The 53651-nt window shown below is 69.7% G+C and carries 64 protein-coding genes (1 of these 64 running past the window's edge); 21 read left to right on the top strand and 43 right to left on the bottom strand.

Features of this window, described 5'->3' with window-relative positions; translation table 11 throughout:
- Positions 1-30: 30 nt before the first annotated feature.
- The 4 genes from ACIQ5Y_RS27795 to ACIQ5Y_RS27780 all read left to right on the top strand — a co-directional run bounded on the left by ACIQ5Y_RS27795 (position 31) and on the right by ACIQ5Y_RS27780 (position 3923).
- Entirely contained in the window at positions 31-1662 is a 1632-nt protein-coding gene (locus ACIQ5Y_RS27795) for a M12 family metallo-peptidase (protein ID WP_403886071.1), read from the top strand.
- Positions 1663-1687: 25 nt separating this feature from the next.
- On the top strand, positions 1688-1822 hold the full coding sequence (locus ACIQ5Y_RS27790; RefSeq protein WP_403886068.1) for a hypothetical protein: 135 nt from the start codon (positions 1688-1690) through the stop codon (positions 1820-1822).
- A gap of 204 nt (positions 1823-2026) precedes the next feature.
- Positions 2027-2674, top strand: a complete 648-nt coding sequence (locus tag ACIQ5Y_RS27785; protein ID WP_403886065.1) for a molybdopterin-dependent oxidoreductase — start codon at positions 2027-2029, stop codon at positions 2672-2674.
- 25 nt (positions 2675-2699) lie between these two features.
- Positions 2700-3923: a Dyp-type peroxidase gene (locus ACIQ5Y_RS27780; protein WP_403886062.1), complete on the top strand. Its 1224-nt coding sequence runs from the start codon at positions 2700-2702 to the stop codon at positions 3921-3923.
- A gap of 32 nt (positions 3924-3955) precedes the next feature.
- Here the strand turns inward: ACIQ5Y_RS27780 and ACIQ5Y_RS27775 are convergent, their stop codons facing one another.
- From ACIQ5Y_RS27775 to ACIQ5Y_RS27760, 4 genes are all read right to left on the bottom strand, one after another.
- The gene (locus tag ACIQ5Y_RS27775; RefSeq protein ID WP_403886059.1) at positions 3956-4666 is read right to left on the bottom strand and encodes a M24 family metallopeptidase; all 711 of its coding nucleotides are present in this window, start codon (positions 4664-4666) and stop codon (positions 3956-3958) included.
- A 41-nt stretch (positions 4667-4707) separates the two neighbouring features.
- Positions 4708-5922 (bottom strand): methyltransferase domain-containing protein, encoded by a 1215-nt coding sequence (locus tag ACIQ5Y_RS27770; RefSeq protein WP_403886057.1) that lies wholly within the window; start codon positions 5920-5922, stop codon positions 4708-4710.
- A gap of 117 nt (positions 5923-6039) precedes the next feature.
- Complete coding sequence (locus ACIQ5Y_RS27765) at positions 6040-7098, bottom strand: NUDIX domain-containing protein (RefSeq protein WP_403886054.1); 1059 nt, start codon at positions 7096-7098, stop codon at positions 6040-6042.
- A 117-nt stretch (positions 7099-7215) separates the two neighbouring features.
- The gene (locus tag ACIQ5Y_RS27760) at positions 7216-7839 is read right to left on the bottom strand and encodes a LysE/ArgO family amino acid transporter (protein ID WP_403886051.1); all 624 of its coding nucleotides are present in this window, start codon (positions 7837-7839) and stop codon (positions 7216-7218) included.
- A gap of 69 nt (positions 7840-7908) precedes the next feature.
- Here ACIQ5Y_RS27760 and ACIQ5Y_RS27755 point away from each other — a divergent pair, with 69 nt between their 5' ends.
- The 7 genes from ACIQ5Y_RS27755 to ACIQ5Y_RS27725 all read left to right on the top strand — a co-directional run bounded on the left by ACIQ5Y_RS27755 (position 7909) and on the right by ACIQ5Y_RS27725 (position 15478).
- Positions 7909-8826 carry a LysR family transcriptional regulator ArgP gene (locus ACIQ5Y_RS27755; RefSeq protein WP_403886113.1) on the top strand — a complete coding sequence of 306 codons (918 nt, stop codon included), beginning with the start codon at positions 7909-7911 and terminating at the stop codon, positions 8824-8826.
- A gap of 10 nt (positions 8827-8836) precedes the next feature.
- Entirely contained in the window at positions 8837-9229 is a 393-nt protein-coding gene (locus ACIQ5Y_RS27750; RefSeq protein ID WP_403886048.1) for a molybdopterin-binding protein, read from the top strand.
- A gap of 681 nt (positions 9230-9910) precedes the next feature.
- Positions 9911-10993 carry a magnesium/cobalt transporter CorA gene (corA, locus tag ACIQ5Y_RS27745; RefSeq protein ID WP_403886045.1) on the top strand — a complete coding sequence of 361 codons (1083 nt, stop codon included), beginning with the start codon at positions 9911-9913 and terminating at the stop codon, positions 10991-10993.
- Between the two features lie 90 nt (positions 10994-11083).
- Positions 11084-11686, top strand: coding sequence for a GNAT family N-acetyltransferase (locus ACIQ5Y_RS27740; RefSeq protein ID WP_403886042.1), 603 nt, complete (start codon positions 11084-11086; stop codon positions 11684-11686).
- 69 nt (positions 11687-11755) lie between these two features.
- Positions 11756-12601 carry a chitosanase gene (locus tag ACIQ5Y_RS27735; RefSeq protein WP_403886039.1) on the top strand — a complete coding sequence of 282 codons (846 nt, stop codon included), beginning with the start codon at positions 11756-11758 and terminating at the stop codon, positions 12599-12601.
- Positions 12602-12699: 98 nt separating this feature from the next.
- Positions 12700-13059, top strand: coding sequence for a DUF805 domain-containing protein (locus tag ACIQ5Y_RS27730; RefSeq protein ID WP_403886036.1), 360 nt, complete (start codon positions 12700-12702; stop codon positions 13057-13059).
- 199 nt (positions 13060-13258) lie between these two features.
- Positions 13259-15478 (top strand): NADP-dependent isocitrate dehydrogenase, encoded by a 2220-nt coding sequence (locus ACIQ5Y_RS27725; protein WP_403886033.1) that lies wholly within the window; start codon positions 13259-13261, stop codon positions 15476-15478.
- A 54-nt stretch (positions 15479-15532) separates the two neighbouring features.
- On the opposite strand, the gene ACIQ5Y_RS27720 is transcribed toward ACIQ5Y_RS27725, so the two are convergent.
- Positions 15533-16468 carry a formylglycine-generating enzyme family protein gene (locus tag ACIQ5Y_RS27720; protein ID WP_403886030.1) on the bottom strand — a complete coding sequence of 312 codons (936 nt, stop codon included), beginning with the start codon at positions 16466-16468 and terminating at the stop codon, positions 15533-15535.
- 750 nt (positions 16469-17218) lie between these two features.
- Between ACIQ5Y_RS27720 and ACIQ5Y_RS27715 the strand changes: the two genes are divergently transcribed.
- The 7 genes from ACIQ5Y_RS27715 (at position 17219) to ACIQ5Y_RS27685 (ending at position 20788) form a co-directional block, all read left to right on the top strand.
- Entirely contained in the window at positions 17219-17449 is a 231-nt protein-coding gene (locus tag ACIQ5Y_RS27715) for a helix-turn-helix transcriptional regulator (RefSeq protein WP_403886027.1), read from the top strand.
- Positions 17450-18052: 603 nt separating this feature from the next.
- Positions 18053-19303: a Twin-arginine translocation pathway signal gene (locus ACIQ5Y_RS27710; RefSeq protein ID WP_403886024.1), complete on the top strand. Its 1251-nt coding sequence runs from the start codon at positions 18053-18055 to the stop codon at positions 19301-19303.
- 1 nt (position 19304) lies between these two features.
- Complete coding sequence (locus tag ACIQ5Y_RS27705; RefSeq protein ID WP_403886021.1) at positions 19305-19619, top strand: 4a-hydroxytetrahydrobiopterin dehydratase; 315 nt, start codon at positions 19305-19307, stop codon at positions 19617-19619.
- Positions 19620-19639: 20 nt separating this feature from the next.
- Complete coding sequence (locus ACIQ5Y_RS27700; protein ID WP_403886018.1) at positions 19640-19804, top strand: hypothetical protein; 165 nt, start codon at positions 19640-19642, stop codon at positions 19802-19804.
- 9 nt (positions 19805-19813) lie between these two features.
- Positions 19814-20044: a hypothetical protein gene (locus tag ACIQ5Y_RS27695; protein ID WP_403886015.1), complete on the top strand. Its 231-nt coding sequence runs from the start codon at positions 19814-19816 to the stop codon at positions 20042-20044.
- Positions 20045-20216: 172 nt separating this feature from the next.
- Positions 20217-20540, top strand: a complete 324-nt coding sequence (locus tag ACIQ5Y_RS27690) for a DUF6233 domain-containing protein (RefSeq protein WP_403886012.1) — start codon at positions 20217-20219, stop codon at positions 20538-20540.
- A 23-nt stretch (positions 20541-20563) separates the two neighbouring features.
- Complete coding sequence (locus ACIQ5Y_RS27685; RefSeq protein WP_403886010.1) at positions 20564-20788, top strand: hypothetical protein; 225 nt, start codon at positions 20564-20566, stop codon at positions 20786-20788.
- A gap of 188 nt (positions 20789-20976) precedes the next feature.
- Here the strand turns inward: ACIQ5Y_RS27685 and ACIQ5Y_RS27680 are convergent, their stop codons facing one another.
- A complete protein-coding gene (locus ACIQ5Y_RS27680; RefSeq protein WP_403886008.1) occupies positions 20977-21513 on the bottom strand; it encodes a hypothetical protein in 537 nt (178 codons plus the stop codon).
- Positions 21514-21573: 60 nt separating this feature from the next.
- Here ACIQ5Y_RS27680 and ACIQ5Y_RS27675 point away from each other — a divergent pair, with 60 nt between their 5' ends.
- Positions 21574-21717, top strand: coding sequence for a hypothetical protein (locus ACIQ5Y_RS27675; RefSeq protein ID WP_403886006.1), 144 nt, complete (start codon positions 21574-21576; stop codon positions 21715-21717).
- Positions 21718-21735: 18 nt separating this feature from the next.
- Here ACIQ5Y_RS27675 and ACIQ5Y_RS27670 read toward each other — a convergent pair whose 3' ends face one another.
- The 18 genes from ACIQ5Y_RS27670 to ACIQ5Y_RS27585 all read right to left on the bottom strand — a co-directional run bounded on the left by ACIQ5Y_RS27670 (position 21736) and on the right by ACIQ5Y_RS27585 (position 35749).
- Entirely contained in the window at positions 21736-22755 is a 1020-nt protein-coding gene (locus tag ACIQ5Y_RS27670; protein ID WP_403886004.1) for an integrase, read from the bottom strand.
- On the bottom strand, positions 22752-23027 hold the full coding sequence (locus ACIQ5Y_RS27665) for a hypothetical protein (RefSeq protein ID WP_403886003.1): 276 nt from the start codon (positions 23025-23027) through the stop codon (positions 22752-22754). The genes ACIQ5Y_RS27670 and ACIQ5Y_RS27665 overlap by 4 nt, the downstream gene beginning before the upstream one ends.
- Complete coding sequence (locus tag ACIQ5Y_RS27660) at positions 23024-23419, bottom strand: hypothetical protein (protein WP_403886000.1); 396 nt, start codon at positions 23417-23419, stop codon at positions 23024-23026. The genes ACIQ5Y_RS27665 and ACIQ5Y_RS27660 overlap by 4 nt, the downstream gene beginning before the upstream one ends.
- Positions 23420-23537: 118 nt before the next feature.
- Complete coding sequence (locus ACIQ5Y_RS27655) at positions 23538-23870, bottom strand: hypothetical protein (RefSeq protein ID WP_403885997.1); 333 nt, start codon at positions 23868-23870, stop codon at positions 23538-23540.
- Positions 23860-24294 carry a hypothetical protein gene (locus ACIQ5Y_RS27650; RefSeq protein ID WP_403885994.1) on the bottom strand — a complete coding sequence of 145 codons (435 nt, stop codon included), beginning with the start codon at positions 24292-24294 and terminating at the stop codon, positions 23860-23862. Before ACIQ5Y_RS27650 ends, ACIQ5Y_RS27655 begins: the two co-directional genes overlap by 11 nt.
- Positions 24294-24614, bottom strand: a complete 321-nt coding sequence (locus tag ACIQ5Y_RS27645) for a hypothetical protein (RefSeq protein WP_403885991.1) — start codon at positions 24612-24614, stop codon at positions 24294-24296. Before ACIQ5Y_RS27645 ends, ACIQ5Y_RS27650 begins: the two co-directional genes overlap by 1 nt.
- 3 nt (positions 24615-24617) lie before the next feature.
- Positions 24618-25469: a peptidoglycan-binding protein LysM gene (locus ACIQ5Y_RS27640; protein WP_403885988.1), complete on the bottom strand. Its 852-nt coding sequence runs from the start codon at positions 25467-25469 to the stop codon at positions 24618-24620.
- Positions 25470-25518: 49 nt separating this feature from the next.
- Positions 25519-25671: a hypothetical protein gene (locus ACIQ5Y_RS27635; RefSeq protein ID WP_403885985.1), complete on the bottom strand. Its 153-nt coding sequence runs from the start codon at positions 25669-25671 to the stop codon at positions 25519-25521.
- A 9-nt stretch (positions 25672-25680) separates the two neighbouring features.
- Positions 25681-26403 carry a hypothetical protein gene (locus tag ACIQ5Y_RS27630; RefSeq protein ID WP_403885982.1) on the bottom strand — a complete coding sequence of 241 codons (723 nt, stop codon included), beginning with the start codon at positions 26401-26403 and terminating at the stop codon, positions 25681-25683.
- Positions 26403-27479, bottom strand: coding sequence for a hypothetical protein (locus ACIQ5Y_RS27625; RefSeq protein ID WP_403885979.1), 1077 nt, complete (start codon positions 27477-27479; stop codon positions 26403-26405). The genes ACIQ5Y_RS27630 and ACIQ5Y_RS27625 overlap by 1 nt, the downstream gene beginning before the upstream one ends.
- Positions 27480-28517 carry a hypothetical protein gene (locus ACIQ5Y_RS27620; RefSeq protein ID WP_403885977.1) on the bottom strand — a complete coding sequence of 346 codons (1038 nt, stop codon included), beginning with the start codon at positions 28515-28517 and terminating at the stop codon, positions 27480-27482.
- Between the two features lie 10 nt (positions 28518-28527).
- Positions 28528-29370, bottom strand: a complete 843-nt coding sequence (locus ACIQ5Y_RS27615; protein WP_403885974.1) for a phage distal tail protein — start codon at positions 29368-29370, stop codon at positions 28528-28530.
- A gap of 13 nt (positions 29371-29383) precedes the next feature.
- On the bottom strand, positions 29384-33502 hold the full coding sequence (locus ACIQ5Y_RS27610; RefSeq protein WP_403885972.1) for a hypothetical protein: 4119 nt from the start codon (positions 33500-33502) through the stop codon (positions 29384-29386).
- Positions 33503-33521: 19 nt separating this feature from the next.
- Positions 33522-33815: a hypothetical protein gene (locus ACIQ5Y_RS27605; protein ID WP_403885969.1), complete on the bottom strand. Its 294-nt coding sequence runs from the start codon at positions 33813-33815 to the stop codon at positions 33522-33524.
- Between the two features lie 122 nt (positions 33816-33937).
- Positions 33938-34270 (bottom strand): hypothetical protein, encoded by a 333-nt coding sequence (locus tag ACIQ5Y_RS27600; RefSeq protein WP_403885965.1) that lies wholly within the window; start codon positions 34268-34270, stop codon positions 33938-33940.
- A gap of 92 nt (positions 34271-34362) precedes the next feature.
- Positions 34363-34947, bottom strand: a complete 585-nt coding sequence (locus ACIQ5Y_RS27595; RefSeq protein WP_403885962.1) for a phage tail protein — start codon at positions 34945-34947, stop codon at positions 34363-34365.
- Between the two features lie 74 nt (positions 34948-35021).
- Entirely contained in the window at positions 35022-35405 is a 384-nt protein-coding gene (locus tag ACIQ5Y_RS27590; protein WP_403885959.1) for a hypothetical protein, read from the bottom strand.
- Positions 35406-35422: 17 nt separating this feature from the next.
- The gene (locus ACIQ5Y_RS27585) at positions 35423-35749 is read right to left on the bottom strand and encodes an HK97 gp10 family phage protein (RefSeq protein ID WP_403885956.1); all 327 of its coding nucleotides are present in this window, start codon (positions 35747-35749) and stop codon (positions 35423-35425) included.
- 31 nt (positions 35750-35780) lie between these two features.
- Between ACIQ5Y_RS27585 and ACIQ5Y_RS27580 the strand changes: the two genes are divergently transcribed.
- Positions 35781-36110, top strand: coding sequence for a DUF4429 domain-containing protein (locus tag ACIQ5Y_RS27580; protein WP_403885953.1), 330 nt, complete (start codon positions 35781-35783; stop codon positions 36108-36110).
- Between the two features lie 351 nt (positions 36111-36461).
- On the opposite strand, the gene ACIQ5Y_RS27575 is transcribed toward ACIQ5Y_RS27580, so the two are convergent.
- The 17 genes from ACIQ5Y_RS27575 to ACIQ5Y_RS27495 form a co-directional block, all read right to left on the bottom strand.
- On the bottom strand, positions 36462-36878 hold the full coding sequence (locus ACIQ5Y_RS27575) for a hypothetical protein (RefSeq protein WP_403885950.1): 417 nt from the start codon (positions 36876-36878) through the stop codon (positions 36462-36464).
- A 10-nt stretch (positions 36879-36888) separates the two neighbouring features.
- Positions 36889-37872, bottom strand: coding sequence for a glycosyltransferase family 4 protein (locus ACIQ5Y_RS27570; RefSeq protein ID WP_403885947.1), 984 nt, complete (start codon positions 37870-37872; stop codon positions 36889-36891).
- 29 nt (positions 37873-37901) lie between these two features.
- Positions 37902-38858 (bottom strand): phage major capsid protein, encoded by a 957-nt coding sequence (locus ACIQ5Y_RS27565; RefSeq protein WP_403885944.1) that lies wholly within the window; start codon positions 38856-38858, stop codon positions 37902-37904.
- A 15-nt stretch (positions 38859-38873) separates the two neighbouring features.
- Positions 38874-39461: a hypothetical protein gene (locus ACIQ5Y_RS27560; RefSeq protein WP_403885941.1), complete on the bottom strand. Its 588-nt coding sequence runs from the start codon at positions 39459-39461 to the stop codon at positions 38874-38876.
- Positions 39462-39514: 53 nt separating this feature from the next.
- Positions 39515-40285, bottom strand: a complete 771-nt coding sequence (locus ACIQ5Y_RS27555; RefSeq protein ID WP_403885938.1) for a hypothetical protein — start codon at positions 40283-40285, stop codon at positions 39515-39517.
- Complete coding sequence (locus ACIQ5Y_RS27550) at positions 40263-41711, bottom strand: phage portal protein (RefSeq protein ID WP_403885935.1); 1449 nt, start codon at positions 41709-41711, stop codon at positions 40263-40265. Before ACIQ5Y_RS27550 ends, ACIQ5Y_RS27555 begins: the two co-directional genes overlap by 23 nt.
- Entirely contained in the window at positions 41708-43435 is a 1728-nt protein-coding gene (locus tag ACIQ5Y_RS27545; protein ID WP_403885932.1) for a terminase, read from the bottom strand. Before ACIQ5Y_RS27545 ends, ACIQ5Y_RS27550 begins: the two co-directional genes overlap by 4 nt.
- Positions 43428-43865, bottom strand: coding sequence for a hypothetical protein (locus ACIQ5Y_RS27540; protein ID WP_403885929.1), 438 nt, complete (start codon positions 43863-43865; stop codon positions 43428-43430). Before ACIQ5Y_RS27540 ends, ACIQ5Y_RS27545 begins: the two co-directional genes overlap by 8 nt.
- Positions 43866-43992: 127 nt before the next feature.
- Entirely contained in the window at positions 43993-44532 is a 540-nt protein-coding gene (locus ACIQ5Y_RS27535) for an HNH endonuclease (protein ID WP_403885926.1), read from the bottom strand.
- A gap of 154 nt (positions 44533-44686) precedes the next feature.
- Positions 44687-44938 (bottom strand): hypothetical protein, encoded by a 252-nt coding sequence (locus ACIQ5Y_RS27530; RefSeq protein WP_403885923.1) that lies wholly within the window; start codon positions 44936-44938, stop codon positions 44687-44689.
- Between the two features lie 231 nt (positions 44939-45169).
- Complete coding sequence (locus ACIQ5Y_RS27525) at positions 45170-46051, bottom strand: NAD-dependent epimerase/dehydratase family protein (RefSeq protein ID WP_403885920.1); 882 nt, start codon at positions 46049-46051, stop codon at positions 45170-45172.
- Positions 46051-46644 carry a class I SAM-dependent methyltransferase gene (locus ACIQ5Y_RS27520; protein ID WP_403885917.1) on the bottom strand — a complete coding sequence of 198 codons (594 nt, stop codon included), beginning with the start codon at positions 46642-46644 and terminating at the stop codon, positions 46051-46053. Before ACIQ5Y_RS27520 ends, ACIQ5Y_RS27525 begins: the two co-directional genes overlap by 1 nt.
- Before the next feature lie 100 nt (positions 46645-46744).
- Positions 46745-47173 (bottom strand): endonuclease VII domain-containing protein, encoded by a 429-nt coding sequence (locus ACIQ5Y_RS27515; RefSeq protein ID WP_403885914.1) that lies wholly within the window; start codon positions 47171-47173, stop codon positions 46745-46747.
- Positions 47174-47259: 86 nt separating this feature from the next.
- The gene (locus ACIQ5Y_RS27510) at positions 47260-47952 is read right to left on the bottom strand and encodes a glycosyltransferase family 2 protein (RefSeq protein WP_403885911.1); all 693 of its coding nucleotides are present in this window, start codon (positions 47950-47952) and stop codon (positions 47260-47262) included.
- 31 nt (positions 47953-47983) lie between these two features.
- Positions 47984-50773: a hypothetical protein gene (locus ACIQ5Y_RS27505; protein ID WP_403885908.1), complete on the bottom strand. Its 2790-nt coding sequence runs from the start codon at positions 50771-50773 to the stop codon at positions 47984-47986.
- A gap of 18 nt (positions 50774-50791) precedes the next feature.
- Positions 50792-51028, bottom strand: coding sequence for a DNA-binding protein (locus ACIQ5Y_RS27500; RefSeq protein WP_403885905.1), 237 nt, complete (start codon positions 51026-51028; stop codon positions 50792-50794).
- Positions 51029-51124: 96 nt separating this feature from the next.
- Entirely contained in the window at positions 51125-51691 is a 567-nt protein-coding gene (locus tag ACIQ5Y_RS27495) for a GIY-YIG nuclease family protein (RefSeq protein WP_403885902.1), read from the bottom strand.
- A 75-nt stretch (positions 51692-51766) separates the two neighbouring features.
- Here ACIQ5Y_RS27495 and ACIQ5Y_RS27490 point away from each other — a divergent pair, with 75 nt between their 5' ends.
- Positions 51767-51955: a hypothetical protein gene (locus tag ACIQ5Y_RS27490; RefSeq protein ID WP_403885899.1), complete on the top strand. Its 189-nt coding sequence runs from the start codon at positions 51767-51769 to the stop codon at positions 51953-51955.
- A gap of 1 nt (position 51956) precedes the next feature.
- On the opposite strand, the gene ACIQ5Y_RS27485 is transcribed toward ACIQ5Y_RS27490, so the two are convergent.
- Both ACIQ5Y_RS27485 and ACIQ5Y_RS27480 read right to left on the bottom strand, forming a co-directional pair.
- A complete protein-coding gene (locus ACIQ5Y_RS27485) occupies positions 51957-52400 on the bottom strand; it encodes a hypothetical protein (RefSeq protein ID WP_403885896.1) in 444 nt (147 codons plus the stop codon).
- Positions 52401-52408: 8 nt separating this feature from the next.
- Positions 52409-53651: the 3' portion of a hypothetical protein gene (locus tag ACIQ5Y_RS27480; RefSeq protein ID WP_403885893.1), read on the bottom strand. It continues 731 nt past the right edge of the window; the window shows 1243 of its 1974 coding nt (coding positions 732-1974); its start codon lies beyond the right edge, outside the window; it ends in the stop codon at positions 52409-52411.

Below are 53651 nucleotides of genomic sequence, written 5' to 3'. Positions count from 1 at the left end.
AAACCCCCCACGGAGAGGCCCACGTCCCTCATGCGCCGTCGTTTCCCCTTCGCCGCCCGCACCGCGGCGACCGCCTTCACCGCCGCCCTGTCACTCGCCATGACCGCACCCGCCGCCTCCGCCGGGCCGGGTGGCGGCGGGGGCGAGCACGAGCCCTGGGTGGTGCGCGCCGCCGCGCAGCACACGGACGCCAAGGCGTTCCGTTCGCTGTGCGGCGAGCGGCACGAGGGCGAACCCGAGCGCCACACCTTCCCGCTGTTCGGGCGGGGCAAGGGCTTCACCGCCGTGGAGGACTTCAAGCGCTTGCAAGCGGACGGCACGGTCTTCTGGAGCGGCCACGACCCGGAGAACGAACAGGACACCATCTCCGTCTCCGTCATCGGGGCCTGCACGAAGGGGCCGGTCACCCTGTCCGGCGTCATCAACGAGGACTTCCGCCAGTACGAGTACGACCCGCTGGCCAAGCGCCCCGGCTGGTACGAGCTGAAGGAGATCGACTCCCTCGCCCTGCCGCCGAGCGGGCGGGGCATCGACACGGTCAGCGTCCCAGGGAAGAAGCCGCACCACCCGCACCACCCACACCACCCGGAGCACCCGCAGTACCCCGGGCTCCCGCAGCCTCCGCAGCCCCCGCAGGCTCCGCAGTACCCGCCCAAGGCCGGTCTGAGGGCCGCCGCCACCCCCAACGCCCCGGCCGCCATCGACGTCGTCGTCGCCTACACCCCGGCCACCGTCGCCACCGTGGGCAGTGTCGACGCGGTCCTGTCGACCATCACCTACGGCGTGAACCAGCTCAACAGGGCCCTCGCCTTCAGCAACGTGCCGGCGAGCGTGCACGTCGTCAACACGTACCAGACCGCGGAAACCAACGTTCCCAACGAGAACGTGAACACGCTGCTGTCCATGATCAGCAACCCCACGAACCTGACGCTCGGCTCCACGGCCGCCGCCCAGCGGCAGCGTTACAGCGCCGACCTGGTCGCGCTGATCGCGGCCGTGCCGTTCAACGACAGCTCCGGGGCGGCGAACCTGCCCGATCCGGTGGCGTCCGCGTCGACCGCCAGTGCCGCGTTCTCGGTCACCAGTCTCGGGTCCGTGAGGGCCTGGGAGAACCTCGGGCACGAGATCGGCCACAACTTCGGCCTCAAGCACGACCGCGCGACGGTCGCGCGCCAGAACGGAACCACCCCCGCGGGCACGTTCAACTACGGCTGGGTCACGCCCAGCGGGCAGCACCGCACGCTCATGGCGTACTCCCAGTCCTGCCCCCAGGCGTGCAGCGTCGTCAACGCGTACTCCAACACCGAGCGCACGTGGAGCGGTGAGGCCCTGGGCAACGCCGACAACAACAACGCCCTCGCCGCGCGCCAGAACGTCGACGCCGTGGCCGCCTACCGCGCCTCCACGGTGACCAACCGCACCTCCCTCACCCTGCTCCACGACCCCGCGGACGGCGGCACGGTCCGGGTCAGCGAGTTCGGTCCGTACGACCCCGGCACCCAGGTCACCGTCACCGCCGTCCCCAACCCCGGCTTCCGGTTCGACGCCTGGTCGGTCGACGGCATCGAGCAGGAGGGGAACAACCCGAGCTACCAGCTCACCATGAACGCGAACCGGACCATCAACGCCCTGTTCGCCCCGATCGAGCCGCCCGCTCAGTGAGGAGCCGGCCCCGCGCGGCGTCCGCGTGACCCCGGTCTCCGCGGGCGTCGCCACCCGTCCGCCGTGGACCGACCCGGACGGCTTCGGCGGCAGGGTGGCCGCCGCGTTCGTGGTCGGCCACGGCGACCTCCTCGACGGGGGGACCCTCAAGGCCGGCTGACCGGATGTGGATTCCGACCAGGGTCGGGCGGAGGGCTCGGAGAATCGGCAGAACCTTCGGGCGGTGATTGGCAAATGCGGTTTGTTCGATATCTTTACCCTGCATTTGCCAGCCGGGTTGGGTGATTGTGATCGCAGGCGCGGCCAATCTTCCGGGGTGCGCCGTTTCATCGGAGACCGCCCGGCCCCAGAGAGGAGTCCCGTCGTGATCCGTCGTGCATCGCCCGCCGTGGCCGCCGTGGCAGCCGTCGCAGCCGTCCTGATGGTGGCCGGCTGCGGTGGCGGCACCCCCGGCAAGGCCGCGGGTTCGCCGGCGCCGGCTTCGTCGGCCGCGGGCACCCCCGGTTCCCCGGCCGCGGCGCCCCCGGCGCCGGCCCTGAAGCCGGGCGAGGTGCGGGTCGCGGGCCAGGTGGACAAGCCGTACACCGTGACGCTCGCCTCGCTGCGCGCGCTGCCACAGGCCTCGGTGGAGGTGGAGTACACCAGCTCCAAAGGGCAGCAGAAGCACACCTACCAAGGTGTCCCGCTGCACGACGTGCTCAAGGACGCGCAGCCGCGGTTCGACGCCGCGAAGAAGAACGGCCGGCTGCGCGGGGTGGTCGCGGCGACCGGCGGCGGCGACTACCGGGCCGTGTTCGCCTGGGCGGAACTCGACCCCGACTTCGCCAAGTCGCAGATCCTGCTGGCCGTTTCGGAGGACGGCAAGCCCTTCGACGACGCGGCGGGGCCCCGGCTCGTGGTCCCGCAGGACACCAAGGGCGGCCGGTACGTCTCCGAACTGAACCAGCTGTGGGTCGGCACCGTGGACGCCACCGTCGACGGCGCCGGCGGGGTCCCCGGTGCCGGGAGCTGAGCCCGGGCCGGCCACGGGTGCGGAGGTGGCCGCCGGTCGTGCTCCGGCCGGCCGGCGGCGCGTCTCCCGGCGGGCGCTGCTCGGTGCGGGCGGCCTCGCGGCGCTCGCCGGAGCCGGAGCAGGAGCGGGTGCCGCCACGGTCGCGGCCTTGGGCAGCGGGGACGAGGGCCCGGCCCCGGCGGTCGTCCCGTTCCACGGCCCCCATCAGGCGGGGATACTCACGGCGCGCCAGAGCCACGTCCGGCTGGCCGCCTTCGACCTCGGGGCCCGCACGGACCGGGGCCGGGCCGCGGCGCTCCTGCGGCGCTGGACGTCCGCCGCGGAACACCTCGCACGGGGCGAGGCCGTACCGCCCGGGCTCGAACCGCCGGGCTCCCGGTCCGTCGAGACCGGGGTCCTGGCCGACAGCTCCCCGGCCCGGCTCACCCTCACCTTCGGCCTCGGCCCGAACTTCTTCGACCGGACGGGCCTGGCCGCCGCCCGGCCCGAGGCCCTCACCCCCTTGCCCGCCTTCCCCGAGGACCAGCTCGATCCCGCCCGCGGCGACGGCGACCTCCTCGTCCAGCTCGGCGCCGACGACCCCTTCGTCACCACCCACGTCCTGCGCGTGCTGCAGCGCCTGGCCCACGGCGAGGCGAAGCTGCGCTGGACCATGACCGGGTTCACGGCCGCCGACGGGCGGCGCAACCTGATGGGACAGGTCGACGGGACCAACAACCCCGATCCGGCCCGCGCCCTGCTGGACGGGCCGGGCGTCCCCACGTGGCTCGCGGGCGGCTCGTACGTCGTGATCCGGCGCATCCGGATGCTCCTCGACCACTGGGACGGCCTTCCGCTGCCGCACCGGGAACAGGCCCTGGGCCGCCGGGCGTCCGACGGGGCCCCGCTGACCGGAGGCGCCGAGCGCACCCCCGTCGACCTCGCCGCCGTCCGCCCCGACGGCGTTCCGGTCATCGCGACCAACGCCCACGTCCGGCTCGCCGCCCCCGCCTCCAACAGCGGCGCCACCATGGTCCGGCGCAGCTGGTCGTACCACGACGGGCCGCGCGGCGACGGCACTCCGGACGCGGGCCTGCTCTTCCTCGCCTGGCAGCCGGACCCGCGCACCGGCTTCGTCCCCGTGCAGAACCGGCTCTCGCGCGGTGACGCGCTGTCCCGGTACCTCGTCCACGAGGCCTCGGCGCTGTTCGCCGTACCCGGGGGCGTCCGGCCGGGCGAGTACGTGGCCCAGGCCCTCCTGGAGGGATGAGGCCGGGGCCGCCCCCGCGTGGGCCGGTCCGCTCAGATCAGGGCGAGTAGCTGCTTGAACGAGCCGCCGAACCCGCGGTGTTCGTCGACCAGGTGGACCTCCAGGAGCCAGTGCGCCTGCCACCCTCCCTGAACGGTGCGGCGCAGCGGCCGGCCGTTGTCCGGACCGATGTACGCCTCGGCCCGCGCGCCGCGGGGATGCGGAGCGGGCACCTCTCCCACGAGGTGCCCGGCCTGCCAACCGCCCAGTGACCAGCCCGCCTTGGCGGCGAGCGCCTGAAGCACCTCGTGGAGTTCCCGGCCGCTGATGCCGGCGTCCGCCTGGTACGCCTCGCGTGCGGCGGCGAACACCTTCGGCAGGTCCTCGTGGAGCCGCAGCCGGTCCGGGTCGTCGCCCAGGACCAGGGTGCGGGCGAAATCGGTGCCGTGGCCGCCCAGGAGGAGCGGGCCGAAGCGGGCTATGACCATGTCGTCCACGTCGATGACCCGGTCCGCGCGGGGCTCCTGCCCGCACGGGAGCAGCGTGTGCCGGCCCGAGCGCACGAGACGCCCCGGCCACGGAGCCCCCGCCACGGACGACTCCCGGTGCAGGGCCCCGATCCGGTCGGTCACCTCGTACTCGCTGCGCCCGGGAGCGATCAGACCGCGGGCGGTGATCCCGGCGAACAGCGCCTCGGCCGTCCGCTGGGCCTCCACCAGCCCGAGGGCGCGCAGCCGTTCGTCCATCCGGTCGGGTGCTGCCATCGCGCCTTCCTCTCCCTCGTGTGTCGTCCTACCGGATCGCGCTACCGGGTCGCGCTACCGGGTCGCGCGCGGCTCCGCAATGTGGCGTGGGCGATGAAGGAGTGCGCGCCGTCCTCGTACTCGGTCAGCCGCCAGCCGGCGGCGTGCAGGGCGGGTCGGAGGTTCGGCTCCGCCAGGAGGTCGTCCGGGCTCGGCAACAGGCCGTGCCGGGCGGCCCGTTCGGCACGGCCCGACGGGTGGAACAGGAGCAGCTCCCCGTCGGCCGCGCTGATGCGCGCCCATTCCCGCAGGGCCGCGTGGGGCGCCGGGAGGTGGTCGAGCAGTCCCGCGGAGAAGATCCCGTGCACCGAGGCCGTGGCCAGGGGCAGCCGTGTGCAGTCGGCGGTGAGGAGGCCGCCGTGGCGGGTCCGCCCGTGGCGGGCCGCCGCGACCAGCATCGCGTGCGTGACGTCGATGCCGAGGACGCTCCCCGTCGGGCCGACCCGGGCCCGCAGGGCAGGCATGGCCCGTCCGGTACCGCATCCGAGGTCGACGGCGCGCAGCCCCGGCCCCAGCCGCATCCGGGCGACGGCCGCCTCGTACGAGGGGGTCTGGTGGGCGAAGCGCTCCTCCCAGGCATCGGCCCGCCGGGTGAAGAAGGTTCGGGTGGCGGTGCGTTCGGCGCGAGCCGCGACCAGTGCCGCGAAACGCCCCAGTACTCGCTCCTGCCAGGCGCCGGGGCGGAACCGGACCCCCCACGCGCTGCCGCCGACGCGGAACGCCCGCACCGGGTGCCGGTCGCACGAAGCCAGGACCACCGCCCCGTGGGGCAGCCGCAGGGCGGCCAAGGGGGAGTGCGGAACCCGCTGCCGCCCGGCGGCGCCCGCGAACAGGGCGTCGGAAGCGGCGGCGGGGGTCACGCCCACCTCGTCCCACCCGGTCCCGTCCTCGGCGCCGGGCGCGGCGGAGCCTCCGGCGGCCACCGCCAGCAGCTCCGCGCCCTCGCGGACGCCGAGTACGGGAACCTCGGCGGCCAGCGCCGCCCGCAGGAGCTTCAGCTCGGCGGCGCGTCCGTCGGCGTCCTCGTCGGCGGCGCCGATGAGGACCAGGCCGTCGACGCCGGTGAGGTCGCCGGGGACGCAGGAGCCGTCGGAGGCCAGGACCGCCTGCGTGGCCAGTCCCTCCGCGGCGAACGCGGCCTCGATCTCCGCTGCCGCTGTGGCCTCGGCCCCGGAGAGGCCTTCTCCTTGTGCGTGCCGCACGATGAAGACCGCCATCGCTGCCCCCTCGGACTCGAGCCACCAGGCTCGTTTGAGCCGCGTCTGCGTAAGAGTGCATCGAATCTTGCCGCATATGCCAGGCCTGGTCAGTGATTGAGACGGCAGGCGCGGGGTTCAGTCCACCGGCCGGCCCGCGTGGAGTTCCAGAGGGCCCGTGTGCGTGGTGCGGGCCGTGAGGGAGGCTTCGATCTGGCGGCGCAGGGCGCCCTTGACCAGGTCGCGGAGTTCCGCCGGGGGCACGGTCCGCCACGCGAGGAGTTCGACGGGGTCCAGCCGGATCCGGGCGAGGGTCGGGGCGTCGAGGACTCCGCCGTCGTAGAGGAAGCGGACGCGGGCCGGGCGGCCCGGTTTGTGGGACCAGTTCACGGCGAGCAGGCGGCCGGGCGGGAGGTCGAGGCCGAGCTCCTCCTGGACCTCCCGGCGGGCGGCGGCGCGGGGGGTTTCGCCCAGGTCGCTGTCGATGCCGCCGCCGGGGAGGTGCCAGCGGCGGGTGCTTCCGTACGCGGGGCGGACCAGCAGGATCCGGTCCTCGGCATCGGTGAAGAGCACGCTCGCCGCGGTGAGGGCCTTGGGGCGGTTTGCCCGGTGGCTGGCGGGGTCGAGGGCGCCCGCGTGCCCCAGGGCGGCCCGGCGGGCCGGGTCCAGGCCGGCCGGGGAGCCGGGCTGGGGCACCCCGTCCACGAGGTGGGCGAAGGAGCCCGCGTGCAGGGCGGCCAGGCCGGCGCGCAGCCGGGGTGCGATGCGCGCCGGGAGGACCTCGCAGGCCTCCTCGGGCGGCAGCCAGCGGGCCTCGGTGATCTCGCCGTCGGGGAAGGAGAGCGCCGAGGCCTGCTCGGTGGTCAGCGGTCCCACGAGGTGTACGTGCACGATCAGGGAGCGGCCGAGCGCCCCCGGCGGCCGGGAGTCCACGGCCAGCAGCCGCCCGACGGGGGCGTGCAGGTCCAGCTCCTCCACCAGCTCCCGGGCCAGGCCCTGTTCAGGGGTCTCGGTGTCCTCGACGGTGCCGCCGGGGAGTTCGAGATCGGGCTTGTAGGAAGTGGTCAGTACGAGGACCCGCCCGCGGGTGTCGAGGACGATCCCGGTCGCGGCCACGAGCGGGGCCGGCTGGGCGGCGTAGTACGCGCGCACCTCGTCGGGGGAGGGGCGTTCGGGCACGGCGGGCTCCAGCTCCACGGGGTCGGTCCACCGCACTATGCCACGGGGGGTACCGGTGGCCGGCGGGCCCGCGCCGGACGCCACGCGCCTGCCATGCGGGCGTCGACCGGCCGTCGGCCCGGCGCCATGCGGCCGTCAGGCGCGGGCCAGGAGCAGGCCGCCCATGGTGACCATCGTCGCGGCGACGAGGCCGTCCAGGACCCGCCAGGCCGAAGGGCGGGAGAGCAGGCCGCTGAGCAGCCGGGCCCCGTACCCCAGGGTGGAGAACCAGGTCAGGCTGGCCAGGCCCGCCCCGATGCCGAAGGCCCAGCGCAGGTCGCCGCGGTCGGCGGCCAGGGAGCCGAGCAGCAGGACGGTGTCCAGGTAGACGTGCGGGTTGAGCCAGGTCATGGCCAGGCAGGTCAGTACGGCGGCCCGCCGGCCGGAAGCGGCGGAGCCCTCCGAGGTGAGCGCGGCGCCCGGGGCGGGGCGCAGGACGCGGCGGGCCGCGAGGACCCCGTAGCAGATCAGGAACCCGCCGCCGGCGATCCCGACGGCGGTCAGGGCTGCCGGCCAGGCGGTGACGAAGGCGCCCACCCCGGCGACGCCGAGGGCGATGAGGACCGCGTCGGAGACGGCGCAGATGGCGACCACGGCGAGGACCGCGTGGCGGCGCGCGCCCTGGCGGAGGACGAAGGCGTTCTGCGCGCCGATGGCGACGATGAGGGAGAGGCCGGTGCCGAAACCGGCGAGTGCCGCCGTGATGATGCCGTGTGTCATGCCCTTGACGGTAGGCAGCGGGTTTCGTTCAGTACAGCTAAAGATTTTTACGTACCATTAGCGCTCGTGATGGAAGAGCTTCCCCTGGACCAGGTGCGGACCCTGCTCGCCGTGGTCGACGAGGGCACCTTCGACGCCGCGGCGGCGGCCCTGCACGTGACGCCCTCGGCGGTGAGCCAGCGGGTCAAGGCGCTGGAGCAGCGGACCGGGCGGGTGCTGCTGATGCGCACGAAGCCGGTGCGGGCGACCGCGTCCGGGGAGGTGGTCGTCCGCTTCGCCCGCCAGCTGGCCCGCCTGGAGCGCGACGCGCGGGCCGAGCTGGGCCTGGCCGACGGAACGGGCCCGGTGCGACTGCCGATCGCGGTGAACGCGGACTCGCTGGCGACCTGGTTCCTGCTGGCGCTGACGCGGCTGCCGCAGGACCCGCCGGTCTGCGTCGAGCTGCACCGCGAGGACGAGGCGCACACGACGGAACTCCTGCGGGAGGGGCAGGTGATGGCCGCCGTGACCTCCTCGCCCGATCCGGTGGCGGGGTGCGCCTCGCGGCTGCTGGGGCTGGCGCGGTACCTGCCGGTGGCGAGTCCGGGCTTCGTGGCCCGGCACCTGACGGGGGCGCCGGAGCGGGACCTGCCGCTGGCGCCGACCATCGTGTTCGACCGCAAGGACGAGCTCCAGGACGTGTTCGTGCGCGAGCTGACGGGCGACCCGGCGGCCGCCGCGGGGGTGGTGCGGCACTACATCCCGACCTCGGAGGGGTTCCGCGACGCGGTGGTCGCCGGGCTGGGCTGGGGGCTGGTGCCGGAGCAGCAGTCGGGGCCGCTGGTGCGGGCGGGGGAGCTGGTGCTGCTGGCGCCGCGCCGGCCGATGGACGTACCGCTTTACTGGCAGCAGTGGAAGCTGGACTCGCCGGCGCTGTCGGCGGTGGCCGAGGTGGTCGCGGCGGCGGCCGGCGAGGCCCTGCGTCGTCCGCCTGCCGGCGGGTCGTAGGCTGCGGGTCATGGAGTCCTACACGATCGGTCAGGCGGCACGGCTGCTTGGCGTCAGCGTCGACACGGCGCGGCGCTGGGCGGATGCGGAACGGTTTCCCACCCGCAGGGAAGGCACACGGCGGATGGTGGACGGGCCGGACCTGGCCGCGTTCTGCGTGGAGGCCGCGCAGGAGGGCGCCGATGGCGAGGAGGCCCCGTACACCTCGGTGCGCAACTCCTTCCCCGGCATCGTCACCGGCGTGAAGCTGGGGTCGGTCACCGCGCAGGTGGAGATCCAGGCGGGCCCGCACCGCATCGTGTCGCTGCTGACGCGGGAGGCGGTGGAGGAGCTCGGGCTGGAGGTGGGCGCGCGGGCCACGGCGCGGGTGAAGTCGACGAGCGTGTTCGTCGACCGCACCTGACCCGGCGGGCGGCGCGTGACGGCCTCCGGCCCAGCCACACCATCCACCCCGCCCGGCGTCCCTCCAGCCTCGCCGGCGTTTGAGGCGCGGGGGTCTGGGGGCGGAGCCCCCGGGGCTTTCAGCCCGTCCGGCGTTTGAGCCCTGGGCACATCCAGCCTCGCCGGCGTTTGAGGCGCGGGGTCCGGGCAATTCCAGCCTCGCCGGCGTTTGAGGCGCGGGGTCCGGGGCGGAGCCCCGGGGAACGGTGGAAGGGCGGGTAGGGGACTGCTCCGCGCAGCGGCACCCCCGGGGCGGCCCGCACGTGAGGGGCCGTCGGGGCCGGGCGCGCGGCGGGGCACCTCCTCGGGCGTCGAACGTGACGAGGTACCGGCAAGCAGAACGGGGTTGCGTTCGACGCCCTGCGGGGGCGCCCCACCGCACACCCGACCCCGACGGCGCGGGGGGTGCCCCACCCACGGGGGCGCCCCACCGCACACCCGACCCCGACAGCGCGGGGGGTGCCCCACCCACGGGGGCGCCCCACCGAACACCCGACCCCGCCGGCGCGGGGGTGGCACACGGGCCGGCTCGCCGGGAGCGCACGGGTCTCCGTGCCGCCAGGGCGGTGGTCCGGGCCGGAGGCCGGGCCGCGGCGGTGGCAGACTGGCCGGTGATCCGCCGAAGGGGAGTAAGACCTTGTCCATGTTCAGCAACCTGCGCCGGGCCGTGCGCCGCGGCTACCGGCGGGCGGTCGACCTCAGCCACCCCGCCCGCTCCCCGCTCGGCAGCGCCGTCGTCAACTGCGTGGTCTACCAGGACGGCGTACGGCAGGACGGCTGCGCGGAGGCCGAGGAGGCGCTGCGCCGGGTCCGCAAGACGGGCGAGGGCTTCGTCTGGATCGGCCTGCACGAGCCCTCGCAGGAGGAACTGGCCGGGCTCGCCCAACTCTTCGGCCTGCACCCGCTCGCCGTCGGGGACGCGGTCAACGCGCACCAGCGCCCCAAGATCGAGCGCTACGACGACACCCTCTTCGCCGTCTTCAAGACCGTGCGCTACGTCGAGCACGAGGAGCTGACCGCGACCAGCGAGGTGGTGGAGACCGGCGAGCTGATGGCCTTCACCGGCCAGGACTTCGTCATCACCATCCGGCACGGCGGCCGCGGCACCCTCGGCCCGGTCCGCGAGGCCCTGGAGGCCGACCCGGAACAGCTGGCCAAGGGCCCGGCGACGGTCCTGCACGCCATGGCCGACCATGTGGTCGACGACTACGTGGCCGTCACGGACGCCGTGCAGAACGACATCGACGCCGTGGAGACCGCGGTGTTCAGCGAGCACGGGGGCCGCGGCGACGCCGGCCGCATCTACCAGCTCAAGCGCGAACTCCTGGAGCTGCGGCGGGCGGTGGGTCCGCTGAGCCGGCCGCTCCAGCAGCTGGCCACGCAGCCGATACCGGTCATCCCGCCGGAGATCCGCGCCTACTTCCGCGACGTCGCCGACCACCTGACCCGGGCCACCGAGCAGATCGGCGCCTACGACAACCTGCTCGACTCCATCCTCCAGGCGCACCTCGCGCAGGTGACCGTCGCCCAGAACGAGGACATGCGCAAGATCACCGCATGGGCGGCGATCGTCGCCGTCCCGACGATGGTCTGCGGGGTCTACGGCATGAACTTCGACCACATGCCCGAACTGCACTGGACCTACGGATACCCGGTCGTGATCGGCGTCATGGCGGTCGCCTGCATCGTCATCCACCGGGGTTTCCGCCGCAACGGCTGGCTCTGACGCCCCGCCCGAAACCCGGATGTGTCCGGCCGGTGCCGCCGGTTAGGGTCCGCCTGTCATCGATGATCACAGGGAACGGGCGGGTCGGACATGCGGCAGACATCGGGGGAGTCCCACGGCGGAGCGCTGGTCGGTGAGCGCGTACGGCTGGAGCCGCTCGGGCGCCGGCACCACGACGGGCTGTGCGAGGCGATCCGGGACGGGAAGCTCTGGGAGCTCCCCGTGACGATGGTCCCGCACCCGCGGGAGGTGCCCGCCTTCATCGACGACGCGTTGGCGGCGCGTGAGGAGGGCACCCAGATCGCGTACGCGACGGTGGACCTCGCGACCGGCCGGATCGCAGGGTCCACCCGGCTGATGGTGATCAACACCCGGTTCCGGCGACTGGAGATCGGCTTCACCTTCCTCGGCGCGTCCTGGCAGGGCACGGGGCTGAACACCGAGGCCAAACTCCTCATGCTCACCCACGCCTTCGAGGCGATGGACATGAACCGGGTCGAAATCCTCACCGACGTGCGCAACGGCCGGTCCAGGGCGGCGATCGAGCGGCTCGGCGCGACGCACGAGGGGGTGCTGCGCCACCACATGCCGATGCGGGACGGATGGATCCGCGACACCGCCGTCTACAGCGTAATCCGCCCGGAATGGCCGGAGGTGAAGCGGGCGCTGGCCGCCCGGGTGCAGAGGTCTTGAGAAGCCGAGAAGGCTGGTAGTAAAGTTTCCTAACCAACCGGGAAGCCTCAACTACCCCACGGAGGCCTTGTGTTCACCCCCCACCGCAAGACGCTGGTGGTCGGCGCACTGCTCGGCAGTGCGCTGATCGCCTTACCGGTCACCGCCCACGCCACCGCCCCGGCCACCCCCACGGCAACCCTCGCGGCCCCCGCCGCGTCGGCGGCGATCGGGCTCGACGATCCGGCGAAGAAGGAGATCGCCATGAAGATCGTCTCCAGCGCGGAGAACTCCTCGCTGGACTGGCGGGCGCAGTACAAGTACATAGAGGACATAGACGACGGCCGCGGCTACACGGCCGGGATCATCGGTTTCTGCTCCGGCACCGGCGACATGCTCGACCTCGTCGAGTACTACACCCAGGTCAAACCGGACAACGTCCTCGCCAAGTACCTGCCCGCGCTGCGCAGGGTCGACGGCACCGACTCGCACGCCGGTCTGGACCCGAACTTCACCAAGGACTGGGCCAAGGCCGCCCAGGACGCCGAGTTCAAGAAGGCCCAGGACCACGAGCGCGACCGGGTCTACTTCAACCCGTCCGTCAAGCAGGGCAAGGCCGACGGGCTCGGCGTGCTCGGGCAGTTCATCTACTACGACGCCATCGTGATGCACGGGGACGGCGGCGACCCCACCGGCTTCCGCAACATCCGCAAGCGCGCTCTGGCCAAGGCCAAGCCCCCGTCGCAGGGCGGCGACGAGACCAAGTACCTGAACGCCTTCCTCGACGCCCGGGTCTGGGCGATGAAGCAGGAGGAGGCGCACAGCGACACCAGCCGCGTCGACACGGCCCAGCGGGTGTTCCTCAAGAAGGGCAACCTGAACCTGAACACCCCCCTCGACTGGAAGGTCTACGGCGACTCCTTCCACATCGGCTGACGAGGGAAGAGACCTTGACCGGGCAGTAACATCGGCATAAATTCTGCCCCGGCTTGCTCCAGCAGGACTGGCCCACCACCCGTCCTCTGGGGGGACCCGTGCACTACTACACAGACGTCCTCAAGAAGTACGTCGCCTTCTCCGGCCGTGCGCGACGGCAGGAGGTGTGGATGTTCATCCTGTGCAACTGGCTCGTCGAGGCGGTCGTCCTGACCGTGGACTTCGTGCTCGGGCTGAACTTCATCCTCTACGGGGTGTACACCCTGGCGATCCTCCTGCCCGTCGTCAGCGTCGCGGTGCGCCGCCTGCACGACCAGGGCAAGTCCGGCTGGTGGTACCTGATCAACTGCATCCCGCTCATCGGCTGGATCTGGATGATCGTCCTGATGGCCACCGAGGGTGACCGCGGCACGAACGCGTACGGCGCCAGCCCCAAGGCGGCCTACGCCCACCTGTAGGCGCACCCATGGCCCCGTGCCGTTACCCGAGCGCCGCCTCCGACGGAACCCGTCGGAGGCGGCGCTCTCGCGTGACATGTGCGACACGCCTCATCCGGACCTTGGGGCAGGGGGCTGTCCTGAGCGGCCCGATCACGAGATATCTTGATGTCGAGCAATGTTGCAGACGAGAGACGCAGACTGTGGAGCGGAGCAACCGGTGACTGACTCGACCATCATCTACACGCACACTGACGAGGCCCCTGCCCTCGCGACGTATTCCTTCCTGCCTGTGATCCAGGCCTACGCGTCGACCGCCGGTGTGAATGTCGAGACCCGTGACATCTCCCTGGCCGGTCGCATCATCGCCACCTTCCCCGAGCACCTGGAAGAGGGCCAGCGCATCGCCGACGCCCTCGCCGAGCTCGGCGAGCTGGCGAAGACGCCGGAAGCCAACATCATCAAGCTGCCCAACGTCTCGGCCTCGATCCCGCAGCTGAAGGCCGCGATCGCCGAGCTCCAGGGCCAGGGCTACGCCCTCCCGGACTACCCGGACGACCCGAAGTCGGACGAGGAGCGCGAGATCCGCGCCCGCTACGACAAAATCAAGGGCAGCGCCGTCAACCCGGTCCTGCGCGAGGGCAACTCCGACCGCCGCGCCCCCGGCTCGGTCAAGAACTACGCCAAGACCCACCCGCACCGCATGGGCGCCTGGACCCCCGAGTCCAAGACGAACGTCGCCACCATGGGTCAGAACGACTTCCGCTCCACCGAGAAGTCCGCCGTGATCGCCGAGGCCGGCACCCTGCGCATCGAGTACGTGGACGCCGACGGCGCCACCACCGTGCTGCGCGAGTCCGTACCGGTCCTCGCCGGTGAGGTCGTCGACGCGTCCGTCATGCACGTCGACGCCCTGCGCACCTTCCTCAACGACCAGATCGAGCGTGCCAAGGCCGAGGGCGTCCTGTTCTCCGTGCACCTCAAGGCCACGATGATGAAGGTCTCCGACCCGATCGTCTTCGGCCACGTGGTCCGCGCCTTCCTCCCGAAGACCTTCGCCCGCTACGGCGAGACCCTCGCCGCCGCCGGCCTGTCGCCCAACGACGGCCTCGGCACCATCCTGAACGGCCTGGGCGCCCTGCCCGACGGCGACGCGATCAAGGCCTCCATCGACGCCGAGATCGCCGAGGGCCCGGCCCTCGCGATGGTCGACTCCGACAAGGGCATCACCAACCTGCACGTGCCGTCCGACGTCATCGTCGACGCCTCGATGCCGGCCATGATCCGCACCTCCGGCCACATGTGGGGCCCGGACGGCAACGAGGCCGACACCCTCGCGGTCCTCCCGGACAGCAGCTACGCGGGCGTCTACCAGGCCGTCATCGACGACTGCCGCGCCCACGGCGCGTTCGACCCGTCCACCATGGGCTCGGTGCCGAACGTCGGCCTGATGGCCCAGAAGGCCGAGGAGTACGGCAGCCACGACAAGACCTTCGAGATCGCCGCCGCGGGCACCGTCCGCGTCGTCGACGCCGCGGGCAACGTGGTCATCGAGCAGGAAGTCGCCGCCGGCGACATCTTCCGCGCCTGCCAGACCAAGGACCTGCCGATCCAGGACTGGGTCAAGCTCGCCGTCACCCGCGCCCGCGCCACCGGCGCCCCGGCCGTCTTCTGGCTCGACGAGACCCGCGCCCACGACGCGCAGCTGATCGCCAAGGTCAAGACCTACCTGGCCGACCACGACACCGAGGGCCTGGACATCCGGATCCTCTCCCCGGTCGAGGCCACGAAGTTCTCCCTGGAGCGCATCCGCCGCGGCGAGGACACCATCTCGGTGACCGGCAACGTGCTGCGCGACTACCTGACCGACCTCTTCCCGATCCTGGAGCTGGGCACCAGCGCCAAGATGCTGTCGGTCGTCCCGCTGATGGCGGGCGGCGGCCTCTTCGAGACCGGCGCCGGCGGCTCCGCCCCGAAGCACGTCCAGCAGCTCGTCAAGGAGAACTACCTGCGCTGGGACTCGCTGGGTGAGTTCTTCGCGCTGGCCGCCTCCTTCGAGCACCTCGCCACCACCACCGGCAACGCCGGCGCCCAGGTGCTGGCCGACACCCTGGACCGTGCGACCGGCACCTTCCTCAACGAGGACAAGTCGCCGAGCCGCAAGCTGGGCGGCATCGACAACCGCGGCAGCCACTTCTACCTCGCCCTGTACTGGGCGCAGGAGCTGTCCCGCCAGACCGACGCCCCGAAGCTGGCCGCGGCCTTCGAGCCGCTCGCCAAGACCCTGACCGAGCAGGAGGAGACCATCGTCTCCGAGCTCATCGCGGTGCAGGGCTCCCCGGCGGAGATCGGCGGCTACTACCAGCCCGACGCCGTCAAGGCCGCGGCGATCATGCGTCCGTCCGCGACCTTCAACAAGGCGCTGGCCCTCCTCGGCTAGAGCCAGGCCCGTTCGATCCGCCCCGGTCGGCCCCGTGCCGACCGGGGCGGACCCCTATGCGGGGTCGGCCACCACGCGGAAGCCGATGTTCCCGGCCGAGCTGTCGGGGGTGTTGCGGGTCCGGGCCGCGACCCGGTAACGGTTGCAGTACGAGTCGTGGCACATGTGGGAGCCGCCGCGCATGGCCCGCTCCGGGCCGCCCGAGGGGGAGAAGCGGTCCGCGGACCACTCCCACACGTTGCCGACCACGTTGTACAGCCCGTACCCGTTGGGCCGGAAGGACTTGGCGGGCGCGGTACCCGCGTACCCGTCGGCCCGGGTGTTGTGGACCGGGAAGTCACCGTTCCATATGTTGCACATGTACCGCCCGTCGGGCCGCAGTTCGTCGCCCCACGGGTAGCGCTTCCGCTCCAGCCCGCCGCGCGCGGCGAACTCCCACTCGGGCTCGGTGGGCAGGCGCGTCCCGGACCAGGCGCAGTACGCCTGCGCGTCGTTCCAGGAGACGTGGACCACGGGGTGGTTCTGCCGCGCCGCGAACGAGGAGCCGGGTCCCTCCGGGTGGCGCCAGTCCGCCCCGGACACCCCCCGCCACCACGGGGTGCCGGCCACCGCCGGTGACACGGAGGCGAGTTCCTCGGTGAGGAAGCCCCCGAAGACGAAGCTGAAGCCGAAGGACTCCGCCTCCGTGACATGACCGGTCGCCTTCACGAAGGAGGCGAACTGTGCGTTGGTGACGGTGGTCGGAGCGACACGGAACGCCCCGACCACCGCCTCCCGTACCGGGCCCTCGCCGTCCGCCGCGAACCCGTCCGGGTCTTCCGTCCCCATCAGGAACCTGCCGCCCGCGAGCGGGACGAGATCGCGGACGGCCCGCGCCGCGGCAGGGTCGGCCGCCGCCTTCGCCGCCACCGGGGCGGGCGGCCGCGGGACCAGGGTCAGCAGGTCGGCGGACGGCTCGCGGCCGGGGGTGCAGCAGGGTTTGGGCGGCATGGGGTTCTCCAGGGGGGACGGTCGGATGATCAGGCCGTGCGGTCGGCGGCCAGCGCCGCGGCCAGGGCGGGTATGCCGAGGGCCTGTTCCTGCTGCGGGGTGGCCTGGTACAGCAGGTTCTGCAGCTGGTACGGGTCGCTCGCCAGGTCGTAGTACTCGCGGAAGGTGACCTGCCCCGTGCCGGAGACGGCGCCCGTGGCATCGGTGTGCAGGTCGTAGTACTCCGTGTACTGCTACAAGACGCACAGGCCACCTGGGTCGATCACTCTCGGCGATGTCCCGCCGCCTCTGACCTGGTGAGATGAAGTTTCCTTGAGTTGGCGTGAGTTTCCTTGAGTGAGACATCTGAGTCTCCCCAAGCGCTCCCCACTCCCCAGATTCTCCCCAGGTACCCCCACATGATCAAGGCTCGCGCCCAAGCTTGCCAGGCAGGTAGGCCCGCCCAGCGCGAGCGGCAGCACGCTCGCGCTGGGCTTCGAGCAGCACCACGCAGTCTCGGCAACCCCGTATGTCGAGCTTGCTTCCGACCCGCGGCTGAAGGGTCTTCAGGTGTGTCGTCTCCACTTGACCGAGCCCTGGATGCCGGAAGCAAGTCCCGTTTGCCCACTCGTAGAGCGCTAGCAGGTCTGCGGGGTTCATTGCGTATCTCCTGACTTGCCCGGGTGCTAGATGGCCAGCTGGCCGCCTTGATCACAAAAAGCGGGATGTATCCCGCAGACAAAACGATCTTGATGTTTGAGTGTTCAAGGGGTGCAACCTGCTACACCGCCATGGATCCTGCAAGCCCGCATCGAACTGGGTAACCGGATCCGCGACGCCCGCATGGCGGCAGACCTCACGCAGGAGAAGCTCGCCGAGCTGGCCGGGGTCGACCGGACAACCCTGCAGAACACCGAGGCCGGCAAGACCGATCCCAAGTTCAGCCAGCTCCTCCGCCTCGCGCGTGCACTCCGCCTCCCCGTGAGGGACCTCATGCCGTGACTGCACGCCTGGTTTCGGCCAAACGACCGGTTCTAGTTTGCATGTCATATGCCAGTTTCAACAGAGTGTAAGCAGATATATGCACGCGGGTACTTCACACCCCGTGCGAACCCGGTACAACTGCCCCACGGATGCGCCGTATTCCGATTTGAAACATCGAACGGGCGTCCGAAAGATTTGCTCGGTGAAGCCACCCGGGCGTGTCCCTACTGGCTGGTTCCCGCCTCTCCCTCCGCCGCCGCGGTGGGAGAGGCGGGGGTCTAGGGGGCGTGGCCTGTGCAGGCCCGCGGGAACCAGCGGATCCTCAGGTCGGCGATGTGCGCGTGGCGCTCGCCCAAGTCGACGGCCGGCCCGCTGCCAAGGTGGATACCGCAGTACACGCACGCCGTCCCGCGGACCTGCTGCTCGGACAGCTCGGATAGAGACGGCAACTGGTCCAGCCGTTGCGCTTCCATGATCCCTCGCGGTTCTTCGGCAGTTGGTGGCGGTGTACATGGATGATGTCCAGGCACGCAGAACGGCGAATAGGCCATCGCGTGGCCACGCGTGGCCACGTTGCGGCCACGGCCCAAGGTGACCGCAATGAGCCCTCAGACTTCCCCCATGAGCCACCGCAATGACGCGCTACGGGCCGCACGACTGCGGGCCGGCTGGCGCACCATGGATGTCGCCGCGGAGGCCCTCCAGGCTCACGGCCAGCGACTCCTCGACGACCCGCACTTCACCGTGTCCGCGCGCACCTGGCGGCGCTGGGAAGGCCGGGCCGACGACAGGCGTTGGCCGCCCGAAGAGACCGCGACCGTGCTGCATGACGCGCTCGGCCGGTGGCCTGAAGACCTCGGATTCCCGGCGCCCGCCGGATGGATCCGTCCTGAGGCGCACCAAGAGGAAGACGTGAAGCGACGCGCTTTCGTATCCGTGACCGCAGCCGCGCTGATGCCCGGCCCAACAACCAGCCAGTACGTAGACCCCGCGCTCATCGACTACTTCCAGCAGCAGTTGGAGGGCCACTACCGCGCTGACATGCTGCTCGGGCCGCACGACCTGATCGGCACGGTCAGCGCCCAGTATCAGCTCATCGACAAGCTGATCCGGTCGGCGCAAGGCGAGACCCGCCGCGGCCTGCTTCGCGTGGGCGCCGCCTACGCGGCCCTGGTGGGCTGGCTGTACCAGGACGCTGGCGACATGGGGGCCGCGGCTTTCTGGCGGGGGATAACGCAGGAGATCGCGGCCCGCTCAAGAGACCCGCACCTGATCGGCTACTCCCTCGTGAACCTGGCCCAGGTGCGAACGGACCTCGGCGACGGGCACGGCGTCATCGACCTTTGCGAGGCCGCCCTCGACGACGACCGCATCTTCCCGAAGGTGCGGATCATGGCCATGCAGCAGCAGGCCCACGGGGCGAGCCTGACCGGGGACCGGACGGCGGTGGACCGGCTCATCGACACGGCGGACGGACTCCTCGCCCGCGTCGACGACGACCTGCCGTGGGGCAACGCGTGCCGGCGGACGCCCGGCTACCTGGAGGTGCAGCGGGCCACCTGCTACGGCCGTCTCGGTCTCGGCCGGGAGGCCGTCGACCTGTGGGGGCAGGTTCTTGCCGCAGTGCCCGGTACGGCCCGCCGGGACCGCGGCGTCTACCTCGCCCGGCACGCCACCGCCGCAGCCTCCGCGCGGGAGCCGGACCGCGCGGTCGAGATCGCCCGCGAGGCGGCGACGATCGCGGCTGAGACCCGCTCGGCCCGGATGCTCCGCGAACTGGCCACCCTGGAGCGGGCGATGAGGCCATGGCAGGATGCGCCCGTAGGCCGGGACCTCACGGAGATCCTGGCGCCGGTGACCGAGGGGGTATGACATGGGTGTGCCGCGACCTATGACGCACGAGGAGATCGCCGAGCACCTGGCGGGCCTGCCAGGCTGGGAGCAGGACGGCGACTCGATCACCCGGACCTACCCCATCCGCTACCACGCCGCTGTCGCCGCCATCGTGACGATCGCCGACCGATCCCGGCGGATCCAGCATCACGCCGACCTCGACCTGCGGATCGACCACCTGCGGGCGTCGATCACCACGCACGACGCGGGCAACCGACTGACCGCGGCCGACTTCGATCTCGCCCGTCGCATCGACGAGATCGTGGCCGCGCATCAGGCCCTACCGCTGGACTGATAGTCGATATCCTGTGCGACATGTCCCCCACCCCTGCCGACCGCGGTCCAACGCGCTCCCTCGCGGAGATCGACGCCGCGATTCGTGTCGTCGTCCTCGCAGGTCGGGCTGGGTCGGAGGAGTACGCCGCGCTGCTGGTGGAGCGGGCGGAGTCGCTGCGCATCGAGGTCCAGCAGGCGGCTTAAGATCGCGCGGTGGCTATCGAACCCCCTGACGAATTGATCGAGCTTCAACGTGCTTCGGATGCGGCGCATGAGGCTGTGCGCGCCAACGCTTCCCCGGCGGCGTGGGCTGCTTGGCGGGAGCGTGCGGGCGAGGCGCAGGCCGCGGTGACCGAGTACGCGAAGGAGATCGGCGAGCCCCGACATCAGGTCGAGGCGGCAGTCAAGAAGGCCGTCCGGCATCCGGCGCCGCCCGAGGCCTGACATGCCTCCGCCCCGCCGGGCGCTGTCCCCTCGTGGGGTCCGGTGGGGCGGGATCGCGCAGCACCCGCAGCCCGCGGGCAATCACGTTGATGTGACGTGTCCACGCTAGACCCAGCCACTGACAACAGGGCCGCACCCTGGCGGTAGACTCGAACATGTGTCCGATCCATCCGTGCCTCGTCTCGACCTGCTTCGCTTCCTGGAGAAGGTGCAGGTGCGCGACCTGGAACGGACCCGCGGCTGGATCGCCGACGAGGAGAAGCGCCTGGCTGAGCTCGACGCCCGCCTGCCACCCGCCCCGCTGCCGGAGTGGGAGCTGGAGATCGACCTCGGCCGGCGGCCCGTCCGTGTCCACGTCGGCGGTTGCGGCATGGGCGGTAAGGGGCTGCGGAGCCGAGCGATCAGCCGTGAGGATGCGCTCCGGCTCCTTGGTGTCGACCGGCTGGAGAGCTGCCCGTACTGCCGGTCAGCTGCCGAGCTCGGCGTGCTGGACTGACTGCAGAAGCGCAGGCTGGAGGCATGCCGGATCAGACGGAGATCGTCGTCCATCCCGTGTCGCCGAAGGGCGGCCGGAAGGTCACCGCGCACGTCCACGGCGTGGACGCCGATCTCGGCCGCGCCTTCACGCCGCTCGACGTGAGCGAGTTCCTGCGGCGGGCCGGCCTCGAGGACGTCGACCTGTCCGAGGACGGGCCGATCCGCTGGGAGGGTGGCGGCCCCGAGGTCTGGACGGCTGACATCTGACCTGGGCGCGCGACGACCCTCCCGTGGGGAGGACCGGGAGGGGCGCCGGCCCGGGATGGTCCGGTGGATGCACCGTAGACCCGCAGGCCAGGGTGACGGTAGGCATATGACAGGGGAAGTTCCAGAAACGAAGAAACCCCCACCCGGAGGTGGGGGCTGTTGCGACGCCGCTGCTGCACCGACGGACGTCAGCCGCCGAACACAGCCTCGAGGGTGCGGGCCATCGCCGCGTCGAAGCCAGGCGCCAGGTTGTCTGTCCGCAGGTGCCCGGTCTTGTCCGTACCGAAGTAGGCGTCGATGTGGGCGACGGGAGCACCGTCTTCCAGTGCCGCCGTCATGGCGGCCTGCCGTAGGTCGTGCATGCTGACGTGCAGGCGGGCCTGCTCCGTCTTCTCGGTGAAGACCCGGCGCATCATGTCGCCGTGCCGCTGATGGAAGCCGAACAGTAGGGGCTCGTCGGGCTCTGCGTCCTGTCCATCCAGGTACGTGTCGAGGGAAGTGGCGGCCGACGGGGCGATACAGATGCGACGGTTGCCGTCCACCGTGACACGGGGCTCAGGGCCCGGCTCGTAGTCGGCGACTGTGAGGCGACTGACCTCGCCAGGCCGGAGGCCGACGAGCAGCATCAGCGCCACGCCAGCGTGCAGCATCGGGTCGTGCTGCACGCTGGGGAGTACGGCGCGGGCGACCGGGATGGACAGGGGCAGACGGTCGACTAGGGGCACGTTTCCTCCTTCAACGGCGGGACCCCAGTGTGGCAGCGGGAGAGCGGGCACACTCTGCTCATGCCCGACAGCGACTCCCCCGTGATTTGTTCCGAGTGCGACCGCGAGGTGTGCGGCCTGTGCGGCGCTTGCCCGTGCGACGAGCAGGACCTCTGGGTCTGCCGCACCCGCTACGAGCACTGGCGGTACGGCGCCAACGCATAACGTTCCCTTAAGTCCTGGTCAGAGCCCGATGTCGTCGCTGGCAGCGTCGACCCATCGATCGGCTTCCTGGATGTACCCCCAGAACACGGGGCTGTTGGCGGCGTGGCCGCTCTGGGCACGAATCTTCTCTTCGCGCTTCCCGGCCTTGCGGGAGGTGGTGATGAACCCGGCTCGCATGCTGTGTCCGGTGAGGCGGACCGCAACGCCAGCACGTTCGGCACTGCGGGAGATGATTTCTTGGCATCCAGATGGGGTGAGTCCGTCGGCGCCGAGGTGCCCGTGGACGCTGACGGGCCGGAAGGCTGGCCCGCTGGTGAGTCCGGCGGCAGCCTTCCAGGTGAGCCAGGCGCGGACCGGGCAGGTGTCGGGGTTCTTGCCGTAGGCGACGACGACGTCCCGCGGTGGCCGCTGCTTCACTGAGGGGACGTGTACGTCGAGTCCTTCGCTTACGAGCTGGATGCCGTCGGCGCGGAGGGCGGAGACTTCGGCGGACCGGCCGGCGATCCCGAAGGCCATGAGCCAGAGCGCACGGTCGCGGAGTCCGGCGAGGCCTGCCGGGGCGGCGGCGTACATCTGCTGGAGCTGGGCGGGTGTGGCGGCGGGGGCTTTGCCGCGCCCGCGGGCGATTCGGTCGGGGTCGAGCTTTAGGGGCTTGAGTGCCTTCCGTGCGGCGACGGTTGCTTCCTTGGGGACTTCGACGCCGTGCTCCTTGCGTGCGGTGACGGTGACCCCGGTGATCCGCCGGTCGATGCTGGCTGGCGCCGCGAGCTTGATGGTGTCGAGCCAGACGACGAAGCCGACGAGCATGCCCTTGGTGACGTGGGTCGAGGCGACGCGATGGCCGGTGCGTTCGCCAAGCCAGTCGTTGAACTCCTCCCAGAGCGCCCAGTCGTTGGCGTAGCCACGCTTGGTGTTGTGGGGGCGGATGGCGTCGAGGTGTTCCTCGGCTGCTTGTTCCATGGCGGCGAGGACGGCGAGGGTCGCCGGGTCGTAGACGGCCGGGGTGGCGGCGGGCTGGATCGGGACGAGGTCGGTCACGCCGCTTCCTCCTCGACCACGCCGAAGATGGCGGTGATCTGGCGCCGCTCGGAGCAGGGGAACTGTCCGGATCCACAGGCGCAGCCGGTGTACACCTTCCAAAGCAGCTCGCCGGTCGCGGTGTCCTTGGCCACCCCATCGGTGCACCAGTCGAGCTTGGGTCGGTGCCAGCGGAGGGCGAGGCGGGCGACGGCCTTCAACTGGTCGACGCCGTCCGGTCGCTTCTCCGCCCGCTCGATGAGGTCCGGCAGCGGGTCGTAGGGCTCGGTCATACAGACCCGTCCAGGTCCTGACGTAGGACGTCGATGACGGTCGCCTTCGCCACGTTCGCCGGGAGGCGCTGTTCCCAGGCGTCCAGCCTGCGTTGTACGCGTTCGACCGCGCGGTGGTCGGCTGCCAGCAGGTTGGCTGCCCGCTCTGCCTTCCGCAGCCTCTCGCGGAGCTGGTCGTTCTCTTCGTTCTGCGCCTTCACGGCATCGGCTGCCCAATCCAACTGCATCGCGAGCCCGAGGAGCGTTCCCCGCTGGTCGCGGGTTGCCGGGTCGTCGAGCTGGTCGTGGATCTCGGTGAGTTTTTCGGACGCGTAGCGGATCTTGCCTTCGGTGCTCCGCTCGCTCAGTACGACGGGGGCGATGCCCGCTCCGTCGGCAGGGTTCTGAGGCATGCTCAATTGTACCAATTTTGGACAGCGATATGGCATCTTATCGAGGCTCAACTCCGCTGCTAGGAACAGCAAAACACCCCCACCGCCGTGGCGGTGGGGGCTGCTCGCACTCCAGTTCTCACACGTCGATGTGGTGGAGGTAGTCGCGGACGCGCTCCGGGATCGGCGGCGCGGCAGGCGGCTCCATGCCGGCCTTGCGGATGTACGAGACGAGGGACCTGACACGCAGCACGAGGTAGTTGAGGGCCTCCGCCTGATCGCCGACCAGCTTTCGCTGGTCTTCCATCTCGTCCTTCAGGTCGTCGATCCGCTCGTTCAGCGCGTCCTTCACCGTGGTGAAGTCGTCGCGGTTCTCCTGCCGCCTCGTGCGCCGAGCGGCTCGGCCGACGAAGGCAGCGGCGACGGTGGTGGCCGTGCCCGCGCCGACCTGCACCCAGGTGTCAACGTTCATAGGGGGCTTCCGCTCTCTTCTGGCGGGGCGGCTCGGGCCACCCCGCAACGACCATGACCGGGACGGTGATGACCGTCCAGATCGCCGCGGCCACCCAGCCTCTGGGGTAGTCCCCTAGTAGCCAGGTGGTCAGATACGAGGCCATCCAAGGCACCACGATGAGTACCAGGCCTACGAATCCGGCAGCGTCACGGCCCGGCGGAGCCCATGCGCACACCACTGCTATTGCTCCTGCTGTGATCCAGCCCCACGCCCAGGTGTCCAGTGGGATGAGGCGGAGGGCAAGCCCGAGGCCTCGCTGGTCCGGTTGCGGGGTGACGAGCTGTCCGTAGCCGTACAGGATCCAGACGAGGCCGTAGCAGGTGAGGATGACGCCGCGGCGGCCGAGTCGGCGCCTGAGGCGCTTGGCCGCGCGGCACTGCATCACACGCTCCGCGGCTGGGACGCCGTGACGAGGCTGTCCTGGGCCTTGCCGGAGACGCCGGCGGGCTTCCAGAGGCCGAAGTGGGCGAGGACGCCGGTGGCGAAGCTGACGGCAGCGAGGATGGCGGCGGTGCCGAGGTCGAAGCCGGGGCCCGGGTTGGCTACCTCGACGAGGAGCCCGTTCGCCGTGGACAGCGCGAGCAGCAGGACGGCCTTGGTGCCTGCGGACGTGACGCGGGTCGTGACGAGCCCGACCAGGACCGGCAGGACGACGGAGATAAGGAGGCCAAGCCAGTAGGCGCGGTCGAGGGAGACGGTCATGGGTCAGCTCACCTTCGGAGTGGTCGTGGTCTTGTCGTGGACGGTGACGTCGACGTCGACGGTGCCTGCGGCGAGGGCGTCGGTGACAGCCTTCTTGACGGCTGCGCCGACGGCGGCGACGTCGAGGTCGTGGTCGGCGGCGACGAGCTTGACGAGGCTGGCGACCGTGGCCTGCTGGGCGGCGAGGTCGTTCTTGAGGCCCCACAGCATCGCGTTGAGCTGGCCGAACCAGGCCTCTGCGGCAGCGTCCATGGTGAATCCCTCCGGGGTAGGCGTTACGGTTCCGGCCGCGAGTAGAGCGGCCCTGTCGATGGCTCCCGGATCCCAGTGATCGTTTCCGGGGACGTTGCTGTGGCCGTAGTGGCCGCCACGGGTCTGCCAGATCGTCAGAGGGCGAGGCGAGTCATCGCTGTACGACTGGGCCAGTCGACCGGCCGGCCACTCGTCCGGCACGCCCCACGAGCGGATCGCCCGGAGCAGGGCGGCAAAGTTCTTGCCCGGCTTCCAGTAGCTGGTGAACGGGGTGCCCGCCTTGGCCATGACCTCGATCTGGATGCAGACGCGGCCGGTCCTGTTGGTGCGGACAGTCCCTGCGTTGACCAAGGCCTTCGCCGACTGGTTGAGGGGTCCGAACTGGCCGAGCTGGTCCGTGCGCGGGTCGTACAGGATGTGCGGCTCGTAGTTCTCGGACATGAGGTAGTCGGCTGTGCCGTGGAACGCGGCGCTGCTGCCGGAGCTGCCTTCGGTGGTGTGCCAGACGACGCGCGGCGGCAGGTTGGGGGTGTCCATGGCGCCGGCTCCCGCGATGACGCCGTCGCCGAGGCGTTCGGCCTCGGGGATCCAGATCTCGCCCATGCTGGGCCTTTCATGAGGGAGCCCCCGGCGGTGGGCTCGGGGGCTGGGGTCAGGTGGCGATGGTGGCGCCGCCGCCAGGGTCCGGGTTCTCGGGTGGATCCGGGATAGGCGGCAGGTCGGGAGGGTTCTGCTCACTGATCGGCAGAGGGAGCTCGACGACGATGTCGCGGGCGCCGGGTGGCATGTCGGGCGGTGTGCCCACGGCGGTCTCCTAGGCCTGGATCTGGGAGGCGGTGATGATCTCGCAGCGAACGTTGCCGGTGCCGGAGGCCATGCGGCCCTGGACGCGGAGGTCAACCGCGTCGAGTTGGGCGCCGGGGAGGGCGAAGGGGCCGATCGTCGTGGTGGTCACGCTGAACGACGTGCTCGTCGTGGAACCGCTGACTGTGGTCCCGTTGGCCGTTATCCGCACCTGGCCCGTCGCGGCAGCGACGTCATTGGTGTGCGCGAGGATGACGTAGCACATGGCCTGCTGCTTCTTGATCGTCGTCTGGTAGATGTCGACGAAGGAGCCGCTGTTCGTCCCCGCCCAGTCGTTGTACCAGGACCGTGCGAAAGGCACCGGGATGTATGGCAGGGCCAGGCCGCCAGCGGCCACCGGGTCATCGGCGACGACAGCCACGCCTTGCCGGTCGTACAGCGTCCACGCCTGCCGGTCCGTACCCGTCACCGATGGCTGCGCGGCCACCGACGCTACGAGCGACCCGTCCTCGCGGTAGATGCGGACGCCTTCCTGGGTCGACCCGTCGACGTGCGTGTCGGGCAGGGCGCCGGTCTCCAGGATCAGCGTGCCGGTCGACGTGTAGACGCGCAGGTTCCCCGTGCGCTCGGAACGCCTCGAGGCGATGAACTCCGACAGATCACGCCGCAGTTCGCGGACGGTCCGCCACAGGTCCGACGGGGACGGCGGCAGTAGGTCGGCGGGGTTCGGCATCAGTCCTCCAGCAGGATCGGTGCAACCTCGTCGCCGCTGATGTCGAGGTCCCAGCCGTAGGCGCGGCCCGTTGTGGTGATGCCGAGCGGGTGGCGGAGGCTGCGGCCTGGGGCGATCTCGACGCCGATGGTGTCGCCGAGCGTCCAGTCCGTGCCCAGCCGCGGCGCCGCCGACGCGGCTGCTTTCACCGTCCACGAGCGGGCGCCAGCCTGCAGCAGCGACAGTGTCTGGGTGGCGTGGGCGTTGAGTTGGTCGAGGTCGGAGATGCCGGTGCCGGGGCTGTAGCGGTGCACCCAGCGGGGCCAGCCGGCGGCGATCAGGGCGCTGGCGGTCTGCACGTCGGACTGCAGCCGCACGTCGCCCTCACCGTCCCCGGAGGCTTGGACGACCGTGGCCCCTTTGCCTTGCTCGTAGGACTCGGTGAGCTGGTAGGCGGAGATGCAGCCCGGCATGTCGAAGATGGCCTGAGGGGTGGTGGTCGTCCCGATCGTCGGCCGGATCCGCATGACCAGTGCGAAAGCCGTGTGGGCGGCGTCAGCCCAGACGACGTCGATCGTCCACTCTGGCGCGCCCTCCATCGCGGTGATCGTCTGGATCGACGAGAGGATGGTCTTGTCGTCGGTGTCGACGCTGACGTAGTCGATGGTCAGGCCGCTCGCCGTCGCATCGAACGTGAGCGGGAGTCCGTCGGTGATGATCGGTGCGGCCAGGTCGGCGATGACCGTCGAGGCGTCCGCGGTGGTGCTGTACGAGCCTGGGTAGCGACGGTCCAGGTAGCCCTCGGGGCTACCGATCCCCAGCTGAACGCTGGTCGCCGACCCACCGGCCCGGGTGAGAGTGATGCCCGCCCACAGCGGCGTGTTCGTGAGCGTGTCGACGGCAACCAGCAGCGTCCGCCCAGGATCGGTGGCGGTCTCCCACTCGCTCGGAGCGCCGGACAGGGCCAGGTCCAGGCTTGCGCTCGTCGCCGCACCCAGACGGCGAGACAGGCTCTGCGCGGTGACTGCGGCCAGTTCCTCCGAGATCCGGCCCGTGTGCAGGTCGCAGCCGTACCATGCCAGCTCCAGCGCAGGCACCTAGGCCGCCTCGTAGGCGAGCTGGAAGGTCATCAGGCTGCCGCTGCCCCAGGTGTAGCTGAGGCTGCCCGGGGACTGGTAGCCGAGGTCGGATTGCCGGACGGCGTACAGGATGGTCGTCGTCCCAGCCGACACTGTGACCGGCGCCAAGGGTTTGAAGGGATTCGCGCCGTCGAAGAAGTAGCCGTGACCCTGCCACACGATGTCGGCTGCCGTGACGGCCGTGACCGGCAACGTCGCCGTCACGTTGCTGCTATTGATCGTGCTGCCGGTGCCCCACTTCAGGACGCCCGTCGCGGTGATCATGTTGCCGACGCGTGTCCACCGCCCCTTGGACACCGACGAGCCCATCGTGGCCAGTCCCCCGCCCCACGTCGGCGTGTACGCGGCCCAGTCACCCTGCGCCTGCCAGGCGGAGCCGCTCCAGAACTCCAGCACGCCGCGGACTGTGTTGTACCGGGCCTGCCCGGCGTACAGGCCGGCGAGAGCGATGTCCGCGGCGGAGGTCACAGGCAGGATGCCGCCCGGGGCCACCGTGACCTGCCGGGCCGTCGTCGATACCGTCGCCGCCGCCGTACCGCCTCCGGCCACGGAGGGGACGGTGATGGTGGCCAGCACCGTGTAGATCTCCGTGGCGCCCGGCGACGGAGCGACCGGTGAACCGGACGGCGTGCCCGCCAGGTACACCGTGTCGGCCTTGGTCAGGCCGCTGGAGTCGACCGCGTTGTCCCAGACGCGGGCGTACACGAGGTCGATCCGGGTCAGGGTGGCGTGCGCTGCCGAGAGCGTTCCGGGGGATGTTGCGGCGAGTTGGAAGCGGTAGCTGCCCTGCCCAGAGCGGGTGGCGATACCCACGCCTGCGGAGACATTGACAGTCGTGCCGGCGAGAGACACCGCGAGCCCAGGATCGCCAGGGCGCACGCCTCCTCGTCCCATCGCCGCCGTGGACGTCGCCATCGTCAGTTGGCTGTCCATCTTGCGCAGCTCGGTCTCGTCGTAGGACAGACCGGGCAGCCACAGCGGATCGGTCGCAACCATCAGCGTCTCCTTACATCCAGGCGCTGCGGCAGGTGCCGGTCAGCAGGGCGGCGGGGTCGTAGGCGGAGGCGGTCCAACGCACGGACAGGGAGCTGCCGGGGGCTATCTCTGGCCAGTAGGGCTGGGCAGAGATGAAGGGGCGGCGACTCACAGTGCCGTTGAGGATGACCGAGTGCGCCGCTGTGTCGATGACAAGGGTGTCGCCGGCGCCGAGGGACTCGGAGTAGGCGAGCTGAGAGATCGAGCCGTCGGGGCGTGTGGCCGTGATGACCGGCAGCGCGGCTGGCCCGGTCAGGGTGAACGTCGGCCTGGTGGCGATCGTCCCGGCGTTGGTGAGCGTGAATCCGCCGCCGGTCGAGGTGGTGCTGATGGTGATCGGCATCGTGATCGGGAGAGTCAGGCCGCCCGTCACCGAGGGGAGGCCGGTCGACTGGGACTGCAGGGTGGTGGAGTACCGGCGCGGATCCGCCGCGGTCACCAGGGCGCTGTAGGTGGCGCTGTACTCGTTGACCAGTTCGATCAGCAGTTCGCCCGAGCGTCGGACGGTCGCCTGCTTGGGGATGGCCTCCGCTACGGAGAGGGTGGTGTCGGTCAGCGAGTCCGCGGCGATCAGTTGCTCGATCGCCGCGTCCCGCGCACTAGTGCTGGGCGCCGAGAGAAGGCCTTCGACGGTGATGGGCCTGCTGTCCAGGTAGACCGGTGACGCCCAGCCGCCGTGATCCGACTGCCGGGGTTGGTAGCCGGCCCGCACGCCTGCGGAGTGCCAACCCTTCAGGTTGGTGACGGTCCATTGCACACCAGCCGAGTCGGTATTGCTGAGTTGCAGCGTGCCCAGGGTGATGGCGACGGCCACCGTGCCTCCTTTCTCAGCCGTAGAAGGCCAGGCGCCGCTGCAGGTCGGCGGCCTGCTCGGCGGTGGTCATGCGGGAGCCGTCGAGGACAATCTGGTACGAGCGTTGGTCCGAGGTGCCGCCCCTTCCCGTGGCTGCGGTCAGACGGTCGAACTGGGCGGTGGTCAGGACCGGCTCGGGCCTGCCGGTGCCGTTGTAGGCCAGGTTCATTCCCGGCTGGAGATAGCCCCCCGTGTCATAGGTTCCGATGGCGGGGGCGAATCCGTACCAGTCGTTGAAGAGGCTGTTGTTGTAGCCGCGGGCGCGACTGCCGACGATGACGCCGTCGCCGCCTCTCGACTCGACATTCATTCCCGCGAGGGTGCCGGCGGTGTGGCCCACCCCGGCGTTTGTGATGCCGACCATGAAGGGCGATCGAAGATTGCGTCGCCAGCCAGCCGGGGCCGCGTCCCCCTGGAAGGAGAACGTGGACCACAGGCGACCGAGTGGGGACTGGCCGAGGATGACCTTTTGGATGCCGGACATGAAGCCGGAGCAGTCCCAGGATGGATTGCCTGCGCCGCCCCACTGGTAGGGCTTGCCGGCCTGGGAGCGCGCGAAGCCCATCGCCGCGGCGACGGACCCCGACGCGGTGCCGCCTCCGATGAGGCTCTCCGCAGCCGAAATAACCTTGTCCTTCAGCTTGCGAAGCAAGGTCAGCGGCAACTGACTCAGGGCCTGCGCGAACTGGTTACCGGTCAACTTCTCGCTGATCTTGTCGCGCAGGACCTTGGTTGCAAGGTCCCAGCCCTTACCGGGGTTCGACATGAAGTCGAAGGCTGTCATTACAGCCCCGCCGATCTGCTGCGCCTTGTCCGACAGCCAGTCGACGACGCCCCCCTCGGCGAACCGCGGGACGCCGACGGCGCCACCGGACGCGAAGGTTGAACCGCTCTGGAGGGCTCGCTGCCGCAGAGATTCCACGACCGAGTGGCCACCGGCCGCCTGCACCTCGCGTGCCGTCCAGACGTGTTCGCCGTTGGAGAGCAGGGCCGGGATCGAGTCTGACGTCGCGGTGCCTGCACCGAAGACGGAGCCGCCCGAGGCGAATTTCAACTTCTCAAGCTGTCCGAGTCCGGCAATCCTCGCGATCGTGTTCCAGACCGGCACAATACCGCCGTTGTAGACCGTGTCGACCACAAACTGGACCGGCCTGCGGGTGATGTCGACGAGCTGGTCCCAGACCGTCTTGATGCCGTCTTTGGCGAGGGCGAAAGCGTCCTTGACCAGGCCTACCGCTGAGCGGATCCGGTCGAACGGGGGCTTGATTCCGTTCTCGTAGAGCCATGTGGCCTTCTCCGCGATCCACCCGAAGAACGGCTTGACGTAGGACTCCCAGAACTCCCGGAACGCCACGCCCACCGATCGCGTAGCCGACTTGATGCCCTCCCAGGCCGGGCTGAGGTAGTCGCGCCACAGCGCGACCGCCGCGTCTCCGATCGAGGTGAAGACTGGACGGAGGACCGTCTGCCACAGCCAGACTGCAACGTCTGCGATCCCGCGGAAGGCGGGTGCGAAGACTTCCTCCCACAGCCACATCACGACTGCGGCGAGCGCCTTGAAGATCAGCACCAAGGGCGTGATCACGACCACGACAAGGACGGCGAAGAGGACGCGCGCCGCCAGCCAGATCCCCTCGAACGCGGGTTGGATCGCGTTCGTCCAGAGCCACATGGCCACAGATCCGAGGAACTGCAGAGCGGCCCAGATCCCGGCGAGGATGGGCTGCAGGATCGACCACACGTACTGGGCGCCGGCCTGGATGGCTTCCCAGACAGAGTTGACGATGCCCCGGAACCAGCCCCAGTGCTCGTAGGCGTAGATGACGGCCGCGACCAGCGCGATGATCCCGATGATGATCAGGACGAAGACGTTGGCGTTCATCACGGCGTTGAAAATGATCAGCGCGAGCGTCCACAGCCTCGTGGCAACCCAGGCGGCGTACATCAGCTGGATCAGCCACGGCAAGGTCTCCGCGATGGAGGCTATCGCCGAGAAGACTGCCCCCAGGGTCTGGAGTATCGGGCCGGACAGCGGTGAGGCGGCACGGGCAACCTCGAAGAGACCGGAACCGATGTCACCCAGGGCCTTGGCCAGGATCGGCGCCTGCGAGGAGGAGTAGGCCAGGAACCGTTCGAACGAGTCGGAGCCCTTGAGGCCGGTAGCCCACTGCGCCCAACGGCCCGTGATCTCCTGCATGCGCTGCGAGATGGAGTCCATGTGCGGCAGGAAGGCGTCCACGATCCCGGCGAGTGTCTTGAAGACGTTGCCGAAGGCGACACCCAGCCCTACCGTCGCCGGAACGACCGACTTGGCGAGGTCATCTCGGAAGGACTGCCACCACGGTGACCTGAAGCCCGCCGACACCTTGTCCTGCAGGATCCCGATCGCCTCGGCGGCGCCCAGCACGAACGGAGTCAGACCCGGAAGGGAGTTCTTGACGCCCTCGAGCGCGCGCGTGAACAGGGGCATCACGGCCGGCTGCAGGGACTCCGACCAGGCCTTGAACGCGGTCCGCAGGGACTGGAACGCGTCGAATGTGCCCCGCGCGCTGGGGCTCAGCTTGTCCAGCGCGGCCTGGTAGTTGGCCTGTGCGATGGCAGCCTGATCGACGCCCCCGGCCGCCGAAGCGGACGCGGAGGCTATGCCGCGCTGAGCGGACGCGATGGAGTCTGCGGCCTGCGCCGAAACGCGGGCGACGTTTGCCTGGGCCTTCACCACGGCTTCCTGAGCGTCGGCCACGCCGCGGCTCCGGTCGGCGACCGTCTGCTGGGTGTCCGACAGCCGATCCTGCGCGCGGCGGACCGTGTCGGAGCCCTCCACCCCAGCCGCAGCCGCGGTCGTCGACTCTTCCCCGAGCCTCTTCGTTTCGACGGTCTGCTGCTTCAAGCGCTGGGTTGCCTGGTCCACGGCAAGTGCAGCCCGCTGCTTTTCCAGCAGGGTGGCCTTCGGGTCGGCCTCCACCTCACGCCGTCGCTGTTGGGCCTCCGCCAGGGACAGTTCCGCCTCTCGGACGGACAGTTGGGCGTCGGCGTAGCGGCTGGACAGATCCTCGAGCTGTTGTGCCGCCTCCTTGCGTGCCGACACCAGGTCCAGCTGGGCCTGACGGGCGTTCTTCTGAGCGTCGGCAAGCTGCCGCTCGGCGTCGCCCACCCCGCGGGCGGCCTGACGAACCTGGTCGTGCGCCGAGGCGATCTGAGAGGCGGCGTTGCGCTGCGCGGAGGCCAATGCCTGCTGGGCTCCGGCCATCTGCAGGGCCCGCGAGGATGCCTGCGCACCGGCCTGGCCTCCGCGCTGGGACGCCGCAGTGGCTGCCTCCTGCGCTGCCTTCTGAGCCTGCAGGGCGCCGGCGATGTTGATGAACGCGGGGGCTGCGACAGCGGCGAGTGCGCCGACACCTGCGGCGGACGCCACAGCGGCTGACCCGATCGCGCCGATACCGGCCGCCAGAACCGGGATGGCAGGCAGGACGGCAAGTCCACCGATCGCAACCGTCAGCTGGAGAATCGCGGACAGCGCCCCGGACGTGTCGACGTCAATTCGTGCCCGCTTGCCGTCGACCGCGTCGATCTCCGCGTGGACGAGGGCGAGCTGGGCGCGAGCCGCTGCGGTGTCGGCCCGTACCTGGACGTTGGGGTGCCGGGCACCGAGCCTCTCCAGCTCGGCCTCGATCAGGCGGATCTCGGCCTTGGCCTCTGCCGCGTCGATGTCGATGCCGACCCGCTTGCCGGCCAGGGTCTCCATGCGGACCCTTAGCGCCTGTAGGTCCGCGTCGGCTTCACTGGTGTCGGCGTCGATCTGAAGCTTCGGCAGGCTGCGGAACGCTGCCTCGAGCTTGGTCTTCAGGCTGCGCGAGAAGGCGCCGCCGGCCTCGTCGCCCTGCCTGGCTGCCGAGGGGCGGGCGGCACGGCCACCGTTTTCGATGGCGTCCCGGACTGCGGGGACGATGCGGACCGTGAGCCTCTGGCCGATGACTCGACCCATGTCCTCGCCCACCTGCGTGGCAGCGGGCACGAGTGCGGAGTTCAGGCGTGTGTAGATCCCCTGTGTGTTGGGGACGACGTCGACCTCAACCGACCCTACGGAAATCGCCACAGGAGCCTCCTCCCGCGCGTCAGGCCGCGCCTCCGTTGATCAGCTCGAAGAGCTTGCGGGCGCCCGTCTCGGTGAGAACGGGCTTGGCCCTTCGGGGCCTTGCACCAGGTCTCGCAATGGGCTCGGGGGGAGCCGGGCGCTTGGCCTTGCTGTCGGTGTTCGCGCAGATCAGGACGTATTCGACGCGACGGAGAGCGTCGATGGCCGAAGCCAGCAGGAGCTCGGACTGTGACCAGCGTCCCTGCTCGGGCTTGCCCTGGTCGGCTTGCTCGTCGAGCTCTTCGTCCGGCATGGCGTTACGCAGGGCCGTCATCGTCGCCGACTCCGGCGGCAGGCCTTGGATCAGAACCCGGAGCCGCCGGGAGGACATGTTTCCGCGGTGGTAGGTCTCGAGCTGGTCAGCATCGCGTGGGTAGTAGCGTGCGAGGTCGGCCTCTAGCGCTTCCGCGTGCGCCTCGATGATGCCGTGGGTCCACTGGACTTTCCCACCGGTTCGCCGGAGGCCTCCCCGGCATCGGCGACGAATGCGCCGACCTCGTCGTTCGAGGGGTCGAGGTCGAGGTAGAGGTCATAGGAGTCAGGGCTGAGGACCCGCTCCATGAAGGCGTCGATGTCGCCGCTGCGGAGCATGCGCATGGTGCTCTGCTTCCACGCGCCGGACGGCACGACCTCCAGCGCCTTGCCGCAGAGTTCGGCAGCGACGTAGTGGCCGGAAGCCTCGATTTCCTGGGCCTCGGCGGGGGTCACTTCGGGGTGGGTCTGGGTCATGGCGCGGTCCTTTCATGCGGGCGCGGTCGATGGATGGTGCAGGCGGGCAGGCCGGGACCGCGCCAGGTGTCGGCCTGCCCGCCGTATCGGGGTCAGGACCCGGTGTAGGCGGGCGTGGCCGGGACCATGTCCGCGTGGTAGACCGTGTTGCCGGCGGCGTCCGGGTAGGCCGTGATGGTCCACTCGAAGCCCGCCATCTGGTCCTGCTTGTGGGTGACGTCGGAGCGGTCGCTGATCTCCCCTTCGGGGACGTAGAAGCCTCGCGAGGTGTCGCCGTCGAAGATCGCGAACCAGAAGGCGCGGCGGTCCGGGGTCGGGGAGGCCGTCTCCGCGAAGCTGGTGAGGCCCGCGACCGGGGTGAGACCGGCGACGGGGATGCGGTACTGCAGCGACTGGACCGTGGTGCGGGAGGTCTCCCACGCGGTGAGCTTGAACGTGCGCAGCGACTTGGTGATCTGGGTACGGATCGGGGAGGTCAGGCCCCACGGGGTGAACTCCTGGCTGTCCTCGTCGAAGCCCTGGACGAGACCGTCGTCGGAGATGCAGCCGAGCGGCTTCCATGCCGCGGCCGGCTGAGTCAGAGGGGTGGCGGGGGCGGCGGTACCGAGGTCCGCGACCCAGCCGCCGCCATTGGCGCCGATCTGGGTGAGGTCCGCGGCACGGGTGATGTTGACCATGAAGGGTCTCCTACATGCGAAGACCCCGCCTGCGGACGGGGTCGGGACAGGGGCCGGCGCGGTCCCTCAACCGGTCATGAGGCCGGATGGCTGTACAGCTGGTAGGTGGCTCCGACTCGGCGGAGACCGGTGTTCTCGTAGGGGCGCGCGCCTGGCGCGGTGACAGTCTGGACACGCCCGACGACGGCGCCCCCCGTGGTGGAGCCGGGTAGCTGCGTCAGCAGCAGGCCACGGATCTGGAGGGACAGTGCGATCGATGCGCTCCGCGTTGCGGTGTACACGTCGATGTCAATGCACGCCCGGTCGATCCGAAATCCGTCGTCGTCACCCGCCGCTACCCGCTCGACCTGGACGGTGGGAAGTTCGCTCAGGAGGTTGCTGTCGAGCTCGTCCCGGACGACGACGCCCGACCCGAGCTGGGCCTGCAGCCACTGAATGACCAGCAGTTCGACGTCCACGGATCCGACGGCCGCCATCAGAGTTCGCCTGCTTGCGCCGCACGAAGCAGTACGTGGTGAGCTGGCACCTTCTCCGTGCCGTACTCCACCCACCGCGCGTAGTAGACGCTGTTTCCGACGGTGGCCGTCGCGCGGTCTCGTCTGCGCCCTCCGCGGTCGGTGGACGTGACGAAGAAGGACTCCTTGTAGTTTCCGGCGTGCGGGTCAGAAGGACCGCCTGCCGGTGCGATGCTCTCTGCGACGGCCTTGATGACTTCCGCTCGGCGGACCATCTCGCCGAGGATCATCGGCGAGCGGAGCAGCTGACCGACGCCTTTCCGGGACATTTTGAAGCGCGCGGCCATACCCTCAGCTCCTCACCACTTTGGGGGTCGTATGGATGTCAAGGGCGTGCTCGGGCAGATCAGTTTCGACGGAGAGTGGATCACCATCACGAAGACGCCTGTCGGGCCCAAGCCAGCGCCGATCCGGATCCGCGCCGCAGACGTCACGGCCAGTCGGTACAAGCCCGGCAGCCGTCTCTTCCACGGCTATGTGCAGTTCGTCCTGCCCAACAGCGCTCCGGCGCCGGAGAAAGCGACGGGGTCGGGGAGCGGCGGCCGACCGCCCTACGAGGATCCGTACAGCCTGTCCATTCCGCGCCGGAGCAACGAAGCCGCGGTGAAGCTCATCGCGGCCGTCGAGCAAGCCCGCCCTATCCGGTGACCCTGTCCGCCGCAAACTGGACAGGGCCGGCAAGGCCGGTGAAGGCATTCCGACCCCAGTCGCCAGGCTCACCCGTGACGTCGCAAACTTCGCCCCGGATCCGTACCTGATCCGTCGTCTTCCAGTCGGATCCAGGCGGGGCGTAGACGGTGTACCCGACGATGACTGTGTCTCTGGCCTGCTGCTGGTCGCCGCCCACCTGAGGAGTCTCCGCCCGCGGTGCGACTACGCAGCCTGCGACCGGCGTCTCCGATAGCGGCCCGGGGATCGGCTGCCCGCGTGGGTCACGTCCTGGTGACACCCCGCGGCGCAAGCGCACCACGGTCTCCCCGTAGGGGTACGGGGCGGGCACTACACCCACCCCCAGCCAGGCTCGTAGGACAGCCCAGTCCCGTAGCCGTCGTCGACAGGCCATGTCGGCGACGGGTCGGCGGTCTCCGGTGTGGGGTCGACCGTGAAGGCGCCGCCGCGACCGGCCAGCGACTTCAGGGCCGCTTTGTCGGCCTTGGTCAAATACAGGCCGCCGCTGCCCGTCGGACGCTGGACCGACATCGGGCCGATCGTCTCGTAGGACACCTGCTGCGGATTGACGTAGGCACGGCCAGCCACGGACAGGACAACCGCGGTGGCCTCGTCGGGCAGCGGCTTGACCACTGACTGCCCCAGTGCGACCGCCTGCTCGATGAGGAGGTCAGCGCGATCGCCGTCGATCTCAGGCAGGCCCAGGTACAACCCCAGCTGCTCGGCCGTCGGAGGGACGAAGGTCATCACTGCCTCCTTAGGCCAGGGCCTCCACGGCATCGCACCACGCGGCAAGGTCCGCCGCCGGATCGAGCTCCGCGGACCGGGCCTTGGCCCGCTTCGAGACGAGGCCGTACTCGGTCCGCGAGGTGAGGAGCTTGCGGATGGCCATCTCGTACCCGTCCGCGTCGTGCAGGTCGATGAAGACGCCTGCCTCGCCCAGCGACTCGCACAGCCCCGGGGTGGGGTGGGCTATGACCGGGATTCCTGAGGCCATGGCTTCGACGCCGGCACGCCCCCATGACTCGTAGGACGACGGCATCAACAGGATCTTCGTCTTGGCATAGACGGCGTCCCGCATCTCATGGCCACACATGTGGTCGATGACCTCGACGTTCGGCAGGTCGGGAACGAGTTGCTCGCCATACGCGCCGACGACCGCCAGGAACTGCACGTCCGCCATCCGGCGGGCGAGCTTCTCGAAGAGCGCCCCACCCTTCTCCAGGTTCAGGTTGACGAGCGTCACCTTGGAACCTGGCTTGGTCCGGTACTCGTCGGCGAAGACGGGCGGCCGGACGATCACCTCACTCGTGGGCCGGACACCCTTGGGGTACTCGGCGAAGAAGAGTTCGGCCTCGCGCTGCATCCAGTGGGAGTTGTAGACGGCGAGTTCTGCGCCCTGCGCCATCTCCCTGAAGCTCTGCAGGTGCGTGTTGTGGCAGACAACCGCGAGAGGCTTGCCGTGCCCGCGGGCCAGCGCCCCGGCCGAGGGGACGTTCTCCAGGTGGGAGACGACGACATCGGCCTGGCGGATCGCGGTGCCCGCGTCCAGGCGGGATTGGAGCGGAACGACTTTGACGCCGTCGAGCTCGTAGTCCTGATTGTCCGCCGTGTAGCGGGATAGCCACACGGACACGTCGTGGCCGCGGTCGACGAGGGCCCGCAGCATGGAGTGGACCATCCACTCGGCGCCGGCGTTGTGGCGCGGCGGGTAGCCGTGCAGCCGGGCGACGATCCGCATCGGCGCCCGGCCACCCTCCACGCCCGGCATCAGGAGGAGCCGCCGGCCGCCAGGTACTTCACGAAGGCCTCGACGTCGCCGAGGACGAAGCCGTAGTAGGCCTCGGCGAGGAGGAGAACCAGGTTCTCCTGGAAGGCGGAGTGCACTCCGCCGTCCTCGTCGATGTAGGTCGCCTCGCGGCTGATCTTGACGGTGATGTCCATGCCGACGCCGTAGGCGGCCTGAGACCAGTCGCCGCCGATGCCGCGCAGGCCGGTGTCGACGGTGCCGGACTGGCGGCGGAGCTTGCCGGAGACGGCCCGGGAGTAGGCAACCGGTTCGCCGACCAGGGTGCCCGCGAGCGCGGCACCGGTCCCCGGGACGGTGGTGTCGACGAAGATGGGGCGGCCGGTGGTGTCGGTCGCGCCGAGCAGGGACGGCTTCATCCGGTGGTCCAGGACGGAGCCGGTGTAGTCCCAGTCGTCGTCGATGACCTCCTTCATGCCGTTGACGATGTCCTTGTAGATACCGCCCGTGGCCTGCGAGGCCGTACCGATGGTGACCGACTTGGTCGTCGCGGCCAGGTAGTCGGCGAAGGGGCCGGTGGCGCCCTTCATGGTCTTGCCGTGGACTGTCGCGCGGTCGAAGGCGCGGGCGAACGCGGTCGGCAGATCCTGCTGGAGCTGGGTCCACAGGCCGGCGGCGTTGCTGTCTGCGACCTCCATCGCGACGGGGATGAGGACGGCGATCTTCTTGCCGGTCATCTGCTTGATGCTGACCCCGCCGGACGACAGAGGCTTGCGGCCGGCCTGCTCGACCCAGTCGGCCGTGGGCACGTCCAGCGGCACCGGCACGGCCGTGTTGGCGGTCATGGCGAGCGGGACTCGCTTGGCCAGCGACATCACCGCGGACTGTTCGACGGACTTCGCGAAGATCGGTCCGACCAGGGTCTTCGGCAGGAAGGTGCTGTCGACGTCCGACAGCTTGATCGGATTGGTGTGTGCCATCTTGGGCTACCTCTCTCAGCGGCCCTTGAGGGCCCTTTGCATGAACCCGGCGAACTCGTCGCCGGGGCTGGTGGGGGTACGTGCGCCGTTGCCTGAGGAGCCCTGCGTGCGGTCGGGAGCGGGGCGGCGGGGGCTGCTGTCGTCGGGCAGAGCCCAGTGCGGCTTGCGCTTCAGCAGCTCGCCGAGGTCGGCCCGGATCTGGTCGGTGTCGATGACGCCGTCGCCGTCCACGTAGGTGGTGAGGTCGAGCGCACCGACCGCGTCTTCCGGGTCGGCGAACTGCTTGGCTGCCAGGGCCTCCACCTTGGAGGCGACCGCAGCGCGTACCGCTTTCTCGGCGCGTTCGCGCTGCGCAGTGAGCTGCTCGCCGAGGCGTTCGGCCTCCGTCTTCTGCGCGTCCTCGAGTTCCTTTGCCTTCGCGGCAAGGGGTTCCAGCTCGCGCAGCCGCTTGCGCAGGTTCTCCGCCTCGGAGTTCTTCTTCCGCAGCGCGGCCTCGGCCCGCTTGCGATCGAAGGGTTCCTCTTCGGTGGTGTCCGCCTCCGGGGCGGCTTCGGTCTCCTGCGGCAGCTCTTCGACATGCTCGGTCTGGGTCTCTTCAGGCATGGTGAAACGGCCCTCCAGGGGCTGAGAAAGGCCACCTCCAGGGCGGCCGGGGATTACAGAGCGGGTAGGTGCCCGTTGTCGGCGAGAGCGCGCCGGAAGCGCCGCAGCTGATCGCCCGAGTAGGGCGCGGCAAACTCCCTGTAGAGCCGCTCCCACTCGCGTGTATGGGTGGCCAGCTCGAAGCGCTGCCCCTTGAAGACGGGCAGGACGCCGCAGTGGCAGCCGTCGTGTGACCGAAAGTTCGCCGTGTCCTGCTTGTAGACCGCACCGCGGATGGCGAGGAGCTTGCAGAAGGAACACGCACCAAGGGCGGCCGAGCGGGCCCAGGCGGTTGCCTGCGAATCCCGGCGCACTGCCTCCTGGACGGTGCCGCGGCCCTGGTCGGTCACCAGCTTCTGCGCTACCGCTTCGGCCTTCTTCTCGGCCTGGTCGAGCCGCACTTCGAGCGGCTCCCGCTGAGCCTGGGTCGTAGCCGGATCCTCAGGATCACGCTCCCAGACGTCCTTGGTCGCCCACCGCAGGCTCGAGTCGACCTGGGCGTCCGGCGGGGGGTCCAGGAGCGGCACGGTGAACCTGCCGGTCACGCGGGCCGCGACCCGTTCGGCGTCGTAGTAGTCCGCAGCCAGGGCCGCCGACGCCGTACCGTACTGGCCGACCAGGATGCGGACGGCGGCCATCCAGTCGGGAATCGACTGGTCCAGCCGGGACGGGATGATCAGCCGCCGCAGTCCGCGCATGTCCCGGACCAGCAGCCGGGTAACCCCGACCTGCGCGGCCCTCAGGCGGCGCGCTCCCTCGGCGTCATCCGAGACCGCTGTCGCCACCGGACACCTCCGAAGCGGTCGGCACCGGAGTCTGGTTCCCCAATTGCGTCAGGCGGTTGAGCAGCTCGCCAGCCGCGGCACTGCCAGCGGCACGCCGCCGCTCGACAGTCACCCGGCGGCGCTGGTCCTCCGACAGGCCGGCCATCTCCAGGACGACATCGGAATCGGGCGGCAGAATGCCCGCCTGCACCATCTTCACCGCGGCATCCGTCTGGGCCGCGATGGTGGGCGTTGCCGGGTTGCGCCAGACCGTCTCGATACGCCGGGACTTCTCCGGCGGCTCGCCGTCACGGACCCACAAAGCCAGCCGCATCATGTCCCGGTACGTCGCCGAGAACCGCCGGATCCGCCGCTCGGCCTTCTTGACCAGCATGGCCTCGCTCGAGCGGATAGCGTCCGCGCTGGCAGGGTTGTCGCTGGTGTAGCCGAGCATGTGCGGCGGCAGCCCGAGCTGAGTTGCCATGATCCGGGCGTACAGGTCGATGATCTTTGTCTGCCCAGACGGGTCGTGAGCCGTGAACGCGCCGACAGTCGGCACGTTGCCGTCCTCGTCCCGCTCCAAGGCCAGCACCCGGCCGATGTACGTCTCCCAGGCGCTCTTCGCATTGCCCTCAGCGTCCTGGAAAGCGGACTCCGACGCGCCCAGGATGTAGCGCTGCGGCGCCCCGAAGAACTCCGCTGCCACCTCTATGCCCATCAGCCGCCGGCACGCCGCGTCGGTGATGGACATGACCTCGGGAGTGATTTCCGACTTGCCCACCCGGTCCGCGGTCCGCTGCCGGTTCGCCATCCGCAGTACCGGCACCATGCCGAGGTTGTGGATGTCCCGGTCGAGAACCTCCCAGTCGCCCTGCCCCTGCACCGCGTACACAGTCTGATCGGGGAGGTAGAGCGTGACCAGCCGGTCCTCCGGGGCAAGCCCGTACTCGGGCGACCCCAGGCACTCCCGCAGCGCGTACAGCGGGATCCTGACGCGCGCGTCCCAGTGCAGGGTCATGTCGAGCGGGGACTCGAAGCTGATGATCGGGGGCAGCTCCTCGCCGTCTCCGGAGCCGACTGTCACGTACTCGCGGCCGTAGGTCAGGGCGTCAAGGTGGGCGAGGGACGCCTCATCGAATATGTCGTTCGCCTCGGCTATCTCTGTCAGCTCCGCAGCGTCCGAGCCGTCCGCCCAGCGGAACGCCTCGAGGTCCAGGCGCTGCTCGAGGGCCTCCACACCGATCCTCGGCCAGCCGATCACCGTGTGCAGGTTCTTCAACTGGGGCGGGATCGAGATCCCGAGGTCGCGAATGACCTGCTCCCCGTTGAAGTAGGCATCCAGCAGATCGAGTTGGTTCCGCTGGGCCCCCAGATCGGCTCGGAGAAGGTTCAGGATCCGCTTCTCGTCCTCCGACAGGGCCAGCAGGGGAAGTTCGGGCGTCGTCACCGCAGCACCACCACCCGTCCCTTACCTCGCACCGTCGAGCGCTTCGTCCAAGCAGCCGAGTTCATGACCATCCGGCGCAGCATCCGCGCGCCGATTGCACAGACCGCGAGGTCGACCTTGCGGGCCGACTCCCGGTGCTCCTTACCGATCGTGTAGCCCCAGGCGTTCGTCCTGCGACGCGCGTTGGCGACATGCTGGCGCAGCACCTTGTGCCCGTCATGGGACAGCTGCCGCTCCAGAACGTCGCGGTAGAAGCGGTCCACGGCCTCGGTGAACGTCTGCTGCCGACGCCGGTCACTCATGTCCCACATGACCGCGTGCTGGCCATGGCCGGAGGCGACCGCCTTCAGCTTGAGGCGCTTCCCGTACCGCTGAGCCCATGCGTCGATGAAGCCATCCCAGTACCGTTCTCCGTCCGCCTCATCGAACCCCGAGCCCGGGTCAGCGAAGAAGGCAAGAGGCTTGTACGTGGCAAATGTCAGATCCACGACGCCGTCGACCTCCTCGCGGGGAATGCGCCACGGCACCCCGTCCGGCCAGTTCGGCGGCCTCTGCCACACACCCAAGGTCTGGACATGTCCGTCGGACAGTCGGCAGGCGACCAGGCCTGTCGCATCGTCCGACTTAGAGCCGTCGAAGAAGATGACGATCTCGTCGCCGGGCTGAAGCTCGATGCCCCCGTGAGGACAGGCATTCCACTCGTAGGGCGCCAAATAGGCATCCTCGGAGGCTGTGATCTGGTTAAACCAGAAGCGCCGGCTCCGGGACGGGGGGTTGCGGACGTCCAGGATCGACGCCTTCAGTCGCTCGATGTCCAACCAGGTTGAGTCGCCTCGGACTGCCCGCAGGGTGGGTTCGATCCACTCCTCTGACAGCTTCGCCTCGGAGGGCGCCTCAAGGCTGTCGTAGAACAGGCCGACGTCTGCGGCCCGGCCCGCCTCCGCCGACTCGAACGCCTCCCGCGTTCGCTCGGCCACCGAGTCTTCACCGGGCTCGTAGGCGTTGGTGTTGGCCAGCGTCCGCGACATGCCGTCCGCGGACTTGGTGGCGTTGCGCTCGATCACGGCCGCCATCTCATGGCCCTGGTTCGCCTCGACCCAGTGGTGGGTCTCGCCCAGGTTCACGGCCGTGGGTCGGCCGCCTTCCAAGGCCCGCGGCGAGGACGTGACCGCCTCAATCCGAGCGCGCCCCTTGTCGGCGTAGATGATCTCCTTGCCGAGGTCGATCCGGAACTCCTCGATCGCCCGCTTCGTCAGGATCGACGGAAACAACGTCATCGTGTTCCGGGTCTGGTCCTGCGACACCGCCGCAATCTGCACCCAGGCCGCCGGATGCTGCCGACCGAGGGGCTGCCCCGGTGGGACCCCCCACTCGTTGCCCTCATCGGCCACCTGCCCGAACCGGCACGGACCTACGAACTCGAAGGCCGACCAAGTCGCGATCAGCGGGTCTTTGCCCCAGCCCTTGAGTCGCTGAATGACGCCGTCACGCCACAGGAACCGGTTCGTCGCCGGATCCATGGCGTACCACCAGAGCGTGAGCCGGGCCTGCTCGGGCGTGTACCGCCACGGGGCACCGACGTAGTGCTGCAGGTAGGTGGCCGTCCAAGCCAGGGCCTGCCAACCGAGGGTGTACTCCGGCAGCAAGAACTTCCCGTCGGGGCCACGCTGCCAGGTGGGGCCGATCGTGAAGGGCTCGACGACCTCGGGGACGCTCTCAGCCACCGATCGAGGATCGGTAGTCGGCGATGGCAGTAACGCCAGCCGGAACCGCGGTGACGGTCGGCTTGCGCTCTAGCTCGATCCGGACGCGGCGCCGGTCGCCCTCCGTCGTCAACAGGCTCGCCATGACCGAGTTGAGAGCAGCCACGTACTGCCCGTTCGGCGGGCGATCTTCGGAGAGCCCGCGGGACATCAGCTCGGCCGCGTAGCGAGCCATTGCCCAGTCGGACGGCTGATAGAAAGCGGCCTGGCCAGACTCACGCAGGGACAGGTACCAGTCCTTGGCGATCGGATGCCACAGCTCACTGGGTTCCGGCAGATCCGGCAGTTCCTCCGGCGGACCAGAAGGGGCCTTGGCAAGGGGAACGCCCTCGTCCTTGTTGCGGCGCCGGCGCGCTTCGGAGCGCTCCGGGATAGGTCCACGCGTGCCCATGGCGACCTCCAGGGTCTGGCGCGCGCCTCCGGGGCGCGCTGGGGCGGTTGGCGGCGCCGCGCGGGCGCCAGGAAAACCCGTACAGGAAGTCAGGTGCTACACGGCCCCGATCCGGGAGAGCCGCAGGTCAGGGGCACCCCCCCAGGTCAGAGCCTTGATCATTCAGCGCCTCGGCCGGCCCGCCGACCAGCCCCGAGGGGTGATCCACTCGGTCGCCCTTGCTGCTATTGCAGCTCAGATGAGCGCTCTGGACGTTGATCATGCTGTGCTCGCCGCCGCGCGAGAGCGGAACGATGTGGTCCACCGACGCGCTCATCGGGTCAGGCCATGCGACCTTGGGGTCGATGGGCAGCAGGCAGAGCCGGCACGTCCATGCGTCCCTGGTGTGCACGTCGATGGGAGCGAACACCTCGGCCGTTCGGGCCTGCTGTACAAGCGTGCGCCGGCGGGCATCTGCGGTGGCTGCCACATCTGGGTATCGCTGGCGCCAGTGCAGCTGTGTCTGCTTGCGGCGCCGCTCGTACTCCCTCTGCTGCTCTGCATATCTGCGGTGGTTCCACTCGCCGGTCTCAGCTTTGCGTTGGCGCTGCCACTCCCGCATCCGCGCAGCGTTGAAGGCCCGCTTACAGTCGGGCTTGCCGCATTGCTTGCGTCGCTGGTTCGTCATGGGCTCGCCGCAGTATGGACATGCGCGCACAGCTTGGGCCATGTCGATCCGCTCTTGTCAGGTCGTCCATACCCCGGGTGCATTGGCGTACTTGCCGGGGGCCTTGTACGTCAGCATCCCATCCACCCCTGACAGCCCTTGAGTTGAGCGGGGGTCACTCCTCGGGCTCATCGTCGATGCGGGTGATGGTCGCGCCTGCGTGAGCCGGCAGTGCGAGACATGGTTTGTGCGAGTCGGCGAGGATCGCCCACTCGCCCTGGATGGTGAGGGTGAGGTCGGGGTCTTCGACGAGGATGTCCTCGCCCTGCTGGCCCTTGGGGTGGGTGATCAGGTAGCGGGCCACGGGATCACCTCTGGCCGGGGTGTTGTTCGGGCGGGCGGGTTCGTCCGGGCCGGGGAGTCTCACGCTGGGCGGCGTTGCCCTCGGCGCTGCTCTTCTGGTCGTGGCAGGGTCCACAGACGCCTTGCAGGCCGGCCTCGCTGTGGTCATCGGCCTTGGCCACGATGTGATCACAGAAGGCGCTTGGCCTGACGTGGCAGATCTGGCAGATCGGATCCCTGGCCAGGATGCGGGCCCTGATCTTTGCCCAGCCCGTCGGCAGGCGCCGCTTGCGGTCCGACCCCCGCCACCCACCGCTCATGTTGCGAGTGCCCGCTGTATGCCCTCTTCGAGGGTGACGGTGGGCGTGTAGAAGTCGAGCATCCTGCTGGGGTCGCAGACGCGGTGGTGGACGCCCTGTGGGGCGCCTGGCAGGTGCTTGAGGTTCGGCTGGTAGCCGGCCGCTGTGGTGACGAGGTGGGCCAGCTCGTCGAAGCTGGTCGCCTTGCCCGTGCCGAGGCTGACCGGTCCTTCGACGTCCTGCTCGACGGCCGCGAGGGTGGCGCCGACGAGGTCGTCGATGTGGATCCAGTCGCGGGTGGAGCTGCCGTCGCCCCAGATCTCGAAGGGGTCCTGCCGCTCCTTGGCCCGCCGGATGAAGGCAGGGAAGGGGTAGCTGTCGTCCTGGTCTTCCCCGTAGCCGGAGAACGGCCGCAGTACGGTCATGCGCGTACCGGCGGCCTCCGCGTACTGGCACAGCTGCTCGCCGGTCAGCTTGGCCAAGCCGTAGGTAGCGTCCGGCCGGCAGGGCTGCTCGTAGTCGACATCGGTCTCGACCAGCCGGCGTACCGGGCCAGGCCGCTGAAGGGCGACCGGATAGGCGGCGGAACTGGAGAAGTACACGGCCCGCTTGGTCTTGGTGCGGGCCAGCCACCGCATGTACCAGGCGTCGAGCGCCAGGTTGGTGGCGACGCCGAGCGGTGAGCCGTCGATGCTGGCCCGGCCGCCGACGACGGCCGCGCAGTGGATGGCGAGGTCGAAGCGGACATCGCTGGTGCGGAAGTGATCGAGGGCGTCACGCCGGATAACGGCCGGCGTTGCTGTGAGGTCAATCGCGGAGACCATCCAGCCGCGGTCGTACATGGCCTGGTGCAGGTGACGGCCGACGAAGCCCGCGGCCCCGGTAAGGAGAACGCGCATCAGCCGGCCTTCACCGCGCGGAACACGGGCCAGGGCAGGTCGCTGTCGACCCGTTTGAGGCCGATCCGCTGGCAGATGGCGTCCTGCCGGGCGCGGCTCCAGGTGGTGACGCTGATCCAGCCTCCGCCCTCGTGGGGGTCGTCACTGACGGGCCAGTCGAGAACGAGGAGTCCGTTGATGCGGACCGCGGCCCGGAGCCCGGCGATGATGCGCTCAGCTGACTCGTAGGTGTGGTGGATCAGCACGGCGAGGGAGACGACGGCGTCGGCCTTCTTCCCGATGGCTGCCGACAGGTCGGTGCCGTCGCTGAGCACGGCGGTCATGCCGGGGTCCCGCTTGGCGAGCCGGTCGAGCATGGCCTGTGACCCGTCGGCGCCCGTGACGTCGTAGCCGCGGGCACGCAGCGGGATCGCCACGCGCCCGTCTCCACAGCCGAAGTCGATGACCCTGCATCCTGCTGGCAGCACGCCGGCGAGGAGCTCGGCCTGGACCTCACCCGACTCGTCGTAGGCCTCTTCCGAGACCCCGCGGGTGGGGTGGATCGCGGCGGGATCGGCTTCGTTCCAGGCGTCGATGACGCTGTCGATGCTCATGCCATCTCCTTGGGCTCCTGGGAACGCGGAAGCCCCGAGCCAGGAGACTCGGGGCTTCCTTCCTCCGGTAGCTAGCCGAAGGCGTGTTGGGCTGGGATGGTTAGGCCGCTGGTCGCCCCTCGACGTAGGCGAGCGCCCGACGAAGGCCTTCAGCATCGTCGCCGAGCTGGCCAATGCTGCTGTTGCAGCGACGGCAGAGCAGGCCTCGCACCTTGCCAGTGGCGTGGTCGTGGTCGACGCAGAGGTTCCGTCGGCCGATTTCTTCGAAGATCATGGGGCACAGCGCGCACTTACCGCTCTGAGCTTGGAGGAGTTCCTGGAACTGAGCCTCGTCGATGCCGTAGAGCGACTTCAGTACGTAGTCGCGATGGGTTCGCTTCACGCGTTCGCGGTTCTTGCGGTACCAGGCGAGGCTGTCGGCATTCACGCACGGGCGGCACTTGTAGTTCAGGCCGTCGCGGGATGCCCTCTTCTTGTTGTACTGGTCAAGCGGCTTCTGTTTGCCGCACCCAGTGCAGAGTTTCAACACTCGGTCTCCTGTGACGAGACGAGGCGGGCCTCCGTCACAGGGTGGCCCGCCTCTAGCCTCGGGGATCAGCCGAAGCTATGGGCATGTTAGCTGGCTTCAACCAGCTTCCTCAGTTTATCGACGTCGGAGTGGAACTCGCCCTCCATATAGGCGAAGTAGGCGGCCGAATCGGCAGCCACCTGTTCCGTGCTGTTGCACTCCTGGTAACCCCCATCGAAGGCCGCCTTCGCTGCCGCTGGATGCATGTGCTCCAGGATCACGTCGCCGAGGTAGGTGATGCGGCCGATCGCCTTCCCCCATTCGAGCCAGACGAGGTCGAGGCACAAATGGACGAGGCAGCTTGGAGCCATGTAACCCAGCGTCCGGACGATGTCGCTGGTCATCGCGACGGCTGTCGGCATTCGCTCGGACATCAGGAGATCGTTGCCGTAGACGATGCCGGGCCCGCCGGACATGCAGATCCGGAAGCGCTCGTCCCATCCGGGCGTGCGGGGCCGATGGTCGTCTCCCATGAACGCGAGGAACCGGTAGTGCGGCGCCATCTCAACGGCAGCAGCGTTGAGGGTGCCGCACATCCGCAGGCGAGGCCCGGTCCGCCAGCGGATGTGCGGGTCATTGAGGGTCTCCATGTGCTCGCGGTAGCCGGGCAGCATGGGGTCGTCGTCATCGACGGCGAACAGGAGGTCGGCTGTGGCGCCGGTCTGGCGCCAGCAGTCGAGGATGGCGGGGACGCTGTCGGGCCGGCCGCGCGTGGGTACGATCATAAGGAGCTCGTCCATGGGAACCTCCTGTGATCTCGGCCGTGCCCGTTCAGACCGCGTACCAGCCCCAGGCTGTGCCGTTGTAGAGGGCTTGCACTCGAAGTGTCTGCCCGGTGGTGACGGTCGCTGTGGTGGCTCCGGTGCCGCTGGTTGTGTAGATGAGCTGGCTGCTCGTCGTTGCCACGGTCAGGTTGTTCGAGCCGACGTTCTTGAACGTGTACTCGACCGGGTTGAAGTCGGCGGCCGGCAGGGTGCCGGTGAACGCGCCGCCTGCGGTGGTGTCGCAGATGAGAGTGCGGTCGATCGGGCTGCAGGTGAACGCACTCGTCTTCCGCTTGATCGCCCGGGGTACTTGGCCGTTGACGATCTCGATGCCGGTCGGATCCGAGGTGGTGACCCCGGACTCGGTAAAGAGGCCTGTGAGTCGGATCGTCCCCAGTGCCGAGTTCATGGCGCCGGTCGAGTTGCCTGCGATGTTGGGTGTGCTCGACTCGGTGGAGACGTTGGCATAGATCGCCGGGCCAACACCTGAGGATCCGACACCCACGATGTACACCTCGTTGATGCAGGCTTCGATGCTTGCCGAGATGACGTCGATGGCGTGGACCGAGCCGACCGACCCGGCGTAGTTGCCGACGACGCACATCCCAGCCCAGCAGTACAGGCCCATGTAACGGTCGACGACTGCGTGTTCGGTGAGGAAAATCGCGTAGGTGTAGCCGCCGCCACAGCCGATGTTCCGCGCGATGACGTGGTCGTTGTTGCCGGGAGCCGGCAGGAGGAGTCCGACCGACAGGCCGGTCCCGAAGGTGCCTGGGCTGGTGTAGTCGCTGCTGGGCGAGGCGACCGTTCCGGCCGTGCCGTAGCCCAAGTTCTCGACGTGTGCGTTCGCGCAGCCCCATAGGTTCGCGGCCCCGTAGGTGAGGCCGTAGGCGCTGTGCGTGGTGAGGATGGCCAGGTTCTTGAGGACCGCCTGCACGTTGCTGAAGACAGCGCCGACACCGTATCCGGAGCCCTCGTTGGGCCCGGAGATCACACCGGGGTTGCCGTCGGCGTTGATCGAGTTGTTCTGCGCGGTCGTGGACGCGTAGACGCCCAGGGAGAGCAGGCACGAGCCCGCGTACTGCGGGACCGTCTGCTCCCAGTGTCGGACCGCGGCGGCGCCGTCGCCCTCGCCGCGGAACTCCAGGATCTTCTTGACCCCGGACGTCGCGATGGGCCCGAACACGATTTGCCCGTTGCCGCTCTTCGCAGCCGACAGAGGCCCAGCGACGATGTAGGGCCGCGGCGGGAAGTAGACCTGGGCATAGGTCTTGCCCGCGGCCAGGTACGCCTCGGCTGCGTCCACGGCGGCCTGGATGGCGGCTGTGTCGTCGGTGCCCCAGATGACCACGGCGCTTGTGACGGTCGTCGCTGCCGGGGCGGCGAGCGTGACCTGGGTAGCGCTCACACGGGAGCTGATCGCCGTCACCAGGGTCGTCACGCCGGTGGCGGCCGCGCCCTTGACCGAGATCGCCTTGCCGACGTCGCCAGCCTGGAAGTTCGCGGTCGCGGAAGTCAGCGTCGACGAGCCGGAGGTCATCGCTCCGTCGTTGACGACCTGACCATTGCCGACTGCCCCGTAGGCGGACGCGGTCACGTCGAACACCCACGGGCTGGCCGTGGCTCCACCTGTCCAGGTGCCGGGGGTGCCGCCTGTCGTGCACAGCCAGAGCACGCCAGCCGAGTCCTGAACGGTGTCGCCGGTCGACCAGGTGCCGCTGGTCGGGGCCCCTGTGCTGAGTCGGCGTCCGCAGAAGCGGATGTTGCTGAGGCTGTTCTTCTGCCCGATAGCAGCGACGCCGGTGGTGGCGTCGATGTCGTGGACGGTGTCGAAGGGCGAGGTGCCGAACTGGGTCCGCCCGATGAGGTGGGGGCCAGCTGCTTCCCAGCGCATGAGGTTGGACTGGGTGCCTGTGAAGTCGGCGTTCTGCCAGTGGCTGACCGTAACGTCGAGGCCGGCGACCTCGAAGTCGAGGCCTCCACCGGTGACGCGCAGCCGGTAGGCACCGGTGTCATCTGCGCGGGCCACTGTGAGGTTGGCGCCGTCGACGGTGAGGTCGCCGGTGACGGTGCCGCCGGCCTTTGGCAGCAGAGCAGCCAGGGCGGCGACTAGGCCGGAGATCTGGGACTGCGAGAGGCTCACGGGGTCGGCGCCAGCCGCAGCATGCGAGGCTGCGTGCGCCGCAGGGTTGCGTGCATCCGAGAGCCGCGGGTCAGTAGTGACGACCAAGGCTGAGGTATCCGCGATGCCGTGGACGCTGGTCGTGTCGGCCGAGTGGACGCCGAGGGCCGCGGTGGCTGCTGCCCGGTCGCCGTGGGGGTCTGCTGCGATTGCGTGCGCCGTGGTGGCGCCTTCCGGTTCGGCGTCCACGTCGTCCGCGTCAAGGACGACGATGCCCGTCTGCCCGTTCACGGACGACACTGCGCCGCCGCCTCCACCGCCGGGGCCGCCGCCAGGGGCGGGCACAGGGGTGAGGTCGGCGAGGTCGACGGATCCGGTGCCGGTGATGTTGGCCCAGAACCCATACCGCTGACCGCGTGCGGGCTGGACATCCACCCACCAGCGCCAGCCGACGGGCTCGATACCGGCCGCGTCGCAGGGCAGGATTTGCACGCTGAAGTGGGCATTGCTGTCGAGCGGGACCTTGCCGCCGCCTGTGTAGACGGCGTTCCGGCCCGAGTCGACCAGGCGAGCTGAGGGGGTCAGCACCACCTGGCCCGTGAACGGCGTTCCGGCCACTGCGGAGGGCAGCGTGCCGGTGAACGTGACGACGGGGGTGCCAGCGGGGAAGGCCATGGCGCACCTCCTCGACGGTCAGGCGGCTCGAGCTCCGGCAGGAAGTGGCGGCGGGTCTCCGAGGGTGACCTCGCCAGTCCAGGGGTCGACGGTCTTCCGGGGCAGTTCGAAGACGTTGTACCGGACCTTGCCTCGACCGGCGCCGTACCGCTGGATGCGCCCTTCAGCGGCCCAGCGCCGGATGGTGGAGGCAGGCCGCCCCGTGTAGTAGGCGGCGAGGTCTTCGGGGACCAGACCCTGCTCTGCGAGACTCACTGCCACCTCCGGGAAACACGAAGGGCCACCCGTGGGGTGGCCCTTGGCGACAGCGAGATCAAGTCAAGCACACGGTACGCTCGCCCAGGTCAGGCGTCAACCTTGGTTGTCGGGGTAGAAGTCGTGGCCATCCTTCAGGACGGAATTGACCCAGTTCGGAGGTCCCAAACGGTCGCGCAGTTCCTCTATGTGCGCCTGAAGGGGCGGGCCGGGGTGGAAGTAGTCGCCACCAGCCCGAAGTGGCTTGAACTGTCGATGGAGCGCGGTCTCGAGTTCCTGACCGCCGGGCTCCAATGCCAGGACTTCGTTCGGGCGGACGGACTGGAATCGGCTCGGCAGATTCGAGCTTGTGCCGATCTTGATGAGATAGCCGCAGCGGACGTAGTAGACCCAGTGCTTCTTGTCGGCCGCAGCCGATGCGGCGATGTCGGGCTGCCTTGGGGGTGGCATGGCGTGCGTCTCTGCGTAGTGCCGACGCACCATGGCCTTGGCGATTTCGACGGCCTTCTCGTCGATCTCTATCCCTTCAAGCTCCATGCGGTGAAGGGTGATGAGGATGTTAGCCCTGAGCGGGTCTTCAGGGTCAACCTTGTCGGAGTGCGGTATTCGGTCGCCAACGTTCTTCTGCGACCAAGGCTGGGGTTGGACGAGGAATCGAGGCACGGTCACATTCTCCCAGGTGGTGCCGACAATTAGGTCTGGCTGCGGGGGTGTTGCCAGATCCGCCACACTGCCCTTATGGACGTCTCATACATGGTCCGTGGCCGTACTCGCGAGCAGTGCCAGTCGGAGCTGGACTGGCTGCAGCGGACACGCGGTGCCGTGCCGACGATGCTGCCGACGAATCGCTTAGGCGACGGCTGGGTGGGGCGGGTGGTCATGCCGAAGGCCCCCGCAGACAGCGAGGGCCTGACGGTCGAGCGGTAGGTCAGTTGCCGTTGTTGGTGGTCCTGGCCCAGATGCCGCGGGTCTGTGTGCTGACGTTGCGGTGTTCCTGGTGGACGGTGCCCGCGTAGTGGTGATGGTGCTCAGTGTGCAGGCCCTGCAGGCCGCGGCTGGCGGACCGGATGAGCGCGCCTATGGCGAGTACGAGGGCGACGGGTGCGGCTGCTCCGATAGCGAGGGCCGTCGGGTCAACGTGGCCGAGGGTGTACAGGACGAGGCTGGTCGCCCCACCGACCGGAAGTGAAGCGGCGCCGCCAGCGAGCATGAGCATGCTGGCGTCTGTGGCCTTCTGGCTCATGGGCGGTCGGCCGGGCTGGGGCACGGGAGGGGCCGCTCCGATCGTGGGTGTCGGTGTCGGGTCGCGGTAGGTGGTGGGGGTGGCGTAGACGTCCTCGATGGCGTTGATGAGGTCGGGGTCGGGGGTCATCAGGGCTCCTAGGCGGCGGCTTGCGTGGTGGTTTCGGCGGCGTCGACGTGGTCGGGGTGGGTCCATACGCCGCGGTCGACGTCGATGGCCCGGCCGGTCTTCTTGAGGCGGGTGAGGCTGTTCTTGACGGCGCTGACGGTCAGGCCGGTCTCTTGCGCGATGGTGTTGCGGCCGACGGCGCGGCCCCACTTGAGGAGGAACGCGGCGACCTTGTCGTCGCTGCCGGCGGGCGCTTCCGCTTCGATGGCGGCGGTGGCGGCTGCGATCGGATCACCGGCAGCGGCCATGGTGACGGTGTCGGGGAGTACGACCGCGTCTCCGCGGAGGCGGGCAGCGAGCCGCTTGTGGCGTTCGGTGTAGGCCTTGCCCGTGCAGGCCTGGGCGGAGGCTTCCGGGGTGGGTGTCGTGCCGCTGAGTGCCCAGTGGGCGGGGTCGCGGTCGAAGTGGGCCCGGAATTGGGCTTGCCTGTTGTCGGGGCCCTTGATGTAGCCGAGGCCTGCGGTGGATGTCTTGTCGGGCCAGTACATGGGCAGCTGGGAGGGGTTGACGTCCCAGCCGGGCAGGCCGATGGAGTCGGTGAGGCTGCTGGCGGTGCGGAACATGACGGTGTTGCCGGACTGGAGCTGTTCGCGGATGTCGGTGGACTCGGGTCCGGAGCCGTACATGTTGGCCTTGGGACCCTGGAAGACGAGGCGGAGCTTGATGCCGCACTTGCGGGCCATGAGAACGATCTCGAGGACCAGCGCGGGGGCGCCTTGGAGGGCGAGGACACGGTGGGCCTCGTCGACCGTAACGGAGATCAGCGGATCGGGGTCGCCCACGACGAAGTGGTCACGGCCTCGGAGCTGGCGGCCCTTGTGGTCGGTGAACTCCATCATCGAGTAGCGGGCGGACCGCTCGTACATGATGTTGCGGACTTCGTGGAGCATGGCGAGGCCGCCGAGGGCGGTGTCCTCGTACCAGTCGACGGATTCACGCCAGCGGGGCAGGGACTGGCCGCCCTGAGGGTCGCAGACGAAGCTGACGATGCCGTTGTGGCGTTCGGTACCGAGGAGCATGTCGAGGAAGCGGGACTTGCCGCCGTCGGTGGCTCCGTAGATGACGGAGTGGACGGGCCCGGACGGCTTCCAGAACGCGTAGTGGGCGGGCGCCCCGTCGTAGAAGATCCCGACTTCGGCCTGTCCGGTCGTGGTGTTGAGGATGTGGGGGCCGGGGTAGTCGGTGCCCTTGGCGAGGGGGTTGTGGTCGAAG

Origin of the sequence: Streptomyces sp. NPDC096339 (assembly GCF_044762985.1) — a bacterium.
Classification (GTDB): domain Bacteria; phylum Actinomycetota; class Actinomycetes; order Streptomycetales; family Streptomycetaceae; genus Streptomyces.
This window is presented reverse-complemented; position numbering and strand designations above follow the sequence as displayed.

What these genes read in the sequence shown, in the direction of transcription:
- ACIQ5Y_RS27795 (WP_403886071.1), top strand. Translation starts at nt 31, where the DNA reads ATGCGCCGTCGTTTCCCCTTCGCCGCCCGCACCGCGGCGACCGCCTTC.
- ACIQ5Y_RS27775 (WP_403886059.1), bottom strand. Translation starts at nt 4,666, where the DNA reads ATGGCAGCACCCGACCGGATGGACGAACGGCTGCGCGCCCTCGGGCTG.
- ACIQ5Y_RS27770 (WP_403886057.1), bottom strand. Translation starts at nt 5,922, where the DNA reads ATGGCGGTCTTCATCGTGCGGCACGCACAAGGAGAAGGCCTCTCCGGG.
- ACIQ5Y_RS27760 (WP_403886051.1), bottom strand. Translation starts at nt 7,839, where the DNA reads ATGACACACGGCATCATCACGGCGGCACTCGCCGGTTTCGGCACCGGC.
- ACIQ5Y_RS27755 (WP_403886113.1), top strand. Translation starts at nt 7,909, where the DNA reads ATGGAAGAGCTTCCCCTGGACCAGGTGCGGACCCTGCTCGCCGTGGTC.
- ACIQ5Y_RS27750 (WP_403886048.1), top strand. Translation starts at nt 8,837, where the DNA reads ATGGAGTCCTACACGATCGGTCAGGCGGCACGGCTGCTTGGCGTCAGC.
- corA (WP_403886045.1), top strand. Translation starts at nt 9,911, where the DNA reads ATGTTCAGCAACCTGCGCCGGGCCGTGCGCCGCGGCTACCGGCGGGCG.
- ACIQ5Y_RS27740 (WP_403886042.1), top strand. Translation starts at nt 11,084, where the DNA reads ATGCGGCAGACATCGGGGGAGTCCCACGGCGGAGCGCTGGTCGGTGAG.
- ACIQ5Y_RS27720 (WP_403886030.1), bottom strand. Translation starts at nt 16,468, where the DNA reads ATGCCGCCCAAACCCTGCTGCACCCCCGGCCGCGAGCCGTCCGCCGAC.
- ACIQ5Y_RS27710 (WP_403886024.1), top strand. Translation starts at nt 18,053, where the DNA reads ATGAGCCACCGCAATGACGCGCTACGGGCCGCACGACTGCGGGCCGGC.
- ACIQ5Y_RS27705 (WP_403886021.1), top strand. Translation starts at nt 19,305, where the DNA reads ATGGGTGTGCCGCGACCTATGACGCACGAGGAGATCGCCGAGCACCTG.
- ACIQ5Y_RS27700 (WP_403886018.1), top strand. Translation starts at nt 19,640, where the DNA reads ATGTCCCCCACCCCTGCCGACCGCGGTCCAACGCGCTCCCTCGCGGAG.
- ACIQ5Y_RS27685 (WP_403886010.1), top strand. Translation starts at nt 20,564, where the DNA reads ATGCCGGATCAGACGGAGATCGTCGTCCATCCCGTGTCGCCGAAGGGC.
- ACIQ5Y_RS27675 (WP_403886006.1), top strand. Translation starts at nt 21,574, where the DNA reads ATGCCCGACAGCGACTCCCCCGTGATTTGTTCCGAGTGCGACCGCGAG.
- ACIQ5Y_RS27665 (WP_403886003.1), bottom strand. Translation starts at nt 23,027, where the DNA reads ATGACCGAGCCCTACGACCCGCTGCCGGACCTCATCGAGCGGGCGGAG.
- ACIQ5Y_RS27660 (WP_403886000.1), bottom strand. Translation starts at nt 23,419, where the DNA reads ATGCCTCAGAACCCTGCCGACGGAGCGGGCATCGCCCCCGTCGTACTG.
- ACIQ5Y_RS27655 (WP_403885997.1), bottom strand. Translation starts at nt 23,870, where the DNA reads ATGAACGTTGACACCTGGGTGCAGGTCGGCGCGGGCACGGCCACCACC.
- ACIQ5Y_RS27650 (WP_403885994.1), bottom strand. Translation starts at nt 24,294, where the DNA reads ATGCAGTGCCGCGCGGCCAAGCGCCTCAGGCGCCGACTCGGCCGCCGC.
- ACIQ5Y_RS27645 (WP_403885991.1), bottom strand. Translation starts at nt 24,614, where the DNA reads ATGACCGTCTCCCTCGACCGCGCCTACTGGCTTGGCCTCCTTATCTCC.
- ACIQ5Y_RS27640 (WP_403885988.1), bottom strand. Translation starts at nt 25,469, where the DNA reads ATGGGCGAGATCTGGATCCCCGAGGCCGAACGCCTCGGCGACGGCGTC.
- ACIQ5Y_RS27630 (WP_403885982.1), bottom strand. Translation starts at nt 26,403, where the DNA reads ATGCCGAACCCCGCCGACCTACTGCCGCCGTCCCCGTCGGACCTGTGG.
- ACIQ5Y_RS27620 (WP_403885977.1), bottom strand. Translation starts at nt 28,517, where the DNA reads ATGGTTGCGACCGATCCGCTGTGGCTGCCCGGTCTGTCCTACGACGAG.
- ACIQ5Y_RS27605 (WP_403885969.1), bottom strand. Translation starts at nt 33,815, where the DNA reads ATGACGGCCCTGCGTAACGCCATGCCGGACGAAGAGCTCGACGAGCAA.
- ACIQ5Y_RS27600 (WP_403885965.1), bottom strand. Translation starts at nt 34,270, where the DNA reads ATGACCCAGACCCACCCCGAAGTGACCCCCGCCGAGGCCCAGGAAATC.
- ACIQ5Y_RS27595 (WP_403885962.1), bottom strand. Translation starts at nt 34,947, where the DNA reads ATGGTCAACATCACCCGTGCCGCGGACCTCACCCAGATCGGCGCCAAT.
- ACIQ5Y_RS27585 (WP_403885956.1), bottom strand. Translation starts at nt 35,749, where the DNA reads ATGGCCGCGCGCTTCAAAATGTCCCGGAAAGGCGTCGGTCAGCTGCTC.
- ACIQ5Y_RS27580 (WP_403885953.1), top strand. Translation starts at nt 35,781, where the DNA reads ATGGATGTCAAGGGCGTGCTCGGGCAGATCAGTTTCGACGGAGAGTGG.
- ACIQ5Y_RS27575 (WP_403885950.1), bottom strand. Translation starts at nt 36,878, where the DNA reads ATGACCTTCGTCCCTCCGACGGCCGAGCAGCTGGGGTTGTACCTGGGC.
- ACIQ5Y_RS27570 (WP_403885947.1), bottom strand. Translation starts at nt 37,872, where the DNA reads ATGCGGATCGTCGCCCGGCTGCACGGCTACCCGCCGCGCCACAACGCC.
- ACIQ5Y_RS27565 (WP_403885944.1), bottom strand. Translation starts at nt 38,858, where the DNA reads ATGGCACACACCAATCCGATCAAGCTGTCGGACGTCGACAGCACCTTC.
- ACIQ5Y_RS27560 (WP_403885941.1), bottom strand. Translation starts at nt 39,461, where the DNA reads ATGCCTGAAGAGACCCAGACCGAGCATGTCGAAGAGCTGCCGCAGGAG.
- ACIQ5Y_RS27540 (WP_403885929.1), bottom strand. Translation starts at nt 43,865, where the DNA reads ATGGGCACGCGTGGACCTATCCCGGAGCGCTCCGAAGCGCGCCGGCGC.
- ACIQ5Y_RS27535 (WP_403885926.1), bottom strand. Translation starts at nt 44,532, where the DNA reads ATGACGAACCAGCGACGCAAGCAATGCGGCAAGCCCGACTGTAAGCGG.
- ACIQ5Y_RS27525 (WP_403885920.1), bottom strand. Translation starts at nt 46,051, where the DNA reads ATGCGCGTTCTCCTTACCGGGGCCGCGGGCTTCGTCGGCCGTCACCTG.
- ACIQ5Y_RS27520 (WP_403885917.1), bottom strand. Translation starts at nt 46,644, where the DNA reads ATGAGCATCGACAGCGTCATCGACGCCTGGAACGAAGCCGATCCCGCC.
- ACIQ5Y_RS27510 (WP_403885911.1), bottom strand. Translation starts at nt 47,952, where the DNA reads ATGGACGAGCTCCTTATGATCGTACCCACGCGCGGCCGGCCCGACAGC.
- ACIQ5Y_RS27505 (WP_403885908.1), bottom strand. Translation starts at nt 50,773, where the DNA reads ATGGCCTTCCCCGCTGGCACCCCCGTCGTCACGTTCACCGGCACGCTG.
- ACIQ5Y_RS27490 (WP_403885899.1), top strand. Translation starts at nt 51,767, where the DNA reads ATGGACGTCTCATACATGGTCCGTGGCCGTACTCGCGAGCAGTGCCAG.
- ACIQ5Y_RS27485 (WP_403885896.1), bottom strand. Translation starts at nt 52,400, where the DNA reads ATGACCCCCGACCCCGACCTCATCAACGCCATCGAGGACGTCTACGCC.